52 protein-coding genes, 2 tRNA genes and 1 pseudogene (1 of these 55 running past the window's edge) are annotated in these 57,671 nt (G+C 48.6%); 32 read left to right on the top strand and 23 right to left on the bottom strand.

Annotation, left to right across the window (positions count from 1 at the left end; translation table 11 throughout):
• Together KKG35_14165 and dxs are read left to right on the top strand one after the other, a co-directional pair.
• Positions 1-556, top strand: partial view of a polyprenyl synthetase family protein gene (locus KKG35_14165; protein ID MBU1739271.1) — the 3' portion only. Its footprint begins 335 nt before the window's first position; the window shows 556 of its 891 coding nt (coding positions 336-891); the start codon falls outside the window, past its left edge; it ends in the stop codon at positions 554-556.
• A 118-nt stretch (positions 557-674) separates the two neighbouring features.
• The gene (gene dxs / locus KKG35_14160) at positions 675-2,570 is read left to right on the top strand and encodes a 1-deoxy-D-xylulose-5-phosphate synthase (GenBank protein MBU1739270.1); all 1,896 of its coding nucleotides are present in this window, start codon (positions 675-677) and stop codon (positions 2,568-2,570) included.
• A 70-nt stretch (positions 2,571-2,640) separates the two neighbouring features.
• Here dxs and KKG35_14155 read toward each other — a convergent pair whose 3' ends face one another.
• Both KKG35_14155 and pal read right to left on the bottom strand, forming a co-directional pair.
• The gene (locus KKG35_14155; GenBank protein MBU1739269.1) at positions 2,641-3,186 is read right to left on the bottom strand and encodes an OmpH family outer membrane protein; all 546 of its coding nucleotides are present in this window, start codon (positions 3,184-3,186) and stop codon (positions 2,641-2,643) included.
• Positions 3,187-3,293: 107 nt separating this feature from the next.
• The gene (pal, locus tag KKG35_14150; GenBank protein MBU1739268.1) at positions 3,294-3,914 is read right to left on the bottom strand and encodes a peptidoglycan-associated lipoprotein Pal; all 621 of its coding nucleotides are present in this window, start codon (positions 3,912-3,914) and stop codon (positions 3,294-3,296) included.
• 255 nt (positions 3,915-4,169) lie between these two features.
• Here pal and glgP point away from each other — a divergent pair, with 255 nt between their 5' ends.
• From glgP to KKG35_14130, 4 genes are all read left to right on the top strand, one after another.
• On the top strand, positions 4,170-6,395 hold the full coding sequence (glgP, locus tag KKG35_14145) for an alpha-glucan family phosphorylase (protein MBU1739267.1): 2,226 nt from the start codon (positions 4,170-4,172) through the stop codon (positions 6,393-6,395).
• 20 nt (positions 6,396-6,415) lie between these two features.
• Positions 6,416-6,697: a hypothetical protein gene (locus KKG35_14140; GenBank protein ID MBU1739266.1), complete on the top strand. Its 282-nt coding sequence runs from the start codon at positions 6,416-6,418 to the stop codon at positions 6,695-6,697.
• Between the two features lie 477 nt (positions 6,698-7,174).
• The gene (locus KKG35_14135) at positions 7,175-7,423 is read left to right on the top strand and encodes an Rdx family protein (protein ID MBU1739265.1); all 249 of its coding nucleotides are present in this window, start codon (positions 7,175-7,177) and stop codon (positions 7,421-7,423) included.
• Positions 7,424-7,509: 86 nt separating this feature from the next.
• Positions 7,510-8,478 carry an adenylate/guanylate cyclase domain-containing protein gene (locus tag KKG35_14130; GenBank protein ID MBU1739264.1) on the top strand — a complete coding sequence of 323 codons (969 nt, stop codon included), beginning with the start codon at positions 7,510-7,512 and terminating at the stop codon, positions 8,476-8,478.
• 39 nt (positions 8,479-8,517) lie between these two features.
• Here the strand turns inward: KKG35_14130 and KKG35_14125 are convergent, their stop codons facing one another.
• Together KKG35_14125 and KKG35_14120 are read right to left on the bottom strand one after the other, a co-directional pair.
• Positions 8,518-9,204 (bottom strand): YggS family pyridoxal phosphate-dependent enzyme, encoded by a 687-nt coding sequence (locus KKG35_14125; GenBank protein MBU1739263.1) that lies wholly within the window; start codon positions 9,202-9,204, stop codon positions 8,518-8,520.
• A gap of 119 nt (positions 9,205-9,323) precedes the next feature.
• Complete coding sequence (locus KKG35_14120) at positions 9,324-10,157, bottom strand: TatD family hydrolase (protein MBU1739262.1); 834 nt, start codon at positions 10,155-10,157, stop codon at positions 9,324-9,326.
• Between the two features lie 187 nt (positions 10,158-10,344).
• On the opposite strand from KKG35_14120, the gene KKG35_14115 reads away from it, so the two are divergent.
• From KKG35_14115 to coaBC, 3 genes are read left to right on the top strand one after another with little or no spacing between them, the layout of a single operon-like run.
• Positions 10,345-10,866, top strand: coding sequence for a nitroreductase family protein (locus KKG35_14115; GenBank protein MBU1739261.1), 522 nt, complete (start codon positions 10,345-10,347; stop codon positions 10,864-10,866).
• Positions 10,866-11,342 (top strand): hypothetical protein, encoded by a 477-nt coding sequence (locus KKG35_14110; GenBank protein MBU1739260.1) that lies wholly within the window; start codon positions 10,866-10,868, stop codon positions 11,340-11,342. Before KKG35_14115 ends, KKG35_14110 begins: the two co-directional genes overlap by 1 nt.
• A gap of 19 nt (positions 11,343-11,361) precedes the next feature.
• The gene (gene coaBC, locus KKG35_14105; GenBank protein MBU1739259.1) at positions 11,362-12,567 is read left to right on the top strand and encodes a bifunctional phosphopantothenoylcysteine decarboxylase/phosphopantothenate--cysteine ligase CoaBC; all 1,206 of its coding nucleotides are present in this window, start codon (positions 11,362-11,364) and stop codon (positions 12,565-12,567) included.
• 328 nt (positions 12,568-12,895) lie between these two features.
• On the opposite strand, the gene KKG35_14100 is transcribed toward coaBC, so the two are convergent.
• The 5 genes from KKG35_14100 to KKG35_14080 all read right to left on the bottom strand — a co-directional run bounded on the left by KKG35_14100 (position 12,896) and on the right by KKG35_14080 (position 19,844).
• Positions 12,896-14,620 carry an EAL domain-containing protein gene (locus KKG35_14100; GenBank protein ID MBU1739258.1) on the bottom strand — a complete coding sequence of 575 codons (1,725 nt, stop codon included), beginning with the start codon at positions 14,618-14,620 and terminating at the stop codon, positions 12,896-12,898.
• Positions 14,620-15,078 (bottom strand): response regulator, encoded by a 459-nt coding sequence (locus KKG35_14095; GenBank protein MBU1739257.1) that lies wholly within the window; start codon positions 15,076-15,078, stop codon positions 14,620-14,622. Before KKG35_14095 ends, KKG35_14100 begins: the two co-directional genes overlap by 1 nt.
• A 150-nt stretch (positions 15,079-15,228) precedes the next feature.
• Positions 15,229-16,809 (bottom strand): HAMP domain-containing protein, encoded by a 1,581-nt coding sequence (locus KKG35_14090; protein MBU1739256.1) that lies wholly within the window; start codon positions 16,807-16,809, stop codon positions 15,229-15,231.
• Complete coding sequence (locus KKG35_14085; GenBank protein MBU1739255.1) at positions 16,806-18,989, bottom strand: PAS domain S-box protein; 2,184 nt, start codon at positions 18,987-18,989, stop codon at positions 16,806-16,808. The genes KKG35_14090 and KKG35_14085 overlap by 4 nt, the downstream gene beginning before the upstream one ends.
• Before the next feature lie 51 nt (positions 18,990-19,040).
• Positions 19,041-19,844 (bottom strand): substrate-binding domain-containing protein, encoded by an 804-nt coding sequence (locus KKG35_14080; GenBank protein MBU1739254.1) that lies wholly within the window; start codon positions 19,842-19,844, stop codon positions 19,041-19,043.
• On the opposite strand from KKG35_14080, the gene KKG35_14075 reads away from it, so the two are divergent.
• Entirely contained in the window at positions 19,823-19,993 is a 171-nt protein-coding gene (locus tag KKG35_14075) for a hypothetical protein (protein ID MBU1739253.1), read from the top strand. The two genes, KKG35_14080 and KKG35_14075, sit on opposite strands and share 22 nt — an antisense overlap.
• A 51-nt stretch (positions 19,994-20,044) precedes the next feature.
• Positions 20,045-20,869 carry a pyruvate, phosphate dikinase/phosphoenolpyruvate synthase regulator gene (gene ppsR, locus KKG35_14070; GenBank protein MBU1739252.1) on the top strand — a complete coding sequence of 275 codons (825 nt, stop codon included), beginning with the start codon at positions 20,045-20,047 and terminating at the stop codon, positions 20,867-20,869.
• Positions 20,870-21,121: 252 nt separating this feature from the next.
• On the opposite strand, the gene KKG35_14065 is transcribed toward ppsR, so the two are convergent.
• Positions 21,122-21,943, bottom strand: a complete 822-nt coding sequence (locus KKG35_14065; protein MBU1739251.1) for a DUF362 domain-containing protein — start codon at positions 21,941-21,943, stop codon at positions 21,122-21,124.
• A 204-nt stretch (positions 21,944-22,147) separates the two neighbouring features.
• On the opposite strand from KKG35_14065, the gene KKG35_14060 reads away from it, so the two are divergent.
• From KKG35_14060 to KKG35_14035, 6 genes are all read left to right on the top strand, one after another.
• Positions 22,148-24,130 carry an ABC-F family ATP-binding cassette domain-containing protein gene (locus KKG35_14060; protein MBU1739250.1) on the top strand — a complete coding sequence of 661 codons (1,983 nt, stop codon included), beginning with the start codon at positions 22,148-22,150 and terminating at the stop codon, positions 24,128-24,130.
• Between the two features lie 93 nt (positions 24,131-24,223).
• Positions 24,224-25,267, top strand: coding sequence for a deoxyguanosinetriphosphate triphosphohydrolase (locus tag KKG35_14055; protein MBU1739249.1), 1,044 nt, complete (start codon positions 24,224-24,226; stop codon positions 25,265-25,267).
• A 1-nt stretch (position 25,268) separates the two neighbouring features.
• Entirely contained in the window at positions 25,269-27,950 is a 2,682-nt protein-coding gene (locus KKG35_14050) for a valine--tRNA ligase (protein MBU1739248.1), read from the top strand.
• Between the two features lie 24 nt (positions 27,951-27,974).
• Positions 27,975-28,400, top strand: a complete 426-nt coding sequence (locus KKG35_14045) for a bacteriohemerythrin (GenBank protein ID MBU1739247.1) — start codon at positions 27,975-27,977, stop codon at positions 28,398-28,400.
• Positions 28,401-28,521: 121 nt separating this feature from the next.
• A complete protein-coding gene (locus tag KKG35_14040; protein ID MBU1739246.1) occupies positions 28,522-29,682 on the top strand; it encodes an RtcB family protein in 1,161 nt (386 codons plus the stop codon).
• Positions 29,683-29,684: 2 nt separating this feature from the next.
• Entirely contained in the window at positions 29,685-30,662 is a 978-nt protein-coding gene (locus tag KKG35_14035; protein ID MBU1739245.1) for a hypothetical protein, read from the top strand.
• Positions 30,663-30,749: 87 nt separating this feature from the next.
• On the opposite strand, the gene coaE is transcribed toward KKG35_14035, so the two are convergent.
• From coaE to KKG35_13980, 11 genes are all read right to left on the bottom strand, one after another.
• The gene (gene coaE / locus KKG35_14030; GenBank protein MBU1739244.1) at positions 30,750-31,391 is read right to left on the bottom strand and encodes a dephospho-CoA kinase; all 642 of its coding nucleotides are present in this window, start codon (positions 31,389-31,391) and stop codon (positions 30,750-30,752) included.
• 7 nt (positions 31,392-31,398) lie between these two features.
• Positions 31,399-32,379, bottom strand: a complete 981-nt coding sequence (locus KKG35_14025; GenBank protein ID MBU1739243.1) for an RluA family pseudouridine synthase — start codon at positions 32,377-32,379, stop codon at positions 31,399-31,401.
• A 125-nt stretch (positions 32,380-32,504) separates the two neighbouring features.
• The gene (locus KKG35_14020) at positions 32,505-32,981 is read right to left on the bottom strand and encodes a CarD family transcriptional regulator (protein MBU1739242.1); all 477 of its coding nucleotides are present in this window, start codon (positions 32,979-32,981) and stop codon (positions 32,505-32,507) included.
• Between the two features lie 157 nt (positions 32,982-33,138).
• Entirely contained in the window at positions 33,139-33,711 is a 573-nt protein-coding gene (gene pth / locus KKG35_14015; protein MBU1739241.1) for an aminoacyl-tRNA hydrolase, read from the bottom strand.
• A gap of 80 nt (positions 33,712-33,791) precedes the next feature.
• Positions 33,792-34,460: a 50S ribosomal protein L25 gene (locus tag KKG35_14010; GenBank protein MBU1739240.1), complete on the bottom strand. Its 669-nt coding sequence runs from the start codon at positions 34,458-34,460 to the stop codon at positions 33,792-33,794.
• Positions 34,461-34,531: 71 nt separating this feature from the next.
• Positions 34,532-35,470 carry a ribose-phosphate pyrophosphokinase gene (locus tag KKG35_14005; protein MBU1739239.1) on the bottom strand — a complete coding sequence of 313 codons (939 nt, stop codon included), beginning with the start codon at positions 35,468-35,470 and terminating at the stop codon, positions 34,532-34,534.
• A gap of 28 nt (positions 35,471-35,498) precedes the next feature.
• Positions 35,499-35,573: transfer RNA gene (locus KKG35_14000), tRNA-Gln, on the bottom strand.
• 50 nt (positions 35,574-35,623) lie between these two features.
• Positions 35,624-36,505 carry a 4-(cytidine 5'-diphospho)-2-C-methyl-D-erythritol kinase gene (gene ispE, locus KKG35_13995; GenBank protein MBU1739238.1) on the bottom strand — a complete coding sequence of 294 codons (882 nt, stop codon included), beginning with the start codon at positions 36,503-36,505 and terminating at the stop codon, positions 35,624-35,626.
• A 104-nt stretch (positions 36,506-36,609) separates the two neighbouring features.
• Positions 36,610-36,924, bottom strand: a complete 315-nt coding sequence (locus KKG35_13990) for a DUF1844 domain-containing protein (GenBank protein ID MBU1739237.1) — start codon at positions 36,922-36,924, stop codon at positions 36,610-36,612.
• Positions 36,925-37,020: 96 nt separating this feature from the next.
• Positions 37,021-38,616: a phosphoglycerate dehydrogenase gene (gene serA, locus KKG35_13985; GenBank protein ID MBU1739236.1), complete on the bottom strand. Its 1,596-nt coding sequence runs from the start codon at positions 38,614-38,616 to the stop codon at positions 37,021-37,023.
• A gap of 174 nt (positions 38,617-38,790) precedes the next feature.
• Positions 38,791-39,246: a hypothetical protein gene (locus KKG35_13980; protein ID MBU1739235.1), complete on the bottom strand. Its 456-nt coding sequence runs from the start codon at positions 39,244-39,246 to the stop codon at positions 38,791-38,793.
• A 178-nt stretch (positions 39,247-39,424) separates the two neighbouring features.
• Between KKG35_13980 and cysS the strand changes: the two genes are divergently transcribed.
• The 15 genes and pseudogenes from cysS to KKG35_13905 all read left to right on the top strand — a co-directional run bounded on the left by cysS (position 39,425) and on the right by KKG35_13905 (position 56,164).
• Entirely contained in the window at positions 39,425-40,891 is a 1,467-nt protein-coding gene (gene cysS, locus KKG35_13975) for a cysteine--tRNA ligase (GenBank protein MBU1739234.1), read from the top strand.
• A gap of 57 nt (positions 40,892-40,948) precedes the next feature.
• Positions 40,949-41,758 (top strand): AmmeMemoRadiSam system protein B, encoded by an 810-nt coding sequence (gene amrB, locus KKG35_13970; GenBank protein MBU1739233.1) that lies wholly within the window; start codon positions 40,949-40,951, stop codon positions 41,756-41,758.
• 91 nt (positions 41,759-41,849) lie between these two features.
• A tRNA-Gln gene (locus tag KKG35_13965) sits at positions 41,850-41,924 on the top strand.
• A gap of 380 nt (positions 41,925-42,304) precedes the next feature.
• Positions 42,305-42,424: pseudogene (locus tag KKG35_13960) on the top strand (prepilin-type N-terminal cleavage/methylation domain-containing protein).
• Between the two features lie 711 nt (positions 42,425-43,135).
• On the top strand, positions 43,136-45,223 hold the full coding sequence (locus KKG35_13955; GenBank protein MBU1739232.1) for a tetratricopeptide repeat protein: 2,088 nt from the start codon (positions 43,136-43,138) through the stop codon (positions 45,221-45,223).
• Complete coding sequence (locus KKG35_13950) at positions 45,220-46,089, top strand: glycosyltransferase family 2 protein (protein ID MBU1739231.1); 870 nt, start codon at positions 45,220-45,222, stop codon at positions 46,087-46,089. Before KKG35_13955 ends, KKG35_13950 begins: the two co-directional genes overlap by 4 nt.
• Positions 46,073-47,176 (top strand): DUF354 domain-containing protein, encoded by a 1,104-nt coding sequence (locus tag KKG35_13945; protein MBU1739230.1) that lies wholly within the window; start codon positions 46,073-46,075, stop codon positions 47,174-47,176. The genes KKG35_13950 and KKG35_13945 overlap by 17 nt, the downstream gene beginning before the upstream one ends.
• The gene (gene asnB / locus KKG35_13940; GenBank protein ID MBU1739229.1) at positions 47,176-49,077 is read left to right on the top strand and encodes an asparagine synthase (glutamine-hydrolyzing); all 1,902 of its coding nucleotides are present in this window, start codon (positions 47,176-47,178) and stop codon (positions 49,075-49,077) included. The genes KKG35_13945 and asnB overlap by 1 nt, the downstream gene beginning before the upstream one ends.
• Complete coding sequence (locus KKG35_13935; protein MBU1739228.1) at positions 49,059-50,255, top strand: hypothetical protein; 1,197 nt, start codon at positions 49,059-49,061, stop codon at positions 50,253-50,255. Before asnB ends, KKG35_13935 begins: the two co-directional genes overlap by 19 nt.
• Before the next feature lie 19 nt (positions 50,256-50,274).
• Complete coding sequence (locus tag KKG35_13930) at positions 50,275-51,027, top strand: class I SAM-dependent methyltransferase (GenBank protein MBU1739227.1); 753 nt, start codon at positions 50,275-50,277, stop codon at positions 51,025-51,027.
• Between the two features lie 74 nt (positions 51,028-51,101).
• Positions 51,102-52,481 carry an SPASM domain-containing protein gene (locus tag KKG35_13925; GenBank protein ID MBU1739226.1) on the top strand — a complete coding sequence of 460 codons (1,380 nt, stop codon included), beginning with the start codon at positions 51,102-51,104 and terminating at the stop codon, positions 52,479-52,481.
• 31 nt (positions 52,482-52,512) lie between these two features.
• Complete coding sequence (locus KKG35_13920; protein ID MBU1739225.1) at positions 52,513-53,109, top strand: hypothetical protein; 597 nt, start codon at positions 52,513-52,515, stop codon at positions 53,107-53,109.
• Between the two features lie 62 nt (positions 53,110-53,171).
• Positions 53,172-53,897 carry a nucleotidyltransferase family protein gene (locus tag KKG35_13915; GenBank protein ID MBU1739224.1) on the top strand — a complete coding sequence of 242 codons (726 nt, stop codon included), beginning with the start codon at positions 53,172-53,174 and terminating at the stop codon, positions 53,895-53,897.
• Between the two features lie 14 nt (positions 53,898-53,911).
• Positions 53,912-54,937 carry an NAD-dependent epimerase/dehydratase family protein gene (locus KKG35_13910; protein ID MBU1739223.1) on the top strand — a complete coding sequence of 342 codons (1,026 nt, stop codon included), beginning with the start codon at positions 53,912-53,914 and terminating at the stop codon, positions 54,935-54,937.
• 18 nt (positions 54,938-54,955) lie between these two features.
• Positions 54,956-56,164 carry a glycosyltransferase gene (locus KKG35_13905; protein ID MBU1739222.1) on the top strand — a complete coding sequence of 403 codons (1,209 nt, stop codon included), beginning with the start codon at positions 54,956-54,958 and terminating at the stop codon, positions 56,162-56,164.
• On the opposite strand, the gene KKG35_13900 is transcribed toward KKG35_13905, so the two are convergent.
• On the bottom strand, positions 56,151-57,530 hold the full coding sequence (locus KKG35_13900) for a B12-binding domain-containing radical SAM protein (protein ID MBU1739221.1): 1,380 nt from the start codon (positions 57,528-57,530) through the stop codon (positions 56,151-56,153). The two genes, KKG35_13905 and KKG35_13900, sit on opposite strands and share 14 nt — an antisense overlap.
• A gap of 20 nt (positions 57,531-57,550) precedes the next feature.
• On the bottom strand, positions 57,551-57,671 hold a 121-nt coding region (locus KKG35_13895), incomplete at its 5' end, for a transposase (protein ID MBU1739220.1).

The following is a 57,671-nucleotide window of genomic DNA, read 5'->3' as shown; positions in this document are numbered from 1 at the left end:
GGCAATACTGGCCGGGGACGGCCTGCTGACCCTGGCTTTTGAACTCCTTGCCCGCAACAGCAAGCTTGAAGCAGCCGAACAGTTACAAATCATCAGGCTGATCGCCGAAGGAAGCGGTTCCATGGGGATGGTCGGCGGCCAGGCCATTGATATCGCCTGTGAGGGAAAGAAAATCGATTTTGAGACCCTGAAGCAGATTCACCGGCGCAAAACCGGCGCCCTCCTCACCGCTGCGGTCCAGGCGGGAGCGGTAGTCGGGGGGGCCAGTGAAGCACAGTTCCAGGCCCTTACCGACTATGGCAACGAGATCGGCCTTGCCTTCCAGATCGTTGACGATCTGCTGAACGTCGAAGGGACCACTGAAGAGCTTGGCAAAGCCGCCGGATCCGATGCCGAACGGCAGAAATCGACCTACCCCGCCTTCTTCGGAATCGAAGAGACCAGGAGAAAAGCGGAAGAGGCTGTAGCAAGGGCCTTGGCAAGTCTGGAAACCTTTGACCGTAAGGCGGAACCGCTCCGGGAGATCGCCCACTATATCAGGAAGAGAAAAAACTAGGAATTCCCCGCCCCTGCCCTCTCGCCGTTCTTCACACAATGTGTTATTATGCTTTTTTTGTTCTCTCCCTCTACGGGTTAAATCATTGCAGCGCCTAGGGACCATGTTATACAGCTCTATGACCAGCACCGCACCGATACTGCCGGAAATCAATTCATCCTCCGACCTGAAAAAGGTTCCGCAGGCTGAACTGCCGAGACTCGCCGAAGAGATCCGCCGGGAAATCATCTCCACCGTCTCCACCAACGGCGGCCATCTCGCCCCCTCTCTCGGCGTGGTCGAGTTGACCATGGCCATTCATTATGTGTTTGACACCCCGGAAGACAAGGTCATCTGGGATGTGGGCCACCAGACCTACGCCCATAAACTGCTCACCGGCCGGCGGGATAATTTTCACACCATCCGCCAGTACAAAGGGCTGTCCGGTTTTCCCAAGATGGAAGAGAGCCCATACGACGCCTTCGATACCGGCCACAGCAGCACCTCGATCTCGGCAAGCTTGGGGATGGCCGTGGCCAGAAACCTGAAAGGTGACTCCCGAAAGACGATCGCGGTCATCGGTGACGGCTCGATGACCGGCGGCATGGCCTTTGAAGCGTTGAACCAGGCTGGGCATATCGACAAGGATCTGATCGTCATCCTGAACGACAACGAAATGTCGATCTCGCCCAATGTCGGCGCCCTGTCCAGCTTCCTGAGCCGCAAGATGACCGGGCGGGCGGTTTCCCGCCTGAAGCGGGATGTTGAGGGCTTTCTCAAATCATTTTCCAATGTCGGGGAAAACATCCTCCAGGTCCTGAAAAAAAGCGAGGAGAGTTTCAAGGGTTTCTTTACTCCGGGCATGCTCTTCGAGGCCCTGAAATTTGAATATGTCGGCCCGATCAAGGGCCACGACCTGAACACCCTGATCGAAACCCTGAACAACGTGCGCGATTTCAGCCACGGTCCGGTCCTGATCCATGTGCTCACCACCAAGGGCAAAGGGTATAAACCGGCCGAGGAAAACCCCGGCGATTACCACGGGGTCGGCCCCTTCGATATCGCCACCGGCGCCCCGCTCCCCGTTGCGAAAACGCCTCCTTCCTACACCTCCACCTTCGGCAAAACCCTGATCAGAATTGCCGAGGAGGACCCGAGGGTCTCCGCGATCACCGCAGCCATGCCGGCAGGTACCGGGCTGACCGGTTTTGCCGAAAGATTTCCTGACCGATTCTTCGATGTCGGGATTGCTGAACAGCACGCAGTCACCTTTGCCGCCGGCCTCGCTATTGAAGGATTGCTGCCGGTGGTCGCCATCTATTCGACATTCATGCAGCGAGCTCTGGACCAGGTTATCCACGACGTCTGCCTGCCCAACCTTCCCGTCACCTTTGCCCTCGACCGGGGCGGGGTGGTCGGCGATGACGGCCCGACCCACCATGGGGTCTTTGACATCTCGTTCCTGCGATATGTACCGAATCTGGTGTTTCTCGCCCCAAAAGACGAGAACGAACTGCAGCATATGCTCTACACGGCAATCAATTATCCAGGCCCTGCAGCAGTCAGATACCCCCGCGGCAGCGGGGTGGGGGTAACAATGGACAGAGAGCTTGAAAAAATACCATTCGGTAAAGGAGAGGTTCTCCGGGAAGGAGATGACATCCTGCTGCTTCCCGTCGGCAACCGGGTGTATCCGGCATTGTCCGCCGCTGAAGGGCTCAAAAAACTGGGGATTGAGGCGGCAGTCATCAACCCCCGTTTCATCAATCCCCTGGACGGCAATCTGATTGCCGAATGGGCGAAACGAACCGGCAAGGTCGTCACCGTTGAGGACAACGCCATTAAAGGCGGTTTCGGCAGCTCGGTGTTGGAACTCCTGGCCAGACGAGGCCTTCTCGGCAAAGTTGATGTGAAAAACCTCGGGTATCCGGACAAATTCATCGAGCAGGGTCCCCAGGAAATCCTGTACAAGAATTCCCATATCGATGAAACCGCAATCACCTCCGCCGCCCTGGAATTAACCGGGAAAAACTGAATTGCAAAAAAAAAAGCCGACACGGGAAAAATTCCCATGTCGGCTTTTTGGTTCGGATCAGGAAATGGACTTATTTCTTCTCGCCTTTTCTCTTGTCGAGTTCAGCTGCCACAGCGGCGCTGATATCTAGGGCCTCATCCATATAGATAACGCCACGGCTGGCATCGAGGATCATCGAATAATTCTCCTTCTTACCGAAATCATCGATAATGGCTTCAAGTTCCTGCAACACCGGCTCTACTTTCTTCTTTTCAAACTCTTTCATGTCGTTGGTTGCATACTTGGATTCGTCTTCCAGCGCCTTGACTCTCCGTTCGAACTCTCTCTGCTTTTCGGTACGGATTTCTTCACTCCAGACCGCTCCTTTCTTCTCGATATCATCCTTCAGGGCCACTAACGACTCTTCTTCCTTACGGAGCTTAACCTGATATTCATCGAATTTGGCCTTGACCGCATCTCTGGCTTCCTGGCCGACCTTGGACAACGCAACCACCTTCTGGATATTGATAATTCCTACCTTGAGCGCCTTGTCACCGGCGAAGGCAGGATAAGAAGAAAAAACAACAAGCAACAATACTGCGGATAATACTGTGAAAATACCTTTGATTGAATTCATCGGATCACTCCTTTGAGATGAGTCGACTTTGATAATTATGACTTTCATAAAAAACCGGGATGAGGGGAACACCCATCCCGGCATTGTATTGCAAGAAAAAAGTTCTTCTATTCGGTGACTACAAAATCATCCCGTCTGTTCTGGGACCAGGAAAGCTCATCATGGCCGCGATTGATCGGACGTTCTTCACCATAGCTGATGGTATTGAGACGCGTCTCCTCAATCCCGAGATTGACCAGGTATTTTTTCGCACTCATCGCACGTCTTTCACCAAGAGCCATATTGTATTCGTTAGTTCCCCTCTCGTCGCAGTTACCCTCGATGGCAACATTCACCTGAGGATTCTCTTTCATAAATGCGGCATTTTTTTCAAGTTCGACAATCTGATCCTCCCTGATGAAAGAGCGATCAAAATCAAAATATACGGGGAACATTCCGGGAGACGTTCTGCCATCAAGGGAACCGGCATCACTTGCGATCACTTCTCCTCCGGCCGGGCTTTCCAGCGATTCGGCAGGCCCCATCCCTTCTGTGATTTCCGCAGATTCTACCATCTGGCCGGAATCGCCACCTGTTGCGGATGCATTATCACCAGTGGCTTCCTCAACCTTGACCGTCTCGTCAGCCTTGTCCACCTGAACGGTTTTCTTGCTGCAACCGGAAACCACAAATGAGAGTGATATAATCAGGGCGGCAAGAACCAATAATCGCATACTCTCTCTCTTCATTTCGCTTTTCTCCTTTAGCACCGTATCTACGGACTTGTTATAAAAGCTCTTTTAAAAAAATTGTTTTACATGGGAAGCAAAAATTGCATACTCTTTCAATAGTGCCAAATACTTTGATTAAACGACATATGATCTAATACACTAAAGAATACCGTGGTTAAATTCAATCTTTTTTTCCGCCGCAACGGAAGAAAAGACCTTGTGGCAAAGACAACTAACGCATATAACAAGCGCACTTCAATGTGATATGAAAACATGAAAAAAACCAGCACTGCTTTAATAGACAAAGACCAGGTCCTGCAGGACATGCTTGCGACCAACAGTTACGGAACCTTCTTCGGGGTGTCCCAGAAAGTCCTTGACCAGGTCTGGAAAAATCTGACGTCTCCGGATATCGACTCGGCGGTATACATTTCAATGGAAATAGCTGCCGATCGTGACACCTTTCACCCGGTGAAAAGCCGCCTTCAGGACCTCGATATCACCGGCAGCACCAACCGGCTGCTCGATAGTTTCACCAACAAGTTTCTGTACGGGCCAGAGAAAATACCGAATTACGGCGGCGGTCTCGGCGTCCTCTCCGGTGACACCCTCAAGAGTTTTGCCGATTGCAAGATTCCGGTCATTGCCGTCTCACTGCTCTATCGAAAAGGTTATTTTTCCCAGATGGTAGACTCCAAAGTCGGTCAGATCTCGTGGTCTCGCAACTGGGCGCCGGAGGATACTCCGGGGATCTACCTGCTGCACAAAGCAGGCAGCCCCGACAAGCCTCTGGAAATCGAGGTGCCCTTCTACAACCACGACGACCAGCTTGTTATGACCTATGCCAGACTGTGGCTCAAAATGGAGATCAATCACCGGCTCGACTTTTTTGTCCCCCAGATCCTTCTCGATTACTCCTGCCCCAACTCCCCGGAGTGGATCAAAAATGCCGCCCAGAATCTTTACGACAGCAGTTCGGAAAAAATGAAGATCACCCAGCGCAGGATGCTTGGCGCAGGCGTTATCCCGACGATGAAGGCACTCGGTATCCATTCCCAGACCATTCATCTGAATGAACAGCATGGCGTCGCGGTTATCCTGACCCAGATCGTGGATCATCTGTGTGAAAAACTTGGGAAAAACTACCACGAGAAAGCAACGGACCAGGACATTCTTGACGCGGCAAAAACGGTGGCCGAAGATATCGTTTATACGATCCACACCCCCGTAAAAGCCGGCCACGACAGGTTTCACAAGGATCTGCACCGGGCCGTCGGGCATTCCTTCTGCCAGAGAATCCTGCAACTGATGGCCCAGGACGGCGACCGGAGCTCCGAATTCAATTTCACCACTCTGGCCATGAAGGTCAACCGGGCAACCAACAGTGTAAGCCGACTGCATAAAGATGTAACCTGTCGCCAGTTCCCGGAGTTTGCCGACAAGATATCGGCTATCACCAACGGAGTCCATCATCTGACCTGGATCAGCGATGCCAAGGCGGAGCTCTATGACAGTTTCACCGAACTTGACGGCTGGCGAGACGACCCCGGTGTTTTTGAAAATGCCTTCAAACTTAAAGACAACAAACGATTCAGGTCTTTTCTGGAAAGATCATGGCAGACCGACAACCGGACCCTGATCGGCTACGTCAATGAGATGCTGGTCCGGCATCGCAACCAGATGCAGGAAACCTGGATCGACCCGCCCAACTTTCTCTCCCACATTACCGGACCCGGCACCTCCCTTGAACCGGGGGTATTCACCATTGGTTTCGCCCGTCGGTTTTCGACCTATAAAAGAGCCGACCTGATCTTTGAGGATATTGAGAAACTGGTTGAACCGTTACTTGCCAACAACTGGCCGGTCAATTTTATTTTTGCCGGCAAGGCCCACCCGTCTGATGAGCCGGGCAAGGCCCTGATTAAAATGATTCTCGACTGTCAGCAGGAACTGTTTGAAAAAAGTAAAGGCCTGGTCAAGCTTGTCTTTATCCCCGGGTATGACATGGCCATTGCGAAAATGATGGTGGCCGGGGTCCATGCCTGGCTCAACAGCCCGAAGCGACCTCTTGAGGCAAGCGGCACCAGCGGCATGAAATCGGCGATGAACGGAATCCCGAACATCAGCATCATGGACGGCTGGTGGGCGGAAGGATACCATGACGGCAAAACCGGCTGGAAATTCGGCTATGAAGATGACATTGAGCATGGCTCACTCAGCGAAGACCGGCAGGAAATGCTTTACGAAGAAGACTCCAACGCCTTTTACCGCCTTTTCCCCGAGATTCTGACAACTTTTTATCATCCTGAGCACTTCCCGAAATTCATCGATAAATGTATCATGAATATCGCTTTGAACTGTCCGATCTTCAACACCCATCGAATGATTGCCGAGTATCTCGACCGATACCAGCTGAAAATTCCTGCGCCCCTGACCAGAAAGCTTGAAAAACTGAAAAAAAATTACTGCAGTGACGAGTCATACTGCAACAAACCTTAAAGTCACCAGGAGAACTGATAATGGCGGAAACAATTGAAGAAATTACGATCAACTACGAAGAAGACGGCATCCAGGTTGTCAAGGAGCTCGACAAGGAAGTCCTTTCCAAAGGCGCATGGACCACGATCATTTTTCGTTACCAGCAGTGGGAAAAAGGAAAAGATAAATACAGTGAAGACCGTTACACAATCCGTCGCTACCGGAAAATGAAGGGGTCATACTCCCAGCAGTCCAAATTTAATATCTCAAGCAAGGAGCAGGCCAACATGATAGCCAAAATCCTGCAGAAATGGGCAAAATAACAAGGCATGAGAAGCTATTGGGTCGTTCACTGACAGACCTCCGATACTCGAAAACGAAACAAACTACCCTGCGGCAGAAAGCAAACTGAGTGAAACTTCCAGCCGCAGGGTAGTTCTTTGAAAAGAGAAGAAAATCCAAAACATATTTTTGATTGAGGTAACAGAGTTCTTTCCCACGCAACACGTCCGCAGGACAACCCATTCCCTTCAGCTCCGGGCATTGCGCCTCCTTCCTTTTCCCATCATGTCAGGGATCCTGCACACAACCTGCACCGGCTCACACTCTCTTGATCAGCTTGGAAGCGACTGATCCTGCGGTCGATTTCCATATAATACCCGCCTCTCTCTTATTAACGGAAAAGTCCGTTATCACTTGAATGGCATCATTCCATAAACCTATGCGGGACAATGATTACCTTCGGTTCTAATCTTGTTTAAATTTATCTTACAGAGTATATTTCTTCCTTGTTTGTCAAAATCACTGAGCAGGCAGATCGGGGAGGGAGAGAATTGAAAATTACAATAGAGTATTGTGTGCAATGAAACTATTTGCCTCGTGCTTCCGGTCTGGGAGAGGAGATCAAAAGAAACCTTGATGCAGAAATTGAGCTTGTAAAAGGATCAGGCGGTGTTTTTGAAGTCAGCAGGGATGGAGCAGAAATTTTTTCCAAAAAAAAAGCAGACAGGTTCCCGAGCCCTGAGGAAATACTGGCCCTGTTGAAATAACCCTTCTGAACATTCCAGGGTTAAGGCTGCCGGCAGATTGATATTTTTCGCCGGCGTAACTATTTGCATGGCGATCCGACACTATTATGTCCGATAGTTCAGAACAGGCAGTTCTTCAGGAACTTGACACCAGCAAGTCTCCGAAAAACATCTGGAACCTGAAGGGAAAAAACACCTTCAAGATCGGACGTGGTCCAGGTAATGATATCATCCTGCCCTACTCCTGGGTCTCCCGCAAACACACCTTGGTCCAGCAGGAAAAAAACGGCATTTTCCATATCATGGATCTTGGTAGTTCCAACGGCACTTACCTCAACAACAAGCGTATTTATTCGCCCGCTATCCTCAACAACGGTGATGCGATAACTCTGGGCAAGACCAAGCTTAAATTTGTCCAGTTTCTGGAGCAACGGGAATATGTCGAGGAGGAAGATGTCACTCTCGACATGACCGTAGCCTATATTCAGAAAGAAATGGTCACTATCCTGGTCTGCGACCTCCGTGATTTCACAAGTCTTTCCGAAAGCATGGGCAACCAGATTGTCTCGAAACTTCTGCAGTTCTGGACCAAAAAGGTTGGCGCAATCATCAATGAACATGACGGACTCGTTGATAAATTCATTGGCGATGCGGTCATGGCCACCTGGATCGGCGGCGATATTGACAAAGGAATCCGGCACGCCATTGAAGCGGCCATGGAGATCAGTGTCTACACCAGAAAAATGGGCGAGAATATCCCGGAAATGCCCAAAGAGCTTGCCATCGGAGCCGCCATCAATACCGGTGAAGCAATGATGGGCAACATGGGAGTCGACAGCCATCGCGATTCGACAGTGATCGGTGATGTGGTGAATGTGGCTTTCAGGCTGGAAGCCAATACCATCCGCAATGAACTGGATATTCTTCTTGGCGAAGGAACGGCTCAGCATCTCAAGGATTTGCAGGGATATTTTACCCGTCGCTCATTCGATCTGAAAGGCAAGAAGGAAAAGATCAACGCTTACGGCTGCAACTTCAAAAAACTCCACGAATACCTGACTTCCGGGGTCAAATAAAGCCTCGCCCGAAATGCATCTTTCACCGGGAAACCCGAACTAATTCCTGGATCCGAACAGAGCGGTGCCCACCCTGACCAACGTTGCACCCTCCTCAATGGCCACCTCGTAATCGGCCGACATTCCCATGGAAAGTTCCACAGCACCTTCCCTGCCAAGAAGCCCTTTGCGGACAAGCTTTTCAGCCAACTCCCGGGCCGCCCTGAAATATGGCCGAGACGATTCGGCATCGTCACTGTAGGGCGGCATGATCATCAGCCCCTTGACCTGCAACCTGGTAAAATTGTTAAGTTCCCTGAAAAACGCTTCCGCATCTTCCGGTTTTATCCCGGATTTCTGGGGTTCGTCACCGATATTGACCTGAACCAGAACCGGCAGGATTCTATTCTTTTCTTCAAGGCTTTTATCGAGAATCCCGGCAAGTTTGAGCCGGTCGACGGTCTCGATCATGTCAAAGAGTGTTGCGGCAGCGGCGGCCTTGTTTGATTGAAGATGACCGATGAAGTGCCATTGCAGATTCCGATTGAGGATCTCGATCTTTTCACGCGCTTCCTGAAAATAGTTTTCAGCAAAAATTTCCTGACCGCAGTCATACGCTTCATGAATAAGCTCAGGGGGCTTTCTCTTGCTGACCGCGACAAGCCTGACTTCTTCCGGAGAACGACCAACTCTGCGTGCAGCAACCCCGATTCTTTCCCTGATCTTTTCAAGATTCTCTTTGATCATATGTCCTTTCCCTGAACACTCCCGAACAGATGCATGCTTGCGCCGGCAATCAATGGGCTGTGCGCTCTTTTGAGCACTGCGCTAAACTTCCCGAGACCGCTGGCGCATGTTCCACATGTTCAGACTTCTTTACCGAGCGGCGGCAAAGAAAACAGTTTCTCGGCGTTGGCCGTTGTGATTGCGGCAAGATCATCCAGTGAAACACCCTTCAGTTCAGCCACCCTGGCCGCTGTAAAAAGAAGAAAGGCCGGTTCATTTCGCCTGCCGCGGCGGGGTTCCGGCGCCAGATAGGGTCCGTCCGTTTCCAGAAGCAATGATGCCGGAGGGATTCTGCAAACGGCTTCCTGCAGGATTTCCGATTTTTTAAAGGTCACAACCCCCGGGATGGAGATGTGAAATCCTAATGCAACAACCCTTGCCGCGAGATCTCGATCTCCGGAAAAGCAGTGCATGACGCCTCCTGCGGGAAAGGGCGCCGCACTTTCCAGAATATCCATGACCTCAAGGTGCGCATCACGGTCATGAATGATCACGGGCAGTTTCAAGTCGATGGCCAGTTTCACCTGCCGGGAAAAATGCTCCCTCTGGACATCCGGCGGGGAAAAATTGTGAAACAGGTCAATTCCGATCTCTCCGTAGGCGACCACCTTTGGATGTTGCGCAAGTCCTGCCAGAGTTCGGTAAACATCTTCATCAAGCTCTGCGGCATGATGCGGATGCGCACCAACCGTTGCATACACGTTCGGATATTTTTCGGCCAGCCCGACCGCCCGCGCAGAGCTTTCCGCATCAATGCCTACCGTAATGACCCTTCTCACCCCGTGCCGCCTGGCGGTTTCGAGCACATCGTCAAGATCGTCATGATATGGCGCCATATCAAGATGACAGTGGGTATCTACAAGTTCGGAGCCTGCAGCAAGCTGCGGGTACTCAATTTTTCTTTTCTTCGACATTCTCCGGATCACCTCACGCCATCATCTAACAGATATTGCCGTCTGCCGCAACGATCCAATTTTAAGCCATTGATATAGTGCCGTTGACCGGATATATCTTCTGCTTTCTTTGCAGTTTATGAATATTTCTTATATTATAGGCCCACGAAAAGAACAGTCTCTTCACTTTTCAGGCAGGTGCAATTTCATGGGCAGTCAGGTTCTGGAAGCCATATATAAAAGACGAAGCATCAGGGATTTCACAGACCGCCAGGTCGCGGTTGATGATTTACGGGAAATTGTCCGGGCCGGCACCTGGGCACCCTCCGGTCTCAACAATCAACCATGGCGATTTGTGATTATCTGCGACCGTTCCACACGCCTCGCGCTTGCAGAACAGACGCGCTACAGCCATATCATCAGGTCGGCCCCGGCCCTGATCGCCGTTTTTCTTGATACGGATGCCATGTACAACGAAGTCAAAGACCACCAGGCGGCAGGCGCCTGTATCCAGAACATGCTCCTGGCGACAGAGGCCCTTGGACTGGGCGCGGTATGGCTTGGAGAAATACTCAACCGGAAGGAACAGGTAAACCGGGTTCTTGGTCTTTCCGAACAGTTCGATCTGATGGCAGTTCTGGCCACAGGCTATCCTGCCGGTCACGATCAGTCATCGAGCAGAAAAGAAATTCACGATGTTATTATAAAAGAAATTATGGAGGACAATTGATGAAAACAAAAATTAACGCACAAGCAAAACATCTCTTTTGGTTGACTCTCTGCCTGGCGGCATTCATCACTCTTTCCGGGTGTATGCACACCGGGGCCACAACCGGATCCGAAGACGGACATGAAACTGCAGTCAAGGAAACTGCTATCCAGAACGAACCGTATTATCCTGTCGATTACAAAGACCTCCTGATCCCCGGGGAACTTATCTGGAACCGTGAAAAAAGCATGTCCATTAATACGGCCTCTTTCAGCGGCGGGATTTTAAATTTTGCGGGTCGGGTGGAAGTAAACTCCCTCACCGATTTTTTCATCAACAGCATGAAAAAGGATGGCTGGGAAATGACCGGCTCGATCAAGGCGAAGGATGTCATGCTCGCCTTTGTGAAAGAAAACGGTTCCTGCCTGATCAGGATATTCGAAGGCTACACCCTCGGAAAAACAGAAATCGTAATCTATATCACCCATAAAAACTGAAGTCCCTGCGGCCGATAAAGTGTTGAAAGACAAAAAAATACTTCTCGGGATCAGCGGCAGTATTGCCGTGTACAAGGTTGCCGACTGGGTACGGGAACTGCGGCGTGCCGGTGCTGATGTCAAGGTGATCATGACCCGTGACGCAACCAGGTTTGTTTCCCCTCTCACCTTTGCAGCTCTTTCCGGCAACAAGGTGCATGAGGGGATGTTCGATCCTGATGATGCCGAGAAAATCCCCCATATCAACTTGGCCCGTGAAGCAGACCTGCTGCTGATCGGGCCGGCAACCGCCCAGACCATTGCCCGTCTCGCCCATGGAATGGCTGACGAGCTGCTCTCGGCTGCCGTTCTTGCTGCGGATTCCCCAATACTGGTCTGCCCGGCGATGAACAGCAGAATGTTTCTTCACCCGGCAACCCAGGCAAACTTACATAAACTTAAAGAATTCGGTTATACCGTCATTGAACCGGACTGCGGCAATCTCGCCTGTAATGAGGAAGGACCGGGACGACTTGCGGAATGGCCGCGGGTTTTTGATGGAGTGCTTTCTGCCTTGTCGAAGCAGGACCTGGCCGGACGAAAGATTCTGATCAGCGCCGGCCCTACCCGCGAACCCCTCGATCCGGTCAGATATCTCGGCAACCGGTCCAGCGGCAAGATGGGTTTCGCCCTGGCAGCTGCCGCCAGACGACGTGGCGCGGAGGTTGTGCTGGTGAGCGGCCCGGTCTCCCTCGCAGATCCGGCAGGCGTCGAAACGATTCGGGTCAACACCGCCACTGAAATGGCGGATGAAATTTTCAACCATGCGACTTCTTCTGATGTGATCATCAAGGCTGCCGCAGTCTCAGACTTCCGTCCGGAAAAACGCTGCGACCTGAAAATGAAAAAATCCGGAGCGGATCTTGCTCTGCCGCTTGCCGTCAACCAGGATATACTGCTGACCCTCGGCAAGATGAAAAAAGAACAGAAACGGTTTCCACTGCTGGTCGGATTTGCTGCGGAGAGTCATGATCTGCTGGAAGAGGGTTTACGAAAACTTGCGGACAAAAACCTTGACCTGCTGGCGGTCAACGATATTACCGCCGAAGACGCAGGTTTTGCAGTTGACACCAACAGGATCATGCTCCTCGACCGGAACGGTGCTGCGGAAAAACTGCCCTTGATGAACAAGACTGAGGTGGCGGATATTATCCTGAGCCGGGTGGCAAGGATGCTGAATGCTTAAGATCTTCACTCAACTTTCTGGGTTAGGTTAATCTGCCGATAATAAAGGGGTTTTGGCGATTTTTTCGTGCCTGTATCCCGCAAGTAGTCAGAAGCCAGGAGTCAGAAGCCAGGAGAAAAGCTTAAATAAAGCTGAGTTGAGCAGCTTGCCTGCTCTTACCGATAAGCGAACTTGTGAGACATCGAGACTTATGCCCGAAGGGTGAAATCAGTCATTCTGGCTCCTGACTTCTGGATTCTGGATTCTAAATCATGGAATGCAGCCATGACTTGGGATCATTTTATGACAGCAAACCAATATCTTAAGGCAAGCCAGAAAGTTAAGATCTTCACTGGGCCATCTTTTCTTTACCAATAAGCAGCTCTTCCAGCAATTCAGCGACCACCGGCGGGGAAAAATAACGACCCTGGACCTCATCACATTCGGCATTTTTAAGAAATTCAAGCTGTCCTTCTGATTCAACCCCGACCGCAACCACCTTCATCTTCAGGTTATGGGCCAGTGAGATAATGGCTCTGCTGATGGCCGCGTCACTTTCCACCTCCATGACATTGGCAATAAAGGCGCGGGCAATTTTCAGCCGGCTGATCGGGAAATGCTTCAGGCTGCTCAAAGAAGAATGGCCGGTCCCGAAATCATCCAGGGAAAGACCTACTCCGATGTCACACAACCGCTTGAAAATTTCGATATTATCCTGGTAGTGATGCATCATCGAGTCTTCGGTAATCTCGATATCCAGCAGGTGGGATTTTATCCCCTGTGAAGCAATGATCCTTGAAATCATGTCCACCACACCGGGCTGGCGGAGCTGCCTGGCGGAAAAATTCACTGAGAGCCGCATGTCGGCAAGGCCTCGTTCTTTCAGGCGCAGCAACTGATTACAGGCTGATTCAAGAATCCATTCTCCCACCGAGATAATCATCCCGGTCTCTTCCAGAACCGGCAGAAAACTTCCGGGCATCACCACCTGTTCGCCCTGATCACGTTTCCATCTCAGTAACGCCTCAATACATGACGGCTCTCCCTCGATGGTGTATATCGGCTGATATTCCAGAAAGAACTCATCCCGCTCCTGGGCCCGGTGCAGACCGCTGGACACTTCAAAACTACTGGATTTCGTCCCGTCATTATTATCTTCGGAATAGAACTCGTAACAACTTCCTTCGGTGTTTTTCGCCCGGTACATGGCCGTGTCGGCACTTTTCAACAGGCTCTCTCCATTGGTGCCGTCGAAGGGATAGATGGCGATCCCGATGCTTGTACAAGGCTGGATTTCCTGGCCGGCAAGATCTTTACCGGTAAGAACACATGGCGGCTTCATGGCGTGAATAATTCTCTCGGCAACCGCCACCGCGCTCCTGCTGTCATCGATCTCACCGAGAATGATCACAAATTCATCGCCGCCAAGTCTCGCGGCCATGTCTACCTCGCGGATACAACGACTTATCCGGGCGCTGAAATCCTTCAGAAGCTGGTCTCCGGCATCATGACCGTAGGTGTCGTTCACCAGTTTGAACCGGTCCAGATCGAGAAAAAGAAGCGCCAGCCGGTTGGATTTACTCTGGGCCACGGAAATTGCTTTTTCCAGGCGGTCGTGGAAAAGATTGCGGTTGGGAAGGCCGGTCAATTCGTCATACTGGGCAAGATGAGACAACTTTTCCCGGGTTTTCGAGCGGTCGAGAGAGTACCGGATCGAGCGTTCCAGCATCTGGGAAGAGATCTGCCCCTTGACCAGGAAATCGGCAGCCCCCGCCTCCATCGCCTTCACATCGACTTCCCGATCACCCTGGCCGGTAAGTAGAATGAGTGGCGAGGTGCAGCCGAAGGCGATGGCCTCGTTCAAAAGCTGCAGACCGTCACGGCTGCCCAGCCGGTAGTCAAGAAGATAGATGTCGTGGCGATCTTCCTTGATCGTCGCGAGACCCTCGTCGAAGGTGGGGATCCATTCGGTGGTGACGGACATCCCTTCTATTTCAGAAAGTAGATCACTGGCGAGGATGTAATCATCCTCATCATCATCGATTACCAGGATCGCCAGGGACGTTTTATCCATCAAGCGCTATCTTTTGGCGGGAGGGTAACGATTTCAAACCAGAACTTGGTCAATGTTTTCATGACATCGACCAGCCCGACAAATGAGACCGGTTTGGTGACAAAGGAATTCACTCCCAGGTCATAGGAACGGATCACATCCTCTTCCGCCCTGGATGTGGTCATCACCACAATCGGAATTGAACGAAGTTCGGGATCGCTCTTGATTTCCTCAAGGGCCTCACGGCCGCTTTTCTTGGGCATGTTGAGATCCAGCAGGATCAACCCGGGCCGGGGTGACAGCTCAGGGTCGCTGTACTCACCACGTCTTTTCAGGTAATCCATCAACGCCTCTCCATCTTCAACGAAGCGGATCGCATTGGCCAGTTTGGCTTCTTCAAGAGCCTCCTTGGTCATCAGGCGGTCATCTTCATCATCATCTGCCATCAGGATCGTCAGACTCATCCGTTCTTTCTCCATAAGTTCTCTCAGTTCCAGCAGCTTCTCAATGTTCTGGTTCATCAGTAATTAGGGCCCCGTTTCTGGTCATTAATAATCATTACAGTCATTATATGAAAATACCGCGCACAATAAACAGTAAAAAAGAACCGCCATCACGTTTTCAAACAATCAACCCGCTTCCATAGCGCTGAAAATGCTGTTCCTTCCAGTCTGGCGGATCGGAAAAACTAGGATAAAACGTGCGCCGTTACCGGGGGTTGATTCAGCGCTGATGCTCCCGCCATGCACCTCGACAATCTTTTTGACAATCGCGAGCCCCATGCCGAGACCACCGATTTTTTTATCGTCAAGACTGTGGAAGACCCGGAATATCTTTCCGGCATACTTCTGCTCAAACCCCTTCCCGTTGTCTTCAAATACGATCCGGCAATAGTTTTCCTGCTCCAGAACATCTGCCGCAACCCTGATCTCCAGAGGAATGTCACCCCGGTACTTGAAAGAATTGTCCAGCAGGCAGTGAAACATCTTTGCCAGCAGGTCACTCTTGCCGTCAATCACCGGCAATGTATCGAGTTCAAAAGCCACATCACCCCCGCCATAATTGCTCCGAAAGCGCTCAACGACACTGGTGACAATCTCATTGAGCGCAACTTTCGCGAATCCCTCTTCATTGGCATTGATTCTGGAATACGCGGAGAGGATATCGAGCTTCTCCCGCAAATAGGCCGATAACTCGATCGCCTTGGTCACATAATCTTCATACTCTTCCTCAACCTTTCCGGCGATCCCCTTCCTGACCCGTGAGGCATATGACATGATCTTGCGGAGAGGTTCCTGAAGATCGTGGGAGGCAATAAAAACAAACTCTTCATACTCCCTGCTTTTTGCTTTCAGGTCGGCGGCATATTTCTCCATCTTGAGCAGGGACCAGTCGGCGATGTTCCTGGCCGAAGAAATCTCTTCCGCCATTTTTTTGAAATCATTGGCAAGTACTCCGAATTCATCATTCCGCTTTTCATCAAAATTGAGGGCAAAATCACCCTTGGCGATTTTCTCCGATGCTTCACCAAGAGCGGCAATCCCGCTCCGAAAAGAGCTCAGGATCAGGAAAACAGAGAGAACGGCGCCGAATGCCGCAAGAAATGTAAGCCCGATCAGAATGGATTTCACTCCGGTGCAGGAGGCGACGAGCAGCGCCTGTTCCCCGTCCTGTTCCTTTTCCTCTTCAAGGATTACCCTGTTCAAAACCTTCATGAAGACATCGTCCGCTTCTTCAAGCTCCTCCTTCAACTCCAGAATTTCCAGAGAGGTTTCCTGGTTTTTCGGATCAACCAGGTTGACGCTGCTGTTCACCAGACGTTCGACAGCAGCCGAAACTTCTTCCTGCTGAGTGCTTTTCCCTGGAAAATATTTATGCACCAGTCCATAGTACTTTTCATGGTAATCATAGATCTCCCGGTACCCTTCCCGCAGCTCCTTCAACTCTCCTTCAATAATGCTGTTTCTGAGTTCCCCTCCCTGCTGATGCGCGTGCTCCTGAAGCATCCTGACCTCGGCGGAGGCGGCGACAATCCGTAATCCGGCGACCAGGATCTCGTGCAATGACTCAATGACCGGGGCGTTTATCATCACCTGCCGATCATACTGCCCGGAAACCTCTTCCAGATGCACTAAACCGCCGATACAGATCAGCGCAGCCAGCAATACGGTCAGGGTAAAGCCGAGAAGGATCTTATGGGTTATCTTCACTGGCCATTCCTCCCGCCCTCAACCGGTTCATCGTTTTTCATCTCCGGATCAAGGGTAACGATAAACTTAGACCCTTCATCAACCTTCGAGGAAATCGTGATATCCCCTCCGTGACGGATCGCAATCTTGCGGCATACCGACAGTCCGATCCCGCTCCCTTCATACTCCTTTCTGCCATGCAGCCTCTGAAAAACCCCGAAGATCTTGTCGGAATACTTTTCGTCGATGCCGATCCCGTTGTCCTTGAAAACAAGCTGATAATACCCGCTCTCCAGCATCTCTCCGGAGACCTCGATAACCGGCGGCACATCATCCTTGTGAAACTTGAGTCCGTTGCCGATCAGGTTCTGGAAGAGCTGCCGCATCTGGGTCTGATCGGCGCTGATCGTTGCAAGTTCCGAGACCGTCACCTTCCCCTTGCGGTCGGAGATCGACGCCTCAAGATCGGAAAGAACCTCTGCCGCAATCCGGTTCAGATCGACCGGTTCAAAAGGACGGGCCTTGGTTTTTACCCGGGAATAGGTGAGCAGGTCGTCGATCAGCCGCTGCATCCTGGCGGCGGCGCTGTCCATCCTGGCCAGATAATCGCTGCCCTGTTCCCCGAGCTTGTCGCCAAATTTAAGATTGAGCCGCTCCCCGAAGCTTGTGATCTTGCGAAGCGGTTCTTTCAGGTCGTGGGAAGCGACATAGGCAAATTCCTCCAGTTCCTTGTTGCTCGCCTGCAGCTGCTCGGCGTAGAGGGCGAGTTTTTCCTCCGCCTCCTTGCGATCGGAAATATCATGGGCCACGATTACCGCTCCGTTCACCGCGCCTTTTTCATCGAGAAACGGTGAAGAGGTGACCAAAACCGGAATCAGCAGGCCATCCTTGGCGAACAGTTCCGTTTCAACGGGTTTGTCGAAGAGCAGCCACGGGAACGCCTCATACCAGGGCTGTTCCTCATTCGCATATCCTTTCAGGAAGTCCTGTAAATGCAGGGCAAGGACCTCTTTCAAACTGTAGCCGAGGACTTCACGGGCGTGCAGGTTGGCCCTTTCCACCCTGCCGTCGCGGCCGATGACGACCAGGATATCATTCATGGAGTTGATGACCTTGTCGAGAAAATCTCTCGAAACGGAGGTTTCCCTGAGTTCGACCAGCATCTCGTTAAACGACCGGACCAGTTCACCGACCTCATCCCGGGATTCAAGATCAATCGTATCGGCAACCCCTCGGGTAATCTTGCTGACCTGATCCCTCAAGCTCAGAATCGGGAACGTCAGGCGATCCGCCAGAATATACACCAGGACCCAGCCCAGGCAGCCCGTAGCGGCCAGCAGCAGCATATAAAGCCCCTTGAACCGCTTGATTTCCTCCATGAAAATATCATATGGCTGGGCGGTGATCACGACCCAGGGGGCATTTTCTATAGGTGATGACACCAGAAAGCAATCCTGCCCGGCTACCTCTCCGCGGAAGGAAAATTTCCTCCCTGCCTTAATATCGTCGAGTATCCTGTCGCGGTCCGGAGCCAAGGCGAAAATCTCCCCTCCGGTGGCAAAACCGCCGGGAGAGGCAATCATTCTCCCGACCTCATCCACCAGGATAATAAGCCCGCCTTTCCCGACCTCCATCATACTCAGGGTCTGCGAAAACATCCCGAGGTCATATCTTGCATAGACACTGCCGACAAACTGATCGCCGAAATAACGTTTCAGACCGCGAATAAAATGAATATGAATTCCGGTCTCATCGATATCGATCGTATGATCGATGAAGGTTTCCCCGGGAAGCTCTTTTGACTTCAGAAAGAAGGGGTTGTCCTTCATCTCCCGGTTCCCATCGCTTTCCACACCCATCACAATCCGCAGCTCTTCATAGCCCCCACTGTCGATAAAGCTCAACTCGGAGAACGTGGAGTGCTGCTCCGCAAAGTATTTTGCCAGGGCAGGGACCTGAAAGGAATCGGCAAATCTGGTAACCACCTGGCTCTCGCAGATTGTTTTCAACATATCTCCGACGAAGAAAAGGTCCTTACCTACCATTTTTGCGGTGTGATCGGAAATCATCTGCAGCCGGGCCATGGAATTTTTTTCCTGCTGACTGGAAAGCAGAAAAATCCCGGCAAGGCCCATAAACATGAGCACCAGGAAAATCGAAAGATGCGAGACGAGAAGTTTTCCTCGGATGGAACGAAACAAAATTCAGCTTCCCCCAGTATGACTTTTTTCAGACATCATTCCCTCTCCGGATCAGGGTTTCCGGGCAACCGCCACCGCTCCGGCAGCGGTTATGATCTTTCGCCCCCGATCGGAGAAGATAAAGTCCATGAATCCGGCTGCGGGGCCGGACATTTTACCCTTCCAGACCATCCCGAAAGGCGTGAGCAAGGGGTAACCGGGATCAAGAGGTCCTTTCCCGCCGAATTTCAGAACCCTGACATTTCTGCCGGAAGTCATACTGAAAGGAAGATAGGCAATGCTGTTGTCATGGGTTGCCAGCATATCCACAGCTTCAGGAGTTGAATAGGCAACAATCCCGGAATAATTTTCTATGCCGCCAAACCCGGGAACAATCTCTTCCACAGCTTCTCTTGACGAATCCCCGGGCTCCCTGCCGATCAGGTAGATGCTCTCCGGAGGGCCGCCAAGAGCGCTCCAGTTGGTGGTTTTTGCCGCGTACACAGCCAGAGCCTCTTCCGGGGTCAGATTGTCCACTCCGCCGACATTGCCGCTTACCGCGAAAACCACTGGGGATGCGGCAAACTGCAAATAATTCAGGTTATAGCGCTGTTCCTTTTTCTTGATCGGCCGGGCAACTCGCCCCAGTTCATTCTTGTCGCCGGCCACCGATTTAATCGCCCCGCCGGAACCGATTGAATCGGGAATGACAACCTCAATCTCTTGCTGACCGGCATTAAAGGCCGCCGCCAGATCCCTGAGGAGGGCCTGGGAATCGCCGGTTCCGGGAATCTCAAGGGTTGCCGCACCAAACGACGTGGCTGGAAAGAGAAACAGAAGCGCAAGAAACAGGAGTGAAACTTGATGACGGTTCATGGCAGGCTCCGGATATCAGTCAGAGAAGCATCATTCATTCCAGTTCCCCCGCAGAAAAAGAAAATATGATTTTTCAGCTGATTGTTAAATTTGCTATTGTTCAGTATAACAAAACAGAAACCGTTCAAGTCAATGAAAAACATGCCTGATCCGTACGGTCATTATTCAGGTCATATAAACCATCTTTTTCGGAATTTACCATGTGGAAATCAAAAGATATCTATTATATATCCGACAGCACCGGGATCATGATCACCAATCTGGCCCAGTCGATGCTCTGCCAGTTTCCCGAAATCAGCTTCCATGAAGAAAAATTCCCTTACGTGCGCAGCGTCAAGGATGCAAAAAAAACCCTCGAATACATCCTTGCCCAGTCTCTCGGCAGACGCCCGATCGTCTTCAGCACCATTATGGACCAGGAAGTCAGGAATGTTTTCCGGTCGCCGGAAGTGGAATTTTTCGATGTGTTTGATTTTCTGCTGGAACCGCTGGAAAACTGCCTGGAAGCGAGGGCGCTTCGGGTTCCGGGATTTTCAAGGCATGGCGATAACGTAACCATGGCCCGCCGGGTTGAGGCCATCCACTTCTGCCTGGACCATGACGACGGCACCCGGATCAACGAATTTGACGATGCCGATGTGATCCTGCTCGGTGTTTCCCGGTCCGGCAAAACCCCGGTCAGCGTTTATCTGGCAACCCAGTTCGGCCTGAAAGCGGCCAATTTCCCTCTCACCGTCGAATACTTGAGCAAGCTCGACCTTCCCGACGGCGTGAAACGGAACCGGAAACGGGCGGTCGCCCTCACCACCACCCCTGAACACCTGCGGGGCATGCGGGAAAAACGTTACCCGGACAGCCGTTATGCGAAACTTTCCACCTGTACCGAAGAACTGACCCAGGCCGAACAGATATTCCAGCGGGAAAAAATCCCGATCATCAATTCAACCGGCAAATCAATAGAAGAGTTGGCAACCCAGGTCACCCAGGAGATCGGCCTCGCCAAGAAACCCGGCAGTGTTTTTTGAATCAACTTTCAGACTTGTCTTCTGTTGTTGGATTGATGTCATAAAATGGTTCAGTGCCATAGTGGCGTTCCAGGATGAGAATTCAGGAGCCAGAAGTCAGGAGCCAGAATGACTGATTTTAAAGCTTTTCTCCTGGCTTCTGACTCCTGGCTTCTGGCTTCTTATGGAACACAGACTCGAACAAATCGCCAAAACCCCTTTATGATCGAAAGATTAGCCAAACTCTGAAAGTTGAGTCATTTGCTTGCGGGTTCACTCACAGGTGATAATTTCCAGGGGTGACGCTTTTCCCAGTTCGCCATGGGCGCCCCGGATATGGCCGATCCCTTGCCAGTCACGCCCAAGAAGTCCTGCGCCATACGCATCCAACGCCACCGGATCGACTGCCGCAGCCAATTTCCGATGCGGCGGATTGCAGGTCGGCCCCCAGAGATGGGCCTTCTCCATCCCGACCGTTGCGTCAAGAATGGTGAAATCCGGCGTCCGATAGCGGTTCAGATCGAGAACCGCCGCCTGGACATCGGCATGAAATGACGCTTTTTTCCAGTGCCCGCCTTTTTGATAATGGGCCGGAGGCGCACACCCCATCATATTCTTCATGGTGATGGTGACGCTGGCCAGACTGTGCGCCTTCAGCACCGGGACGGAGAGCAGAAAAGAATCAAGAACCAGTTCGGGAAGGTACATCTCGGGCCAGCGCCGGCATTTCTCAAGCGAAAGTCTCCGCAAGGGCTCGCTGTTCAGATCAACAAGCCGCACCCCACGCTTTTCGGCAAGCCCGACATATCCGAGTTCCCGGAAAGCATGCATCGTGTCATACTCCTTGGCCCCGGACCCCTCACCGACGATGATCTCAAGAGCGGGGTTTTTTGTCCGCAGGTACCCGATCAGCTCGTCAATCAATTCCACCGGGGTGGTGATCGGCGGCGCCAGAGCCTCCACCAGGTTCGGTTTGATCAGGACAGGATTCTTTTTCCCGATGATTTCAGGTAGACCGATCTCATCAAGCAACCGGTCGAGGCATCCCTGCCACCCGCTGAAGGCGCTGACAAAAACCTTTCCTTCATCTTTCATGGTTCGATGACCCTCCCGGCGCATCAGTTCAGACAGGATGTTTACGTTGAAAATCGGCAGCGGAACGTTGATACGGTTCAAGGATTACATTAACGGATTTTTTCTGAATATCCATTGGTAAAGTTTCACTTTAAGGTATGGATAAGGAACCGTTTCTATGTTAAATAATGCATCCTTTATCACCCTCAAAGAAATCAATGTAAAATGATCAGTGTCAACCAGCTCAATCTCCAGTACGGAAAGAAGTACATCTTCAAGGACATTTCCGCCCGGATCAACAACCACGACCGCATCGGCCTGGTTGGGGTCAACGGGACCGGCAAATCCACCCTGCTGAAAATGATTGTCGGCCAGATCGAAACCGACTCCGGGGTCATCATCCGCTCAAAAATGGCCACCATCGGCTACCTCCCCCAGGAAGTCACCGCCATTCCTCCCGGCCGCACCGTGTATCAGGAGGCGGAGGCGGCCTTTGCCGAAACCCTCAAGTATAAAGAGCGAATGGACGAGCTGAACCATGAACTGGCGGCCAGCGACCCTTCTTCGCCACATATAGCCGCACTTCTTGAGGAGCAGGGGGAACTGCAGATCCTTCTCGACCAGGCGGATATCTTCAGCATGCAATCCCGCATTGAGAAGATCCTGCACGGTCTCGGCTTTTCCGATGAGGACATGCAGCGCGAATGCAAGAGCTTTTCCGGCGGCTGGATCATGCGGCTGATGCTCGCCAAACAACTCCTGGCAAGCCCCACTTTCATGCTTCTTGACGAGCCCACCAACCACCTCGACATCGAATCGCTGACCTGGCTGGAAGATTTTCTGAAAAACTACACCGGCGCCCTGGTCATTATTTCCCACGACCGGACCTTCCTCGACACCATCACCACCTCGACCTGGGAGCTTTCCCTGGGCCAGCTCACGATTTACAAGGGCAATTACTCGAAGTATGTCGCCGAAAAAGATATCCGGATGGAAGTCCAGCGCGCCGCCTATGAAAACCAGCAGGCCCAGATCCAGCAGACCAAACGCTTCATCGAAAGGTTCAGGGCCAAATCCACCAAGGCAAGCCAGGTCCAGAGCAGGGTCAAGCAACTGGCAAAAATGGAGATCATTGAACTCGACGACACCGATCAGCAGGTCTCCTTCAGGTTTCCACCCGCCGCCCCGAGCGGCCGACTTTCGATTGCCACCGAGAATCTGGCCAAGAGTTTCGGCAGCAAGGATGTTTTCACCGATCTCACCTTCGAGCTGCAGCGTGGTGAAAAAATGGGCATCGTCGGCGTAAACGGCGCCGGCAAGTCAACCCTGGTCAAACTCCTGGCCGGACTGACCAAACCGGACAGCGGCAGAATCCGAAGCGGCCACAACGTCATCATCTCGTACTTCGGTCAGCATCAGGCCCAGGAACTTCCCGGCGATTACACGGTCATGGAGGTGATGATGAGTGTCGATAACAACCTGACCGTCACCCAGATCCGCTCTCTTCTCGGCACCTTTCTCTTTCGCGGCGACGAGGTCGACAAAAAGGTAATGGTCCTCTCCGGGGGAGAAAAAAGCAGGCTGGCTTTAGCCAGGATGATCTCTTCTCCGGCAAACCTTTTGATCATGGATGAGCCGACCAACCATCTCGACATGCAATCCCAGGAGATTCTGCAGGAAGCGATGGCCCAGTATGACGGCTCGATCATTGTGGTCTCGCACAACCGTTATTTTGCCGACAGTTTCATCAACAAGGTCCTGGAAATCAAAAACGGCGCCGGAACGGTCTACGACGGGAACATCGCCTATTATCTGGAAAAGACCAGAGCGACCCTGGATTCCGCGGCAAATATCAGACAGTCGGAAGCCCCCTCGGCAGTGGAGGATGACTCCGGCAAAAAGGTGTACGGCAAGGAAGCGAGACAGGCGCTTGCAAAAGCGCGGGCTGAAAAAAGCAAGGTTCTCGGACCCTTGAAAAAAGAGGCCGCCGGAATCGAAAAAAAGGTTGCGGAACTGGAAGAACAGAAAGCGAAACTGGAAGAAATTCTTGCCGATCCGGAACTCTACCAGAACCAGGAGGCCTTCTCGGAAAAGAGCAGGGAATACACCACCGTGGACCGCCAACTGAAACGGGCCTATGACAGCTGGGAGGAAATCTCGGCGCGAATTGAAAAAACCGAAGCCGAACTCGGTGAGGAATTGCCCTGAAGGGAACACCTTGACCCGGAACCCTTTTCCCAGTAAAAAACAGACTGTTTTTATTTATTATTTGTCCGGCAGAAAGAAAGGCATTCTTTAACCATGAGCAGTCTCATCCGTGAAGAACAGGAAGAACGCGAAGCTCAGTCGCTGTCCGCCTATGCGTGCTTGAGCCGCAACAGCCGAGGCCGGTTGCGGCAAGAGCCGGAGTGCGATATCAGACCCGCTTTCCAGCGTGATCGCGACCGGATCATCCATTCCAAGACCTTTCGCCGCCTGAAGCATAAAACCCAAGTGTTTCTCGCCCCGACCGGCGACCATTACCGGACCAGACTGACCCACGTTCTTGAAGTGGCACAGATTGCGAGAACCGTTGCCGCATCACTCCGGCTCAATGAAAATCTGGCCGAAGCGATAGCCCTCGCCCACGACCTGGGCCACACCCCCTTCGGTCACGCCGGCGAGTCGGTGTTGAATGATCTGCATCCCGGCGGATTCAGACACTATATCCAGAGCCTGCGGGTGGTGGACGTTCTCGAAAAAAAGGGGCTCGGCTTAAACCTTACCGATGAAGTTCGTGACGGCATCGTCAAGCATTCGAAGGGGCGAAAGGACATCCTGCCCAACGATCTGCGCGGCATGCCGCGAACCCTTGAAGGACAGCTGGTCAGGGTGGCGGATATCATCGCTTACGTCAACCACGATCTGGACGATGCGATCCGGGCCGAGATTCTTGACGAAGGAACAGTTCCGAAAGATATCCGTTCAGTCCTCGGCGCCTCCCACTCGGACCGGATCGGCGCCATGGTCCGGGATCTGATCACCAATACCCGCCGGAACAACGGGGAAAGGCTCGCGATGAGCGGGCCGGTTCTTGCGGCGATCAGCGACCTGCGTTCCTTTTTGTATGAACATGTGTACGATGCCCACCGGGTGCACGATGACTTTATCAAAGCCCAGAAGATCCTGCGGGAGTTGTATGACCATTTTCTGAACAGCGATGATTTCTTCGAAAGCGAAGAGACCGCCGCCGATGAAACCGCCCGTCACCGTTCTGTCTGTGATTTCATCGCCGGCATGACCGATCATTATGCCCTGGATCTTTATACCCATATCTTTTTACCGAAACCCTGGAGCGTTAAGTAAGATGACCGAATCAGCAGCCGGCCCGCAGGAAAACCATGAACTGGCCAAAGCCTACGAGTTTAAATCCGTCGAAAGCAAATGGCTCGCCGCCTGGGAGAAAAACAGATCCTTCGCCGCAACCATCCGGGATGGCGCGCCCTCATACTGTATCGTCATTCCGCCACCCAATGTCACCGGGGTATTGCATGTCGGTCATGCCCTGAACAACACCCTCCAGGATCTCCTGACCCGCTATCACCGGATGCTCGGCGACAATACCCTCTGGCTGCCGGGTACCGATCATGCCGGGATCGCCACCCAGAATGTGGTTGAAAGGCAGCTCGCCACCGAAGGCACCTCCCGCCACGACATCGGCAGAGAGGCCTTCATCGAAAGAGTATGGGCATGGCGGCAGGAAAAAGGCGGCACCATCATCAACCAGCTGAAAAGGCTTGGCTGCTCATGCGACTGGGAGAGGGAGCGATTCACGATGGACGAAGGCCTCTCCCGGGCCGTCCGCGAGGTTTTCGTCAAACTCTACAATGACGGTCTGATCTATAAGGGTGACTACATCGTCAACTGGTGCCCGCGCTGCCATACCGCCCTGGCCGACGATGAGGTGGAGCATGAGCCGACCAACGGCAAGCTCTACAATATCCGCTACCCCTTTGCCGACGGCAGCGGCCATCTGGTCGTCGCCACCACCCGCCCCGAAACGATGCTCGGCGATACGGGTGTCGCCGTCCATCCGGATGATGAGCGCTACCGGGACATGGAAAATCTCACCGTGCTCCTCCCCCTGACCAACAGAACGATTCCGGTGGTCTTTGACCATCATGTGCAGAAGGATTTCGGGACCGGTGCCCTCAAGGTCACCCCTTCCCACGACCGCGACGATTATGAAATCGGGATACGCCACAATCTCGAACTGCTGAAGATCATGGACCAGAACGGGGTCATGAACGAGGCTGCCGGGAAATACGCCGGACTGGATCGGTTCGCCTGCCGCAAACAGATCGTTGCCGACCTTGAAGCACAGGGCTATCTGGTGTCCATCGATGATTATCAGCACGGGGTCGGTCATTGCTATCGCTGTCATACCGTAGTGGAACCAACCACTTCCCTGCAATGGTTTGTCTCGGTCCGGCCCCTGGCGGACAAGGCGACCGCCGCCGTCCGGGATGGCCGGATCCGGATCATGCCGAAAACCTGGGACAACACCTTCTACAACTGGATGGACAACATCCGTGACTGGTGTATCTCCCGCCAGATCTGGTGGGGACACCGCATCCCGGCCTGGACCTGCAGCGCCTGCGGAGAAATCATCGTCGCATCAGTTGATCCGACACACTGTCCTAAATGCACCTCGGCCGAACTTGTTCAGGAAACCGACGTGCTCGACACCTGGTTCTCTTCTGCTCTGTGGCCCTTCTCAACCCTCGGCTGGCCCGACAAAACTCCTGAACTCACTGCGTTTTACCCTACGGCTGTCCTGATCACCAGTTTTGACATTCTCTTCTTCTGGGTTGCCAGAATGATGATGATGGGACTCCACTTCATGGATGAAATCCCCTTCCGGGACGTCTATCTTCACGCCCTGGTCCGGGACAAGGACGGCAAGAAGATGTCCAAATCTACCGGCAATGTCATCGACCCTCTTGCGGTTATGGACACCTACGGAACCGATGCACTTCGTTTCACGCTGGCCGCTTTTGCCGCCCAGGGAAGAGACATCCGTCTCGATGAGGACCGGATTGAAGGATATCGACATTTTATCAACAAGATATGGAACGCGGCCAGATTTGCCCTGATGCATATTAATACCTGCGACCCGGCGGTTACCGGAAATCTCGCCGTGGCAAATCTTGGTCTGCCCCACCGCTGGATCCTGAGCCGGACCAATCGGACCATCGCCGACGTTCGCAGGGCCCTTGACGACTATCGCTTCAACGATGCCGCTTCGGCCGTTTACCATTTCACCTGGCATGAGTTCTGTGACTGGTATCTTGAATGGATCAAGTCCGACCTGTACGGCAGCGACACCCGGAAATCGGAACAGGCAAAAACCGTTCTGTTTGCGGTACTCGAGATTCTCCTTAAATTACTCCACCCTTTCACCCCGTTCGTTACCGAAGAGATCTGGGAGGTACTCCCCGGAAAACGAAACACGCTGATGACTGAAAAGTTCCCCGAGGTGAAAAATGCATGGGATGATACCGAGACCGAAAAGACGGTTTCCCTGCTGATGGGGGTGATCGGCGCAATCCGGAATATCCGCAGTGAGATGATGATCCATCCCTCCGCTGCCATTGAAGTGATCATGATCTGTCATGACCAGGATAAAACAGCGAGGCTCAAACATGAAGCATCTACCATCTGCAGCTTGACTCGCTCGGAAAAAATCTCGATCATCAATGATGGTGAACGCCCTGCGGGTTCCGCAGTCAGCATCTTCGAAGACATTGAGATCTTCGTGCCGATGAAAGGACTCGTTGATGTTGCCAAAGAAACCGAAAGACTGCTCCGGGAAAAAGAGAAGCTGGCATTAAACCTCCAGCGCAGCGCAGGAAAACTTACCAATGACAAGTTCCTGGCCAATGCACCGGCTGAAGTGATCGCCAAGGAAAAGGACAAGGTCGAAGGGTTGCAGGCAACTATGGCAAAAATTGATGACAGCTTGAAGAGACTCGCCGAACTTTCCTGAACCGGCACCTGATAAGGAACCAGTATGGAATGGTACGACAATTACAATATCGGCATAAAGCTGATCGATGAACAACACCGGGAGCTTGTGACCATGGTCAGCAAGCTGCAGAAGGCGCTCTCAACCGATGCGGAAAGAAGCCAGACCGGTGAAACCATCAAATTTCTGGTGGATTACACCCGAACCCACTTCGCCGATGAGGAATCCCTGATGAACCAGATCGGCTATCCGGATCTCGAACAGCACCGGCGGATTCACAAAAAGCTGATCGGTGATATCACGGAAATACTGATCCGGCTTAAAAAAGGGAAATCCTTCAATGCCATGGAACTGATCGATTTCCTGACCGAATGGCTGATGCACCACATCACCCAGGAAGACAAGAAAATCGGCCGTTTTCTGGAGAGATCAACCATTGCCGCTCCGGACTATATCAACCCTGAAAATTAGATTGAAGTTCCGATTATCCGATTCTTCGTTTTATACCAAAACCAGCCCCCATATAACCCCGGACGATTTTCTGCCCAGATCGAACTGGACTTTTCTCCTTCAGACTGCTTATAAATGAGGGATGAAACAGATTATCTGCAGCGAAAAGATCCCGATTAAATTGTGGCTTGACAATATTGAGCCGGGGGCCATGGAACAGGCCAGAAATCTCGCCAACCTGCCCTTTTCTTTTGGCCATATCGCCATTATGCCTGACGCCCACCAGGGATACGGGATGCCAATCGGCGGAGTGCTTGCAACCCTGGGGGTCGTGGTGCCAAATGGGGTAGGAGTCGATATCGGCTGCGGGGTCTGTGCGGTCAGAACCTCCCGTGAACATCTCGATCACCAAAGCCTGAAACAGATTCTGGCAGGGATCAGGGAAAACATTCCGGTGGGTTTCAAACATCACAGCTCTCCACAAGATAAAAAACTGATGCCTGAAACTCTCGGTGAAATGCCGATAGTCGAAGCGGAATTCCAGAATGGTCTGAAGCAGCTTGGAACTCTTGGCGGCGGGAATCACTTTATCGAAATTCAGCAGGGTGATGATGGGTTTATCTGGTTGATGATTCATTCCGGGAGCCGGAATATCGGGTACCGGGTGGCCGCGCACTATAACAAACTTGCAGAAAACCTCTGCCGGGGACAGAAAGGCGCGGTTCCAAAACAATGGCAGCTGGCGAGCCTTCCCTTGCTGAGCAATGACGGGCGGAATTACTTGCGGGAAATGAATTATTGTGTGAATTTCGCTCTGGCCAACCGGAATCTGATGATGGAGAGGACCAAAGAGATTGTCCAAGAGATCGCCGGACCCGTCGAGTTTGGAAGCACGATCAATGTCGCCCATAATTATGCTGCCGAAGAAACCCATTACGGTCGCAACCTGGTAATCCACAGGAAAGGGGCCACCCGGGCTTTTGCCGGTGAACCCGGAATCATCCCGGGATCGCAAGGGAGCAAAAGTTATCTGGTCAGGGGCAAGGGAAACGAGGAAAGTTTCCGGTCATGCGCTCATGGCGCAGGCCGCAGACTCGGCCGCAAACAGGCCCAGAGAGAGCTTGACCTTGACCTGGAAATAGGAAGACTTGACCGGATGGGAGTCATCCACTCCATCAGGAAGAGACAGGACCTTGACGAAGCCGCCGGGGCGTATAAGGATATTGAAACAGTCCTGAACGACCAGCAGGACCTGGTGGAAATAGCAACCGAACTTACCCCACTGGCGGTTGTAAAGGGCTGAAAATGAATCGATACTCCTTCTGCAGAATCATTTCCCTGGTTGTCGTCCTTCTGCTGCCCGCAGGTTGTGCCGTCACAACTCCTTCGGATATTGCAGGAAATCAAACTCTCTATCGGCATAGCCCGGAGGGCGACACCCTGCTCGAAAGATTCGCCCCGGTCTTTCTGGTCGAGGAATCCGATCGCAACTACAACCGAATCGGCACCCCGGCCTTCAGAAAAAAATCAGCCGATGATTTTAAAGCCTATATAGACACCTCGCACTCGACCTACTACGCCTTGAAACAGGAATTCACCATTGGCGAAAAAAAGTATGCAAACCTGATCTACAGAATCCATTTCCCGGAAACCCCCTTTCCCGGACTGACCAGCGGAAAAAATGTCGGCCTCCTGGTCTACATCACCATCAATGACAGGGAAGAGCCCCTGCTGGTATCGACCCTGCATACCTGCGGCTGTTACCTGGCCATCATCCCCACCGACAAGTTCGATCCGGCAGGAGTGCCGGGCTGGTGGAGTTTTGACCGCGTGGATGTGTATGGAGAAAGTTTACCCGGCCTCCTGAAAACCGGCGATGATAAAAACCCAGGCGAAAAACTCATCTTGACCATCAGAAGCAAAAATCACCGGGTGAAAGACCTCCGATTTGCTTCCAGCGAAGACCCCGCAACGCAAACCGAAGCCAGCTCTCTCAAGCCGATGGATGACCTCACCCGACTTCCCGCCGGATCAGGGACACTTTCATTTTTTGAAACGGAAGGTGTCCGGAAAGGGTATGTACGAGAAAGTCACAAGCCTCTGGAAATGGCTTTCATGAGCTGGTGGGCCATTGATCCGTTCATCGGGGTCGATAAGGCCCTGGGACCTGAAGAAGTAACCGGGAGAGTTTTTTACACAAGCCTCAAATTCTGGGCTCGCCGCAAATCCAATATCTGGAACTTTCCGACATTCCTCGAATACTGGGGCTGGGATCTTATGTGATTTATCGATGATCACAGCTCATTCGCCATTCGGGCATACAGCTTGATGTCTCACCGGCCTGTGGATCGGTGCGAGCAGACAGGTGGATCAACTTAAGTTTGATCGGGAAGCCACGATCTCTTTCAATTCCTTTTCCACCTGTCGCCTGGTCCACTCAAGACCTCCGCTGTTATCAATTACCGAGTCGGCCAACTCAATTTTTTGTGCCAGAGGCATTTGAGCCATGATGGCGGCTTCCGCCTCAGCCCGGCTGACCCGATCCCTGGCCATCAAACGTTCAAGGCATTTTTCCCGATCCGCGTAAACGACTATGATCCAGTCAAAGTCGGCAATCCATCCGGATTCAAAAAGGAGAGGAACTTCTACGATCACGATTTTGTTCCGGTCACCACTTTCAAGGGTGTTGGCGTACTGTTCCAGTATCCTTTGAATCCCTGTCCGGATAAGGGGATGAAAAAGTTTGTTGACCTGGTTTCTGGTTTCTTCATCGGAAAAAATCGCTTTCCGGAGTGCGGCCCGGTCAACCCGTTTGTCTTCGTCAAAAAACGTCTCTCCGAACTCATACTTCAGAACCTGCCAGCAGGAGCGATGTGGTTCCAGCAATTCACGACCCACCATATCGGCATCAACAACCTTGATGCCGTGTTCCTGAAAGATATCGGCAACTGTACTCTTGCCGGAGCTTATTCCTCCTGTGAGTCCAATGATAAAGATATTCCTGCCATTCATTATCATCTCATTTACAACCATCACTATTCTGGCGAAACTTCTCCAGAACCCTGTTCATATCAGGCCAAAGCTCAGCCTTGAATTCCAAGGATCGCCCGCTGACCGGATGAGTAAAACCAAGCCGGTAGGAGTGCAGGCATTGCCGTTTGATGAGATCGGGATCAATATTCGGACGACACTTGCCGCCATACAATTCGTCACCGACCACCGGGTGACCTATGGCAGCCATATGAACGCGTATCTGGTGAGTTCTGCCGCTTTCAAGCAGCAACTCTACATAAGCGAAATTCTCGGAAAACTCTTCAAGAACCTGCCAGTTGGTTGCAGCCTGGCGCCCATCTTTTTCCCTCACCGCCATCTTGCGTCGATTGGTTTTGTGCCTGCCGATGGGAAGATCAATCCGACCCTTTTTTGCAGCCGGTACGCCGCAGACAATTGCCCGATAAATCTTTGTAACTTCCCGCCCCTTGAACTGATCAACAAGACCCTGATGAGCCTGATCATTTTTGGCTGCAACCATGACCCCGGAGGTATCCTTGTCCAGACGATGCACAATACCAGGCCTCTCTTCACCACTTATCCCTGAAAGATCATCACAGTGAAATAAAAGTCCATGGACAAGGGTAGAAGTTTGATGACCGGCGCCGGGATGCACAACAAGCCCCGGAGGTTTTGATATGACAATCAGGTCTTGATCCTCGAACAGAACGTTCAGCTCAAGCTGTTCGGGGATCAATGCAACAGATGCCAGTTGCGGGATGGTGACCTGAAGACGATCTCCAGACCTCAGTCGTGCGGCGGGTTTGGCCGGGATTCCATTCAGCAGAACAAATCCGTCACTGAGAAGACTCTTGATCCTTGAGCGGCTCAAAACATCATCCTGCAATTTTAATGCGAGAAAGGCATCGAGCCGCTGTCCCTCATTACTTTTCTCAATGCCAAAAGTATGGAGGGATGGTTTGTCTTTATGTGTTTTCAATTCAATCATGGGGAGGATAATAACGATTAACTTTATAATTTGGAATACTTGAAGCAGCAAACCTTATGGAATGCAAAAAAAAAAAGCCCGCCGTAACAAATACGGCGGGCCGGCACTCAGAGTTGAAACAACAATCAGGAAAAAATATTCTCAAGGTCTTTTTCAACCTTGTCCTCTTTGGTCTCGTTGGCAATGGCGATCTCTTTGACAAGAAGGCTTTTTGCGGTATCCATCATCTTCCTTTCTCCGAATGAAAGAGACTTGTCGCTGCTCAGGACATTCAGATCACGGAGTACAGAAGCAATTTCATAAACAGATCCTGTTTTGATTTTCTGCATGTAATCGCGGTAACGCTGATTCCAGGGTTGCGCCTTGATCACGATATCTTTTTGCCGAAGTATATCGTAGACTTTCTCAACTTCCTTGGATGGAATAATGTTTCTGAGACCAGTCGATTTCCCGGTGGTTGGAATCATCACGACCATTCCGGTTTCGATGATCTTCATCACATAAAACGATTGATTGGCATCCCCGATTGTTTTGTTTTCGATAGATTCGATCTGGCCTACACCGTGGGCAGGATAGACTGCCATGTCTCCGCATTTGAACATTTGTCAACCTTTGTCTATTTCGTAGAATTTTTAGGAACGAAAATGCATTATAACATATTTCGGCCCGATTTTCTGAAAAAAGTTTGGAAATCTAACAAGTTCGTCTCTCAGTATTCGGAAATAGATAATTATTTCCCCGGGTTAGACAGGAAATAATTCAGCTGTTCTTTTTTTTATTCACAGAATTCATCGCCTTGATCACTCCCTCCTCGGCAATCAGACGTATTGCCCCAGCCATAAAGGAAAAACCTTCACGCACCGAGAGAAGTTCCTCCCCACTGAACTTTGATAAAACAAACGCTGAAGGTTTCATTTTCTCCGGCGGCCGACCGATTCCGATCTTGAGTCTTACGAATTCCTTTGTGCCAAGGGACTCTATTATCGACCTGATCCCATTATGCCCACCATGCCCTCGATCAAAAAATATTTTGATCCTGCCGGGTTCAAGGTCGAGATCATCATGAATAATGATAATCTTTTCCGGCGGCACCTGGTAATAGGCGGCGATCTGGCCGATCGCCTTGCCGCTCAGATTCATAAAGGTTGTTGGTTTGACCAGGAGAACCGGGAGCTGCCACAACAGGGTTTTGACAACATCGGCATCCCATTTTGAATCACGGAAGTGGGCATTTGCTTCAGAGGCCAGATAGTCGAGGAACATGAAACCGACATTATGCCTGGTTTCTGTATACTGCAGTCCGGGATTACCAAGTCCGGCAACAATAATCATCGTGTGCTCCAGAAATAAAAAAGCCGGGAAATGAACTGTCATTCCCCGGCTGAATATCTAAATTTCGAAGGAGAAGAGAATTACTCGGCACCCTTTTCTTCCTCTCCGGCAGCCTGCTCAGAACCACCTTGAGCTGTTGTCCCTGCAGCATCTGCACCTTCTGCACCTTCAGCGGAGGATTTGGAAGCATCAACTATGGACACAAAAGTTCTTTCAGGGTCTTCAAGGATCTCAACATTCCCTGGGATGGTCAGTGATTTGCAGATCAGGTGGTCTCCGATATTCATCTGGGAAACATCCAGTTCGATGAAATCGGGGATGTCCATGATCAGACCCTTCAGATTGACCTTGTGCATTGAAATATTCATAAAACCGCCAAGCTCAACGCCTTTTGCCTTTCCCGAGAAACGAAGCGGCACCGCAAGAACTATAGGAGTTTCAAGATCAACCGCGCAGAAATCCGCATGAACCGGGGTGTCTTTGACCGGATCGACCTGAATCTCCTTGATCATCACATGATGAGTCACTTTCTTTTTCTTACCATCAGCAACGGCGAGGCTGATTACAGCATTCCGCCGTTTGATCTGATGAAGGGTTTTGGTGAAAACCCTGGTGTTGAGTTCAAGTGAAACAGCATCACCGCCTGAACCGTAGAGTACCGCAGGGGTCTGACCATCTCTCCTCAAAGTCCGGGCTGCACCTTTCCCGTGTGTAGTCCTGACATTAGCGTCAATATCAAACTTTAACATTGTGTATTGCCTCCTGAATTAATAACTCAATAAAAATTATTTACTGTGTTCCGGACGGACCGGAGTAGTGGTCAAACAAATAAAGAACTGACCGATTCTTCATTGTGAATCTGTTTAATGGCTTCACCAAGCAAATTTCCGATGGACAAAACCTTGATTTTCTTACAATCAATTGCGCTTCCACGCAACGGGACACTGTTGGTTATCACCAGATTTTTTATCTGTGAATTCTCGATCCTTTCTATTGCCGGCCCTGACAGGACCCCATGCGAGCAGCAGGCATAAACCTCTTTGGCCCCTGCCCCGACCAGCATGTCGGCAGCAGCGCAAAGGGTGCCTGCGGTATCGACCATGTCATCGAGAATAATCGCTTTTTTACCACGAACGTCACCGATGACATTCATGGCCTGCGCCACATTGGCTCTTTCCCGGCGCTTGTCGATGATCGCCAGATCGGCATCAAGCCTTTTCGCGTAAGCCCTCGTTCTTTCAACACCGCCAGCATCAGGAGAAACCATGATGATATCATTTTTGATCTCTTCCTTGATATATTTAACAAGAATCGGCGCTGCGTAGAGATGGTCGACCGGGATATTGAAAAATCCCTGAATCTGACCCGCATGAAGGTCCATGGCCAGAACCCTTCTTACCCCTACCACCATCATCATTTCCGCCGCGACCTTGGCCGTTATCGGCACACGAGGAGCAACCTTTCTGTCCTGTCTGGCATACCCATAATATGGAACGACTGCGGTAATTCGTCTCGCTGAAGCTCTGCGCAGGGCATCGACCATGATCACGAGTTCCATCAGATGATCATTGACCGGTGGACAGGTCGGCTGAATAACAAAAACATCGGTACCACGGACATTCTCCCCGATCTCTACAAAAATCTCGCCGTCACTAAAGGTCCTCACTTCAGCAGCGGATAACGGCATTTCCAGATAATCGCAGATCTCTTGGGCCAGGGGCTGGTTGGCATTGCCGGCGAAAAGTTTCATTTTATTCAGCATTATAACTCCGCTCTCAATTTAATGATGGCTGGGGCGATAGGATTCGAACCTATGAATGCAGGCGTCAAAGGCCTGTGTCTTACCGCTTGACGACGCCCCAGCAGAACCAAGCGTTTCAGTATGAGTACTACCGGAACAAGAATGCCCGATCTACATGGGTCTGGTCAAATAAACAGCGCCATATTGTTCAGCAAAACTCCGATAACTGTCCAGAGCCTTTTCCTCTTTGGAAAAAACACCAAATACGGTGGGGCCGCTCCCGGTCATCAGGGAAATCTCGGCACCACCAGCCAACATCCGCTCTTTCAATTCATTGACCTCGGGAAAACCGGCAAGGGTCACCGTTTCAAGATCATTGTAGAAACATGGCTCGGGCAAACGCGAAAAAGCGCCGCCTGATGCGGAAATAAGATGAGATGGGCAGTCTTTTCCGGACGCCAAGATATTAGGATTCTCTTTAGATGTCAACGCTAAATTATCATATACCCATTTAGTCGATACCGCGAAACCGGGATTCACCAGCAGAACCCAGCATTCACCAAGACCACAGGCCGCTTCCAGCCGCTCCCCGATCCCTCTGGCAAAGGCTGCCGGACCTTCATAAATGAAAAACGGGACATCGGCTCCCAGCTGCACAGCCAATTCCGACATCCGGACCGGATTCATTCCGGCACCATACAAAGAGTTCAATGCCTTGATAACGGCAGCAGCATCACTGCTTCCGCCTCCAAGGCCTGCAGCAATCGGAATGTTCTTCTGCAAGATTATCTGAACCCCGCAATCAGCGCCGATTTCATCGCAAAAAAGTTGTGCCGCCTGCCAGACAAGATTTCCCTTATCTACAGGGAGCTCTGCCCCTGGACAAACGACCTTGATTCCTTTTCCGCCGGGAGTGATTGTCAGAATATCAAAGAGATCGATCTTCTGCATCAGAGAATCAATCTCGTGATACCCATCATTCCTCCTGGAAAGAACCGAGAGATAAAGATTGATTTTGGCAGGAGCTTTAATGACCAGGTTTTTTACACTCATCGACTTATGATGCCAGAGGAACAACTGTTGTCTGAATATAAATAAAAAAAGGCCCGGGCCTCTTCACAGAGAGGATCAGGCCTGTTACCCGGGAGGAAATGGTCTCACCCGGAAATTTTCACATAGCGGATCTTCAGGTCATAGAGAACCGTTTCCAGGAGGTTCTCCTCATCCTTGCTGAGATTTCCTACCGATATCTTCTTCAACAGATTCAAGGTATCGATCGTATGCTTGGCAAGAACAATATCACGTGCAGTCTTCCCAGTTTCAGGATCCGCAAGCTCTCCAAAATGAAAGAGAGCCGCAGTGTTTAAAGACATGACAAAGGCCGTAAACGTGACTTCCGGCATCACACATTTGCCGTCACGAAGCACCTGACCTTCAGGGCATTTGTTACAATCATCTTTGTCTTCACTCATCAAAAATCATCCCCGAAATAGAATAACAAAACTGCAACAGTTTTACGCCGTCACCAGCAAGGTATAAAAACAGCCTTCTGGTTCACAGGAAAAACATTACAGATACACCGGCAGGTCAAGCGCCAGGGCGTCATCAATAAATTCAAGATCAAGAACCGTCTGCAACTGTTCTTTGTTCACAAGAGTATCGGTGCTGAGCAGGATAATGTTCCGCCCCTTTTCCTCTTCATTCCCAACGGTCATTCTGGAGATATTGACGCCGAAACTCCCAAGGGTTGTACCAAGAGCTCCGATCACCCCGGGGACGTCCTTGTTGTAGACATAGAGCATGGGGCCGGAAGGAATGGCTTCAAGCCGGAAGGTATTGATTCTGACCAGGCGGGGTTCATTCCTGCCGAAAACTGTTCCGGTCAGGACATTTTCCGCCTCGGAGGTTTTGACCTTGATCCTGATCAGGTTGGTGAAGTCATCAGACTGTTCACTCTTGGATTCCATGACCCTGATCCCCCTTTCCTTGGCAATCAGGGGTGCATTGACATAATTTACCGCGTCTTTGAGGATGGGTGTGAAAAGCCCTTTCAGAAACGACACGGTGATTGGTCCGGTCTGCATTTCGGCAAGGTCACCGACAAACTCGATATTAACCTCCTCAACTCCACCTTTGGCAATCTGCATATGCATGGCGCCAAGCATTTCCGCCAGAGAGGCATACGGTCCGATTTTTGAAAGGACTTCGGCGCTTACCGAAGGCACATTGACCGCATTGGTAACAGTGCCCTTCAGCAAGTAATCGGACATCTGCACAGCAATCGCGACCGCAACATTCTCCTGCGCTTCAGAGGTTGAAGCGCCAAGATGGGGAGTGCAGATAAAATTATCGAGGGACAGCAGAGGGCAATTTTCGAGAGTGGTGGGTTCATCAGCAAAAACATCAAGGGCCGCCCCGGCGATCTCCCCATTCTTCAGCGCTTCATAAAGAGCCGCTTCATCACACACTCCGCCACGGGCGCAGTCGATAAACATCGCATCGTTTTTCATGGTCTTGAACTGCTCGGTGGAAACCACATTCTTGGTCTCCTTGGTGAACGGCACATGAACGGAAATATAATCGGCCCGTTTGCACAGTTCATCGAGACTGACAAGTTCGATCCCGAGTTTTTCAACCAGCTCCTTCGGCATGTGCGGATCGAAGGCGATAACTTTCATGCGCAGCCCCTGAGCCCGGTCGGCAACAATGCTGCCGATCCGGCCGATGCCGATAATACCGAGGGTTTTCCCGGTCACCTCGCGGCCGGAGAATTTTTTCTTCTCCCATTTCCCCTCTTTCATAGAACGGGTGGCTTGAGGAATTTTGCGGCTCATGGATAACATCATGGCAATGGCATGCTCCGCAGCGGTGGTAGAATTGCCATCGGGCGCATTCATGACGACGATCCCCCTTTTGCTAGCGGCCGGAATGTCGACATTGTCGAGGCCAATTCCTGCCCTGCCGACAACTTTCAACTTGTCGGCAGCCTCGATGATTTCAGCAGTCACTTTGGTGGCACTGCGGATGACCAGCCCATCGTATTCAGGAATAATTTTAATCAGCTCTTCGGGGGCAAGACCGGTTTTTATTTCAACTTCCAGACCGGCATCTCGCAGAATCTGTGCACCAACCGGAGCCAGATTATCACTAATCAGAACTTTCATGATCTCTCCTTGTAGTCTGCCGTCTGTCATCGACGGCAATATTTATCCCGCTCCTCCTGAGACAACCATCAAATAAGGTCAGAGCAGATGTTCTTCTGATTTTAAAAGGTGGAAATATTATGCCAAGCTTAAACTTTGTCAAGAACTATAATATAAGCAAAGAAGGACGGATTATCACTTGTCAACAAAACAGGACGAGAAGTCAGCCGGCCCCTCATCCTCTTCCTGCGAGTCAATCACTTCATCGAATTCAGCTCTTGCCGCTTTCTCTTTTTCTTCTTTATATCTGGCAGCAAACAACTTTTCAGGGAAGCGATCGGAAGAAAGGTATTCACCCAGGTTAGTGTGAATCTGACCAACAAGCTCAGCTACAATTTCATCTTTTTCAGACTCGGCAACAAAATTCCTCTGTTTCTCGATCTGAAATTCCAGCGTCTCACCAAGGCGTTTTCTTATTATCATTACCGTATCCGGACATTCAGTCATTCCGGAAAACCAGAGATCTCTTATCGGGACTGTCAGTTTGCAAATCAACCTGATATTAAAGCGATCTCCGGCAACCTGCCTCGAAGCATCTTCCACGCAGAGCATCATGCCATTGCCAAGCTCTTGTTTTTCTAGTACTTTCATTAAGAGATAATTATTCCTATATAGAGGCGATAAAAAAAAATATTCCTGGCCGGCTAATCCCGAATAATTCCCGGACGATCCACCAGGTGTCCCCTTGCCCAAAAAAAGCGAAACAGGTATAACATCTTTTCCAGTGCACTTCCACCACAACTTAAACAACTCTCTACCTAAATAAACAATGGCACTTCAATTATATAACACTTTGACTGGCACCAAGACCCCCTTTGAACCGATTACCCCCGGACAGGTGCGGCTTTATGTTTGCGGGATCACTGCCTACGATTACTGTCACATTGGTCATGCCCGTTCCGCCCTCGTTTTCGACATGATTGTCAAATACCTCAGATATCGTGGCTACACGGTCGATTTCGTCCGAAATTTCACGGATATCGACGACAAAATCATCAAGAGAGCCGCCGAACAGAATACAACCTGTGAAGAACTTTCCGAAAGATTCATTCAGAAATTTCGCGAAGACATGGCCGCTCTCAAGATTGAGGACCCCGATCAGGAACCGAAAGCCACCGAACATCTCCCTGAAATCATCGGGATGATTAATGAACTGATTGAAAAAGGATTGGCCTATCAGTCCGGCAATGATGTGTATTACCGGGTTGAACAGTTCAATGGCTACGGAAAGCTTTCAGGGCGCAAACTTGAAGAGATGCAGGCCGGGGCCAGAATATCGGTCAACGAGAACAAGGAACACCCCATGGATTTTGCCTTATGGAAAGGGAGCAAGCCAGGCGAGCCGACCTGGAAAAGCCCCTGGGGGCCAGGCCGACCAGGATGGCATATAGAATGCTCTGCCATGAGTCGGAAGTTTCTGGGAGACACATTTGATATCCATGGCGGAGGCAAGGACCTGATTTTCCCTCATCACGAAAACGAAATCGCCCAGAGTGAAGGATGCACCGGTCACCCCTTTGCCAGGAACTGGATCCACCATGGTTTTGTGACCATTAAAGATGAAAAAATGTCCAAGTCACTCAACAACTTCCTCACCATCCGTGAAGTTCTTGAGGATCATCATCCGGAAGTCCTGAGATTTTTTGTCTTCTCGACCCAGTACCGGACCCCTCTCGATTACTCCGAAAGCGCCTTGAAACATGCCGCAGCCGGACTTGAACGCCTCTATAACTGTGTTGCAGATATCGAGAACCTGCCTGATAACCCGAGCGGCGAAAGATCGATCATCACCGACCTTGAAAAAGATAAAATCACCAGTCTTGCAAACCGCTTTCAGGATGCAATGGACAATGATTTCAACACCGCTCAGGGGCTGGGTGCAATCTTTGAGACGGTAAAAGACCTGAACCGGATCCGCCAGTCGATGCCGGACACCCCATCTCCCGAAGATATCACTTTTCTTAAAGAGAGTTCTCGTGCTATGATCACAATAGCCAATATTTTGGGACTACTCACTGAGCCTGCAGAAAAATTTCTGAATGACAAAAGAAATGCTGAAGCAACAGAACTCGATATTACTCCCGAAGAGATTGACTCCCTCATTGAGCAACGAAAAAATGCTCGCACGGAAAAGAACTGGCAGAGAGCCGATGAAATAAGAGACATGCTCCTCGCCAAGGGCATTGAACTCATGGATGGCGCCGAAGGAACGACCTGGCAGGTAAATAAATCATGAACACCACGGCCCATTCTTCTTATTAACCATTTGCCAGGCACAGGCGGAGGTAACGAAATGTTGAGACTTCCGGCAGTTGCAGGCCAATTCTATCCGGCAGATGCAGATGCTCTTTCTGAAATGTTGTCAGAGCTCATTCCATCGGTATCACCGACAGACAAAACAGACGCCATCGCAGCAGTTTCTCCCCACGCAGGTTACATCTACTCCGGTGGTGTGGCCGGTGAAACATTTGCCGGAATCAACATCCCGGAAGACGTGATCATCCTCGGTCCCAACCATCACGGCATCGGCCCCCCCCTTGCCTTGATGGACAAAGGAGAATGGGAAACGCCACTGGGCAGAGTACCTGTCAACTCAGACCTTGCCGCACTCCTCATAAAACACTCGGATGTCATTGAGGCCGACGAATCCGCCCATGAATCCGAACACTCCATTGAAGTTCAGGTGCCGTTCCTGCAAAAACTCCAACCGTCACTCAGAATTACGCCGATCGTTGTCTCCCGGATCCCCGTCGAAACCTGTCTGCAAATAGGCAAAGAGATTGCATCTGCGATCAAGGAATACGGCAAGTCCGTCCTCATACTCGCAAGTACCGACATGACCCACTATGAATCAAGATCCTCTGCCACCAGAAAAGACAAGTACGCCCTGGACAGGATCCTGTCCCTTGATCCAGAGGGACTGTATGACAGTGTCATGAGAATGAAGATCAGTATGTGCGGGATTATCCCGACAACCATCGCCCTCAGCGCAGCCCTTGATCTTGGCGCAACCAATGCCGAACTCGTCCGTTATACGGATTCGGGAGAAACCAGTGGCAATGAAAACCGGGTTGTCGGTTATGCAGGGTTCATCATTTCCTAGAAAAACCAGTCAGCGACACCGATCTCTCGCAAATTAAATTACTTGACAAGTACCCTCTATTTTTCTAAAAAGGTGGCAAATTCAGTCTCGGTGGGGTGTAGCCAAACGGTAAGGCACAGGACTCTGACTCCTGCATCTCAAGGTTCGAATCCTTGCACCCCAGCCACACAATCACCATGCCAGTCAACAATCTCTTATATGACTTTTTTTGTCACCCGTTCCACCCATTACACTGACGTTTTTTGTCACACAATCATTTTTGTGATCTTTTTTGTTCTGTGTTGACGTATACAAAGACAACCCCATGATTATAATTTCATCGCTGTATCAACACTTTATGGATATCACTATACAGAATACCAGTTCAGGCATGCTATATGCATTTAAGATCATTGTATTTTTTTAAAAAAGTTGTATGATTTTTGCTGTTCATTTGTGGTAGATTTTTAGTAATCATTTGGAATTCATGCTGTTCGATGATTGTCTGAGAGCGGCAACAGGTTAACCTGCAAACTTATTTTCCTGGAGGAAGAGAACATGCTGAAGATGCTGAGGAAGCAAAACAAAGAGAAAGGTTTTACCCTGATCGAGCTGATGATCGTTGTCGCCATCATCGGTATCCTGGCCGCCGTCGCCATCCCGGCGTACATCAACTACATCCAGAAAGCAAGACTCACCGCTCTTGTTTTCCCCGGTTCGCACTCTATCCAAACCAATATCGGTCTGATCTATGCAACCCAGCAGCGTTTCACTGACACTGAAGCCCTGGTTATGGGTGATGCTGATACAACCTACTTCAATGTTGCGTTTATTACAAAGGGCGGCGTAACAACCCTTCAGATTGTAATCGATTCACCTAACTCAACCTCGAAACTTTATAAAATGGACGGCAGAACTATTTACTTCGCGCCAACAACTGCTGCAGACTTCAAGGTCACCGACTGGGTTGTATCCGGCACACTTGCCAGCCAGCTTGGTATTGCTAACCTCCCGTAACACAAACATATTCGGATAATTCCAACTGTATCCTCTGGAAATCAGAGGATACAGTTTTTTTTATGAAAAAATTGATACATATCAAATCTGGCAATTTATTCATTAACAATGGAACAAAGCCCCTTTCTTAATGGAGTTGTCCGTCGACCAATAAGTTTATTTGTCATTATAACCATTCTTACAGTTGCTTCTTACAGCAACACTCTTAACTCCCCGACTGTACTAGATGATAAAAGCGCTTTTTTAGAGTCATCCAGACTCTATTTACCCGATCTTTCACTCGACTCATTATCGGGTTTAACGGATACCAGATTCGGTTTAAGCAGGCTGCTTCCGGTATTCACCTTCGCCCTGAATCATTATTTCAGTAAGGGCCGGCTGATGGATTATCACCTTACAAACATATGCATCCATTTATTCACCTTCCTGATTTTCTGGTTTTTCTTGCAGAAATTACTGTATTTTTATCAACGCAAGAACAAAAATGATATTCTGAACCCTCTACCGGCACCGTTCTTCATAGCAATAGCAGCGGGACTCTGGGTACTTAATCCTGTACAAACCAACTCGGTTACTTACATAGTCCAGCGAATGACATCCTTGTGCGCATTATTTTATCTCGCGACACTTGCTTTCTATCTTTCTGGCAGACAAGAGAGCATTCTTTATAAAAAGGTTCTGTTCTTTTCACTGACCGTGACTTGTGCTCTCTGTGCGTTTATGTCGAAAGAAACCAGCATCACCTTACCGTTGGCAATTATTATGCTGGAATATTATTTCATATCTCAAGACTTCATCATTGATTTTCTAAAGAAAATAAAACCCGTTTACTGGGTGATATCTTTTGTTCTAATTCTGCTAATAATTCCACTCGCCGAAGAACCGTTTCGCAACCTGGTCCTTAACGGATACAGAATGCGGACATTCAGCATATGGGAAAGGCTTTTAACTGAATCACGAGTTGTGGTCTGGTATATCAGCCTGTTGTTTTATCCTATTCCCTCAAGAATGAATCTGGATCACGATTTTACAATTTCATCATCTTTACTTGATCCTATTTCTACTCTTCTGGCCATCCTGATCATTGGTGGCACTATCCTTTTCGCCTTTATAACCACAAGGCGTAATCCTTTACTTAGCTTCGGGATATTATGGTTTTTTCTTAATCTGATCATCGAATCAACAATTATTCCCCTTGAAATTGTTTTCGAGCACCGCCTTTATTTACCATCAATAGGCTTATTTATAGCGATAGCTCATATTATTGCAAAAACAATTGAAACCATTCAAACAAAATATCATCATATTGATATAAAAGGCGTTGCTATCGTTATAATCATAATGCTTCTTTCTTTTAATTCTATCTTAACGACTATCCGAAACAATGACTGGTATAACATCTTCACAATCTATGAAGACTGTTACAAAAAATCACCAGACAAACCTCGCACAATTGCAAATCTTGGGTTGGCATACGGACAGATGGGTGACCAGGAAAAAGCCAGAAGATATTTTCGTGAAGCAATTGATAAAGGTGACACTTTCAATGAAGAGTATATTTCTTCAGTGAATAACATCATCACTTCATATCTTAACGATAACATGACTCAGGAAGCTTTAAGCGAGGGAGAGAAATTATTTAAAAACATTCCTCCTAACGCAAACATGATTGGTTTGCCGACTATGTATTATACTCTTGGAATAGCATATCAAAAAAACCAAAAACCGGAACTTGCTTTAGAATCATTTAAAGAGGCACTAAAATCAAGATCCAACAAACACAAGGAACAATATATTTATAATGCCCTTTCATTGATTTTATCTGAAATTGCTGATTCCTCTACGAGTGAAATATTTAGTCCCCAGCATAAAAACAATACCAAAAGGGCATATGTGATGGAGAACATGTTTCATATTGCCGTCGATGCCAGAGATTATTTTCTGGCAAAATCAGCATTGGACGCTCTCAAAGAAATTGATGAGAACAAATTCAACAGTCTGGGTATTTTTCTCAACGAAGAAAAAACCCGTAACACTGAAGCTAAATTTGATTCCGACATTAACAATCACTCTTTGTTTCAAAGCGATGTAAGTTATCGTGTATTGATAAGCACTGTAAATTTCATCAACAGACATTATTCACCCCTCAAATTCATGGCCCGAAACATTCTTGAAATACTGAAGAAAAAATATCCCGACGACCGATTTGTCTGGGAATTATCCCTTGGCATGAACTTCCAAGGACACATATCGGATACTAACAAGATCGAAACAATCAATAAAATTGTTGAAAAATATAACGATTTCCCCCCCATTCTCTCACTTTCTGCTAAACTGTATATGGTTGTTGGTGAGAACAACAAAGCACTTGAGAGCATCAACAGACTCCTGGAAATTTACCCTGATCATCCTCATTGGTTGTATTGGGAACAAGCCAGAACAAAACTACGTATGAAAATGAAAAAATGAATCATGAAAAAACCTCTTGCAGGGTAACCATAATCCTTCCGACTTATAACGAGGAAGGACAAATCAAGGAAACTGTAACTAAAATCCGGAAATTATATCCGGATTTCGAAGTATTAGTTATCGACGATGGCTCCACTGACAGTACAACCAGCGCAGCTATGAATGCAGGGGCAAATGTCTGGCCGCATCCATATAATATTGGCAATGGAGCAGCCGTCAAAACCGGCCTGCGAGTCGCAACCGGCGAATGGATAGTCATGATGGATGCTGATGGGCAGCATGAACCAGAGGATATTTCAAAATTACTTGAGCATAAAGACAAATATGACATGGTGGTCGGGGCCAGAAATATGAAAGGCCAGGCATCATTGCACAGAGGAATGGCAAATTTTATCTACAACCGTCTTGCTTCATATGTGTCAAAATTTAAAATAGAAGACCTCACAAGCGGCTTCCGATTGGTCAAAAAATCTTCTGTGGCATCATTTATTTATCTTCTGCCCAACACTTTTTCGTATCCATCGACCCTGACCATGGCCTATCTGAGAAGCGGCCTTAGTATCAAATATGTACCGATTCAAGTCAAAACCAGAAAAGGCAAAAGTAAAATCAGGTTATTCCAAGACGGCAGCCGATTTCTCCTTATTATCATCAAAATCGCCACCCTTTTTTCCCCTTTACGAATCTTCCTGCCGGTCAGCACTGTTCTGTTTGTAAGCGGAATCGCTTATTACGTTTATACATTTATTAATGCACATCGGTTCTCAAATATGTCCGCTCTTCTACTGACTACTTCAATAATCATCTTCATGATGGGGTTGATTTCAGAACAGATTACCCAGCTGAAATATGACCGGACAAAATAATCCTCAAAGACCTGTCAGGAAAATCCTGGTTGACATTGGTCATCCCGCCCACGTTCATTTCTTCAAAAATCCGATAAAAATCTGGGGTAAACACGGTTGTGAGATAATTGTTACTTCTCGCCGCAAAGAAATCGCCACCGAGCTTCTTGATTCCCTGGGAATTCCTCACAAGATTCTTACCTCGCTTGGTGGGGGGGTGATTGGTCTCGGCAAAGAACTCATAACCAGGAACCTGAAACTGCTTAAACTTATCAGTCTGGACAAACCGGACATCATGGTCGGTATCGGTGGAATTTTTATAGCTCAAACAGGTTTTCTTCGCCGTATCCCTTCTATCGTATTCTACGATACGGAAAATGCAAATCTTTCAAACCTGATCACATACCCCTTCACCTCCCTGGTCGTCACTCCAAGATGTTACCAGGCTTGGCTTCCCCCCTGGCATCTAAAATATCCAGGCTATCACGAATTAAGCTATCTTCACCCCAACCATTTTCAACCAGACCTTAATATCGCCATTACATGCGGGCTGGACCCTGCCAGAAAAAACTTCCTGATAAGAACTGTTTCCTGGCAGGCCAGTCACGATATGGTTGACAAAGGTTGGAATATGGACTTGTTAATGAAAACCGTGCGCTTCCTCGATGATCACGGCAATGTGATGATTTCCGCTGAAGGTCAGCTCCCCCCTGAATTTAGGAAATTCGAATACCGGGGTCTTCCTGAAAACATTCATCATTTAATGGGTCATTTAACCATGTTCGTAGGAGAAAGTGCGACTATGGCATCTGAATGTGCGGTACTGGGAGTTCCTGCTCTATATGCCGCATTTACCGGTCGTGGTTATACCGATGAGCAAGAAAAAAAGTACCGTTTGGTCTACAATGTTCGAGACTTGGACTGGTCGGTGATAAAAGCGACAATTACCGAAATTCTTGATACTCCTGAGCATACATGGAATTCCAGAAAAGACAAACTACTTGCTGATACAATTGATGTCGCAGAGTTTGTAGCTGACTTGACCCTGAACTACCCGGATTCAATCAAACAATTCCAGAATACCTTCTCCGAGAACAGAGCTTCATAATGTGTGGCCTTTGCGGATATTTCGGCAATGCCGCAGTTGATGCCCCTCCTGACAGGTTGATCAACAGCATGCTGAACATGATCGCCCATCGCGGCCCAGATGGACGTGACCTGAAAATCTTTGATGGTGCCGGTTTGGGTCATGTCCGCCTAGCAATAATAGATATCGACGGCGGCCGGCAACCCATGGCTACCACAGACGAGCGATATTGGATGTCATACAACGGAGAACTTTATAATTATCGGGAAATCAGGAAAACACTCCAGAATAGGGGGGTAAAATTCAAAACAAACTCCGACACCGAAGTCGTTTTGAATGCCTTTGCTCTGGACGGAATTCAAGCTGTAAAAGTTTTCCGGGGAATGTTCTCCCTGGCAGTCTGGGACAACCACGACAAAGAAGGTTTCTTGATCCGTGACCGGTATGGTATCAAACCGCTTTACTATGGATTACAAAACAACCGGTTTTTTTTCGCATCAGAAATCAAAGCTATTGTTGGAGCCTTGAATACTACCCCTGATCTTGATCTCAAATCTCTGCACATGCTAATGAATTTCCGCTATATTCCCGGGGAAAAGACATTTTTCAGAGACATAAACCATTTGCCTCCGGGACATTTTCTTCACTGGACAACCGTCGGCTTCTCCATAAAAAAATGGGCGATTGAACCTCCACCAACCCCAAAAAACATCCCGGCTGATTCGTGCCGCGAACTCCTTGAAACAGCTGTGCGGAGACAACTTGTCTGCGATGTTCCTCTTGGCAGCTACCTTTCTGCCGGAATAGATTCAGCCACCATACTGGCCTTGTCACTAAAAGGTGCCGCTACTCCCCCGATTGCATTCCCCACGTTCACTATCAGAACCGGCGACTCACCCCTTGAAGGTCATCAGGCTGCTACCACAGCCCGTATTTTTGGAGTTTCTAACATCCAGGAAGAATTTGACGACGACCTGGAGGGAAATCTCCACCGAATGATCTGGCATCTCGAAGTTCCAAAAGTCAATGCATATCAATCTGCAATGGTAGCCCGTCTGGCAAGCAAGAATGTTAAAGTTGCCCTATCTGGTCTTGGTGGCGATGAGATTTTCCTCGGCTATAACATTCATAAATTTTTACACAACCTCACCACGCTTCGCCAGTACCTGCCAGATTTCCTCTTCAAGGTTGCAGGAAAAACTATTCACAAAACTTTTTCTCACCCTGGGCTTCGCACTGAAGAGTTTTCCCGTGGCGGTCAAGTCCTGGAAAGCTTACCCGATTTTTCTCGTGCTTACGGAATTCTCAGAAATGTCTGGGATTCCCCAACCGAGAGGACAAGAATATATGGGGAGAGAATGCTCTCCCAAGATCTCCCTGACATGTTCGATTTTCTGAAGAGCAAGTGGCCCGAGGGCGATGACCAGGTAAAAAATTGTGCCGATTTTGAACTGGAGCATAAAATGGTCAACGACCTTCTTCTCCAGGAAGACCGGCTGAGCATGGCTTTCGGTCTTGAAGTGCGGGTGCCGTTCCTGGATGAAGATCTAGCAGGTGCACTGTCGGCATTACCTAGCTCTACCAGAATCCCAGGCGGAAAATTAAAAAAATTGATGAAAGACACAGTCTCAGCGTGGGTACCGAAAACTGTTCTTAATCGACCCAAAAGCGGTTTCCAGATTCCGGTCCACCTGTTGTTTGAAAGTCACCTTAAGCCTCTGGCCCACAAATATCTTCCCAGGGAAAGGCTTGAAAAAGAAGGGCTTTTCAACCCCCGATTTGTTAATAACATCATGCGGGCCAAACCAAGCCCCAGATTGCGATGGCACTATTTCCTATTGTACCTGATGATCGGAACCAATATCTGGATTGATGTGTTCCAAAACAATAGTCAAACTCCCCAATGGTCGAAAAAAAACTAAACGTCAATCAGGTACTAGACCGTGTTTACCTCTGGAGCAAAAACCAGGGGTTTATAGGCTATAACAAACATGATGGTCTGAACAGCTCTTTGCTTAACCTGCTATTGGGCTGGGCGAAATGGCCGCGAATCATTGCAATCCAGACCGTTATGCGGGCTCCGGTAAACATCAGACCTCTGCTCGGAGTGGCCAAGACTATCAACCCGAAGGGTATCGCTCTTTTCACTCTGGGGTTATTGGATCGCTTTAAGCACAGCCGGGACGAGACCTATCTTCACGAAGCCGAACAGGCTCTCTCCCTGCTCATGAGAATTCAAAGCCCATCCACGGAATGGTCTGGAACCAGTTGGGGATATCCGTACCCTTGGCAAGATCTCGGATTCTTTGCCCCCCCCCATACCCCCAATGCGGTCGTCACCTCCTTTGTATGCGAAGCGCTCCTCGAAGCTTACCGGGTTACCGGCAACCCAGACTATTTGAGTACTGTCCGGAGTTCCATAAATTTTTTCCTGAATGACCTGACCGTGATACTCGACACTCCTGACGTTCTGTGTCTTGGCTATATGCCCCTGCCGATGACTATGAAAGTAATGGATGTCTCCATTCTTGTCGGCGCAGTGCTGAGTCAGTATACCGAACTGTCGAAGGAAGCCCCCCTTCTTGACAAGGCCCGAAGGCTCGTTGGTTTTGTGGTTTCCAAGCAGACCGATTATGGGGCCTGGTATTACACCGACCCGCCGGGAGACTCACTAATCGGTCACGACAATTACCACACAGGATTCATTCTCGACGCTCTGTGGCGTTATATGGAATCAAGCGACGACTGGAACTGGAAGAAAAATTACGAAACCGGGTTGAAGTTTTACGCCGAACAACTTTTCAACATGGACGGATCACCCCGCTGGATGAGTGACAAAAACTTCCCCCATGACATACACGGTTCAGCCCAGGGCCTTATCACCTTTTCGCAGGCAACTGCCAACGGTTACGACTACCGGGAGCTACTTGAAAAAATACTTACCTGGGCCCTGGAGAATATGTATGATGCAAGTGGACGCTTTTATTATCAGAAGAAATCCAGCTACACCAAAAAATTCACTCTTCTCCGATGGTGTAACGCCTGGATGTTTAGAGGGCTGTCATCTTATCAGGCAAACTCTACAGTAATAGAAGGGTGATATTTTGCATGGTTCAGAATTGGCATATGATCCGGATATTGGGTTGCTTGAACGCCTCTATATCAGGATTTTCGGGGCACCAATCAACGGTTTACAGATCAGAATAAGACGAATCATGCCTAAAATCTCTGGAAACCCAACCTCAATCCTTGATGCCGGCTGTGGTCGGGGAGTGTTCACCTACCTCATGGCCCGGAAATTTCCCGAAGCCACAGTTAGAGGTATCGACACAGACCAAAATCAGTTAAGAAAAAATTCAGTTATTGCCAAAATAGCCAAATTCAAGAATGTTTATTTCGAACAACAGAATGTATCAGCATTATCATTTACTGATGAATTTGATTTAGTTCTTTCCGTAGACAACATTGAACATATAGAAGACGACCACCAGGCATTGACATCCCTGGCCAAAGCTTTAAAATCTGGGGGGGAACTAGTACTACATGTTCCAGCTTATGAACGTCGCTGGTTTATCTTCACATTTCAGACAAACTTCGATGTACCTGGTCATTACCGCCCAGGTTATACACTGAATGATATTACCAGAAAAATATCAGAGGCCGGACTCGAAATCAAAGAAGCCTGCTACACCTACGGTTTTCTCGAGAACGTCAGCAATAACATTTCATATCTCATTACTAAAGCTGAGGCCAAAAACAAGCTCGTATATGCTATGATTTATCCTCTTCTCAATTTCATTTCTTGGATGGGAAGAAATAGCAGGCCTGAAAAAGGAGCCGGTATATTGATTATTGCATTTAAACCTGAGTAATTTTCCAGTTGGACTTCTATTGCTATAGACAACAAGCTCTTTTGACTAGATTCATTTATATGTGAGATCAGATAATGACAGACCCTATCCTTCCCCAAAAAAGCTTTCTAAGAACATTCTTACCTGCCCCTTTGTACCATGTTGCTCAAAAAGGCGGCATGGGAAGAATGTGGAGAATGCTGTTCGTCATCGGCATCAGTTACTCAAAGACATTTTTTTATCTTCTCCGTAAACGAGGTCTCAAAGCTGCGTGGATATTCCTGGCGGTTAAATTATTCACACCAGTAGGACCTGGTGGGGCAGGGGTCTTCTGGTTTATTGCAGGACCGATTATTCGTCGTTTCCCGTCATTGTATCATTTCCCTCGCCAAATAGAACTGGAGATCAGCACTGAATGCAGCAAGAAATGTCTACATTGTGAACATACTTGGTGGAAACCCGAAGCCCAGGTACAAAAACAGCTTACTTATAAAGAAGTAAAATTCATCATTGAACAATTCCCTGGTCTACGTTGGATAAGCCTAGTTGGAGAAGGGAGTTCATTTGAGCATCCAGACATGCTTAGTTTCATCAAATATGTAAAAGAAAAGGAAATCATGTGCTACATGGTCGACCACCTCAGTGACTGGACAGATGAAACCGTCGAGGCAGTTATTGATAATGATATGGATGGAATAATTATTTCATTGGATGGTGCGACAAAAAGCACATATGAAAAACTTAAAGTCGGATGCGACTTTGATAATGTTCAAAAAAATATCCGTAAATTAATTGCTGCGAAGAAAGAAAAGAACACTCCTATCCCTGAAATCACTTTCACTTTCATCGCAATGAAAAAGAATGTTCATGAAATTCCTGACTATGTCGACTTCATCGCCAGCCTTGGGAAAAGAGCTGATTTTGGTGCCGGATCGCGCATTGGGGTTACCCGCATGTTGGCATTCCAACAGATACTTCATATGCAGCTTGATGACATCCCCCAAGAAATCATCGATGATGCCAATGAACGTGCAAGTAAACACGATCTTTTTATAAATTTCACCGGTACAAATGTCAGAGATGAGTTACCAGATCCTTCTTGCTGCATAGCATGGATGGAACCATACATCTTTATGCCAGGTCTTATTTCTCAATGCTGTGCGGTTTTCATTTCAAACAATCGTGAATTCATAAAAAAATATTCATTGGGAGATTTATTCGAAAATGATTTCAAGACCCATTGGAGAAGTAAACCATATAAAACACTTAGGAATATAATCAACAAACCAGACCAACCTATCCCTATTCAGTGTGCAGGATGTCGTGTCTTCAACACCCTACCACGCGAAAAAAAATACGGAATCATGAATACTCATACGGGCGAAGTTTTCAACTTGAAAGAATTTTACAGTCACTATATGGGAGACAACATGAAATGGCGATATGAAGATGTTATCCAAGAGTTGGATCAATAATTACCCTTTTGAATTTCCCGACGTATAGCGCATGACGGTCAAAGAGCATTTATATGTTGGTGCTGTGGCATCAATCCCAGCTACGATTTGCTCCTCTCCAAAGTCTGTTGTTCTGATCATCACATCCGTGTTGATTGATGCAGACCACTATTTCTTTTATATGATCCACGAAAAACGGATACTTCTTAATCCTAATGTCTTTATGAAAGAGCATAGCAATTGGGAATATTTCGGCCCCAGGATTCACCTTTTTCACAATTATGACACGGCTATATTGAGTTTGTTAGCGGCTATTCATTTTAGCGGAATATGGTGGTTTATCGGGGCCGGAATCTGGTTACATCTGATTTGCGACCAAGTTGCAACATATAGAAAATATCGATTTATGCGTATCAGATCTCTTCTTGGAGATTTAATTCGCTACTGTAAATATTTAAAAGCAACAGCCAGAGGGCAACAGAATGAGTTCATGCTTAATTGGCGTAATACTTGGATCAATCATATAATAAAATCTTTTCCTGAAAAAAGTTATCAGGATATAATGAGTCATTGCCAATTATCAGATAAATATACTGAAGAGCCTATCAAACATTCTGACGATCTTGGCTCCTGGCGCCATGTACTATAACGCTCTTATCACATGGCATATCATAAATCCTATCTGTTCCGCTTGGAGACAAAATGTCAGGGATCAAAGCACTTGTTCTTGCCGGTGGCCGAGGCAAAAGGCTGGAAGGTATCTCCGCAAAAACCAATAAATGTATGTTGCTCTTCGATAGTCAACCACTTATATCATATAGCCTCTCTAATGCCATTCGAGCAGGGGTTAAAGAAATTGTTATAGTAGTCGGCTACAGAGCCGAAGATATTATCAATCATTTCGGAAATTCATTTAAAAACACAAAAATCAGATATGTTATCCAATCAGAACAAAAAGGTCTGGTCGACGCAATCGACTGCTCACGTGAAGCCCTCGACGGAAGTGATTTCATGACATTTCTTGGAGACGAAATTCTTATCAACCCTCGTCACCGGGAAATGATGACACTCTTCAATAATCCTGAAATATTTGTGGTATGTGGAGTTGTTAAGGCGACCAACAGGCAAAACATTTCTAAAACATATGCAATCATTCAGGACCAAAATTCATTTGTATACAGACTGATCGAAAAACCCAGGAACCCTCTTAATGACATTATGGGTACAGGTAATTGCATCTTCAGGAATGACATTTTTGAGTTTATTTCTCACACCCCTATCAACCAGATAAGAGGTGAAAAAGAGTTGGTAGACATGATCCAGTGCTCAATTGATGAAGGGAACATGGTTAAATCTTTCAATATTGGTAAAGGTTATATAAATATTAATACCGAAGAAGATATTGCTTCGGCCGAGATGATGTTCAAAAAACTCTAGGAAGAGGTAGTGTTATGAAAGTTCTTGTCACAGGAGGGTGTGGTTTTATAGGCTCACATGTCTGTGAATTCTACAGAAATATAGGATGGGATGTTGTTTCTATCGACAACATGACGAAATATGAACTTGAAAAAACAGGATATGATGCCGAAAAAGCCCGTAATTTCAATTGGAATTTCCTGGAAGACATGGGCGTCAAAAACGTTAAAGCCGATATAAGAAATATTGATGAAGTCCTGAATGCTTCTTCAGGCTGTGATTATATCGTTCATACCGCAGCCCAGCCTGCAATGACTCTATCCACCGCAGATCCATATCTTGACCTCACATGCAATGTTGTCGGCACTTACAACGTTCTTGAAGCTGCAAGAAACCACAACATACCTATCGTTTCATGTGCTTCAATTCATGTTTATGGCACTGATATCAATAGCACACTGAGCGAAGCTGAGACAAGATACATCAGGAATCCTGCATCAATTGACGAAACTGCAACTGTCCTCACCGGAAACTTAACCCCCCTCCACGCATCTAAATTCTCTGCTGAATGTTATGTCCGCACTTTTATAGATACATACAAGGTAAAAGCCGCCAGTTTCAGACTAACGGGTTTATATGGTACTCGCCAATTCGGTGGAGAAGATCACGGATGGGTGGCCAACTTCTCCATCAGAGCTCTCGCCAACAGACCGATTACTATCTTCAACACAGGAAAACAAGTCCGTGATATTCTTTATGCAACTGATCTCTGTAAAGCGTTTCATGCATTTTATGAAAAACAGGTGCCGGGTATCTACAACATCGGTGGGGGTGAAAAGACGGCTATTTCTCTCATTGAGTGCCTTAGTTATCTGGAGGAGCTGTTAGGGAGAGAAATCGAATATCACTTCGGAGGTGAACGCTGGGGTGACCTTTATTACTGGATTTCTGACTGTCACAAAGCTGAAAAACTTCTTGGATGGAAGGCCGAAACTAAACCACACGAAGGTATTAAAATGCTTGTGGAGTGGATTAACGACAATATGGATATATTCCAGTAGCCACAAAGACAATATATTATGCACATAACCCATATATGTCCCCGCTTCAAAACTTTTCATGGAGGTGGAGAGCCGGTCTTATTAAATCTCTTTCGGGAACTTTCCCAAATCGGTATTGACAACACAGTCCTAACCTGCAATATCCCTGAAAACATGCAGGAATGCCTAGACAACAAAATAAAGCTGCGCACGCTTCCGGCATTCCTCAGAAAGGAATACAATAATGTCCTTTTGAGCGGTTTTGTTGATTTGCTTTCCTCTGTATTACTTATTTTTTTTATTGAAAGAAATACTGATGCCGTCTGTTTTCATACAGAAGGAGTTATTCCTGGTCTGTTCTTCTATAAATCATTCTTACGAACAAAACCCACATTGTATTTTTGTTTCCAACCACCCAGATTCGCCTATGACACAACCAAAGAAACCGCTATATCAGGAGGTTTATTAGGATTTTTTGTACCTATATTCAAAACTGTGTATCGACCGTTCGACAGAGCTGCAGTAAGAAAAGCTGACTACGTTGCAACATTTTCGAAAGGTTACAAACAATGGATCGAGGATATTTACGGAATTGTTGATGTGAAAGTCATCCCCCCCGGCGTTACTGCACCGACCACACTGGTTAGACTCCCATCAGAAATCTCTTTACGCCTGAAAGAAGGAAAAGGCAAAACCCTGATTTGTGTCGGCAAATTGGTTACTTGGAAGCATGTCGACAGATTGATTGACATTGTAGCAATTCTGAAAAAAAACCACCCTGTAATCAGATTACTGGTAGTTGGAGATGGTCCTTGCTTGTCATCACTTAAAAAACAGGTGACTGATTTGCACCTGAAAGAGGAGATTATCTTCTGTGGTTATGTTGAATCCGAAAAAGTATACAGCTACTGCACACACGCCGATCTCATGGTTTTAATGGAGAAAAACGCCTCTTTCGGACTTGCAATTGTTGAAGCTAACAGTGTCGGGTTACCAGTCATGGCTTTCTCTGGAGGAGGACCCACTGATATAATATGTCCCGGAAAAAACGGTTATCTGCTTGATCCAAAAATGGATAATTCTGGTATTGCAAAATCAATCAGCAACCATCTTGGGAACAAAACCGTTATGCAGCAAATGAGCGAAGAATCAAAAAAAATCTCTTCCAAGTATACCTGGAGGAAATTCACTGAAATGTTTATTCAGACACTTTCTGTAGAGAAAAAAGAACCAATTAATCCGGTTTAAAGACAACTTTTCGTAAGAAAAACACCAGATCTCTCCTGAGTCTATGGAAAATCAACCGCGGGTCTCGGAAAAGAAGTTGCAAGGCATAAACGGCGCTTTTCTTAAGTCTCAATCTCCGAAATTTCAACATCCATCGACAAAGTTCCTCACGTGAAACTCGTTGGGCAATAACAATAAATTCGTCAAGGACCTGTTTGGGTTGATTCATGGTTGCAATGAGGTCCAGGCGCTCCCAGTCCATATTCTCAGAGACAAGACCCTTTTCCATGGCAAACTCCCAAATTTTGGTCCCAGGATACGGCATCGGCAAGAAAACCTGAATTTTTTTAATAGGTGAACTTTTAACAAAATCATATGTTTGTCTGATATTCTCTGTTGTCTCTTCCGGAAATCCTATTATGAAACTAGCTTCACTGTCAAAACCATGTTTGTCAAGTAGCTCGACGGCACGGCGATTTTTCTCGACGGTAGTCATTTTATTTATATATTTAAGTGTCTTATCGCACCCGGACTCCAATCCCATACTTACATGAGTACAGTTCATTTTTTTCAATACTTTCAAAAGCGATTCATTTATATGGTCTGAACGTGTGCATATAGTTACAACCACTCTTTCTGTAAGCCCTTTAGCTTGCATAAGGTTCGCAATTTCTTCCACTCGCTCAAATTTCACCGTAAACAAATCATCCCAGAACTTAACTCGCTTGATATGTGGATACTTATCAAGATGGAACTCTATTGTCTCAATTACTTTTGCAGGAGACATCCAATGGACATTATTGTGATATCCCGTTGCACAATATGCACAACGATAGGGGCAGCCTCTTGAAGACATAAGACATAGAATATCACTTGACTTATTCCCATAAAGCAAATCTGGTATAGGCAAGTCATCAAGATCAAGCAAAGGTTGAGCATATCCCGTCAGGACCAGTTTCCCATCATCATAAAAGACGAGTCCATTGATGTTCCTTAACTTATTTTTATCCCATCCATTATCATAAATCTGAAGTAGCTTAAGGAAGGTGTGTTCACCTTCTCCCCTTACTCCAACATCAATGTCTTTAGATATTATATGGGGTAGAGTTGTAATTTGTTCTCCGCCAACAACAACATGGATTCCGAGTTCTTTACAAAGAAGTGAAATCTTTAAAGCGTGACCAAATGTTGCTGCAAAACACGATATACCTACAATATCAGGCTTTTCATCACTAATAACTTTTTTGTTTATCTGGTGAACAATCTTTATAGAACACGAAATGTTATTTTCGCAATAACTCTTTATGTATGACAGTCCTATAGGAATTGTCACTAACTCGCTTGATGTAGTAAAATTACTTGGGGATACAAACAATATTTTAATCATAATATTTGGTTCATTCGTCTTTAAGTTGAAAGCCGTGGATTAAGCAGTCCGCAGTGTTGGTGGATTTTGAGGAGGAAATAGGCAACGTCTTTGTAGCCGTAGGCCATCCTCTTCAATCGTTTAATCTTGTTGTTGATGCCC

The sequence above is a fragment of the Pseudomonadota bacterium genome (assembly GCA_018823285.1).
In the GTDB taxonomy this organism is placed as follows: domain Bacteria; phylum Desulfobacterota; class Desulfobulbia; order Desulfobulbales; family JAGXFP01; genus JAHJIQ01.
Note: the sequence above shows the minus strand (reverse complement) of the source record. Positions and strands in the feature narration are given on the sequence as shown.

Bases quoted from the DNA above. Each gene is read 5' to 3' on its own strand.
- dxs (MBU1739270.1), top strand. From the start codon at position 675: ATGACCAGCACCGCACCGATACTGCCGGAAATCAATTCATCCTCCGAC.
- KKG35_14155 (MBU1739269.1), bottom strand. From the start codon at position 3,186: ATGAATTCAATCAAAGGTATTTTCACAGTATTATCCGCAGTATTGTTG.
- pal (MBU1739268.1), bottom strand. From the start codon at position 3,914: ATGAAGAGAGAGAGTATGCGATTATTGGTTCTTGCCGCCCTGATTATA.
- glgP (MBU1739267.1), top strand. From the start codon at position 4,170: ATGAAAAAAACCAGCACTGCTTTAATAGACAAAGACCAGGTCCTGCAG.
- KKG35_14140 (MBU1739266.1), top strand. From the start codon at position 6,416: ATGGCGGAAACAATTGAAGAAATTACGATCAACTACGAAGAAGACGGC.
- KKG35_14130 (MBU1739264.1), top strand. From the start codon at position 7,510: ATGTCCGATAGTTCAGAACAGGCAGTTCTTCAGGAACTTGACACCAGC.
- KKG35_14125 (MBU1739263.1), bottom strand. From the start codon at position 9,204: ATGATCAAAGAGAATCTTGAAAAGATCAGGGAAAGAATCGGGGTTGCT.
- KKG35_14120 (MBU1739262.1), bottom strand. From the start codon at position 10,157: ATGTCGAAGAAAAGAAAAATTGAGTACCCGCAGCTTGCTGCAGGCTCC.
- KKG35_14115 (MBU1739261.1), top strand. From the start codon at position 10,345: ATGGGCAGTCAGGTTCTGGAAGCCATATATAAAAGACGAAGCATCAGG.
- KKG35_14110 (MBU1739260.1), top strand. From the start codon at position 10,866: ATGAAAACAAAAATTAACGCACAAGCAAAACATCTCTTTTGGTTGACT.
- KKG35_14100 (MBU1739258.1), bottom strand. From the start codon at position 14,620: ATGGATAAAACGTCCCTGGCGATCCTGGTAATCGATGATGATGAGGAT.
- KKG35_14095 (MBU1739257.1), bottom strand. From the start codon at position 15,078: ATGGAGAAAGAACGGATGAGTCTGACGATCCTGATGGCAGATGATGAT.
- KKG35_14080 (MBU1739254.1), bottom strand. From the start codon at position 19,844: ATGAACCGTCATCAAGTTTCACTCCTGTTTCTTGCGCTTCTGTTTCTC.
- ppsR (MBU1739252.1), top strand. From the start codon at position 20,045: ATGTGGAAATCAAAAGATATCTATTATATATCCGACAGCACCGGGATC.
- KKG35_14065 (MBU1739251.1), bottom strand. From the start codon at position 21,943: ATGAAAGATGAAGGAAAGGTTTTTGTCAGCGCCTTCAGCGGGTGGCAG.
- KKG35_14060 (MBU1739250.1), top strand. From the start codon at position 22,148: ATGATCAGTGTCAACCAGCTCAATCTCCAGTACGGAAAGAAGTACATC.
- KKG35_14055 (MBU1739249.1), top strand. From the start codon at position 24,224: ATGAGCAGTCTCATCCGTGAAGAACAGGAAGAACGCGAAGCTCAGTCG.
- KKG35_14050 (MBU1739248.1), top strand. From the start codon at position 25,269: ATGACCGAATCAGCAGCCGGCCCGCAGGAAAACCATGAACTGGCCAAA.
- KKG35_14045 (MBU1739247.1), top strand. From the start codon at position 27,975: ATGGAATGGTACGACAATTACAATATCGGCATAAAGCTGATCGATGAA.
- KKG35_14040 (MBU1739246.1), top strand. From the start codon at position 28,522: ATGAAACAGATTATCTGCAGCGAAAAGATCCCGATTAAATTGTGGCTT.
- KKG35_14035 (MBU1739245.1), top strand. From the start codon at position 29,685: ATGAATCGATACTCCTTCTGCAGAATCATTTCCCTGGTTGTCGTCCTT.
- coaE (MBU1739244.1), bottom strand. From the start codon at position 31,391: ATGAATGGCAGGAATATCTTTATCATTGGACTCACAGGAGGAATAAGC.
- KKG35_14025 (MBU1739243.1), bottom strand. From the start codon at position 32,379: ATGATTGAATTGAAAACACATAAAGACAAACCATCCCTCCATACTTTT.
- KKG35_14020 (MBU1739242.1), bottom strand. From the start codon at position 32,981: ATGTTCAAATGCGGAGACATGGCAGTCTATCCTGCCCACGGTGTAGGC.
- pth (MBU1739241.1), bottom strand. From the start codon at position 33,711: ATGATTATTGTTGCCGGACTTGGTAATCCCGGACTGCAGTATACAGAA.
- KKG35_14010 (MBU1739240.1), bottom strand. From the start codon at position 34,460: ATGTTAAAGTTTGATATTGACGCTAATGTCAGGACTACACACGGGAAA.
- ispE (MBU1739238.1), bottom strand. From the start codon at position 36,505: ATGAGTGTAAAAAACCTGGTCATTAAAGCTCCTGCCAAAATCAATCTT.
- KKG35_13990 (MBU1739237.1), bottom strand. From the start codon at position 36,924: ATGAGTGAAGACAAAGATGATTGTAACAAATGCCCTGAAGGTCAGGTG.
- serA (MBU1739236.1), bottom strand. From the start codon at position 38,616: ATGAAAGTTCTGATTAGTGATAATCTGGCTCCGGTTGGTGCACAGATT.
- KKG35_13980 (MBU1739235.1), bottom strand. From the start codon at position 39,246: ATGAAAGTACTAGAAAAACAAGAGCTTGGCAATGGCATGATGCTCTGC.
- cysS (MBU1739234.1), top strand. From the start codon at position 39,425: ATGGCACTTCAATTATATAACACTTTGACTGGCACCAAGACCCCCTTT.
- amrB (MBU1739233.1), top strand. From the start codon at position 40,949: ATGTTGAGACTTCCGGCAGTTGCAGGCCAATTCTATCCGGCAGATGCA.
- KKG35_13955 (MBU1739232.1), top strand. From the start codon at position 43,136: ATGGATTATCACCTTACAAACATATGCATCCATTTATTCACCTTCCTG.
- KKG35_13950 (MBU1739231.1), top strand. From the start codon at position 45,220: ATGAATCATGAAAAAACCTCTTGCAGGGTAACCATAATCCTTCCGACT.
- KKG35_13945 (MBU1739230.1), top strand. From the start codon at position 46,073: ATGACCGGACAAAATAATCCTCAAAGACCTGTCAGGAAAATCCTGGTT.
- asnB (MBU1739229.1), top strand. From the start codon at position 47,176: ATGTGTGGCCTTTGCGGATATTTCGGCAATGCCGCAGTTGATGCCCCT.
- KKG35_13935 (MBU1739228.1), top strand. From the start codon at position 49,059: ATGGTCGAAAAAAAACTAAACGTCAATCAGGTACTAGACCGTGTTTAC.
- KKG35_13925 (MBU1739226.1), top strand. From the start codon at position 51,102: ATGACAGACCCTATCCTTCCCCAAAAAAGCTTTCTAAGAACATTCTTA.
- KKG35_13920 (MBU1739225.1), top strand. From the start codon at position 52,513: ATGACGGTCAAAGAGCATTTATATGTTGGTGCTGTGGCATCAATCCCA.
- KKG35_13910 (MBU1739223.1), top strand. From the start codon at position 53,912: ATGAAAGTTCTTGTCACAGGAGGGTGTGGTTTTATAGGCTCACATGTC.
- KKG35_13905 (MBU1739222.1), top strand. From the start codon at position 54,956: ATGCACATAACCCATATATGTCCCCGCTTCAAAACTTTTCATGGAGGT.
- KKG35_13900 (MBU1739221.1), bottom strand. From the start codon at position 57,530: ATGATTAAAATATTGTTTGTATCCCCAAGTAATTTTACTACATCAAGC.